This window comes from Nocardia glycosmidis, from assembly GCF_052545115.1.
Genome location: NZ_JBQWRH010000001.1, coordinates 56,327 through 113,997, shown reverse-complemented (window position 1 = coordinate 113,997; position 57,671 = coordinate 56,327). Strand labels below are relative to the sequence as shown.

Annotated in this window: 52 protein-coding genes (2 of these 52 running past the window's edge); 21 read left to right on the top strand and 31 right to left on the bottom strand. The window is 64.8% G+C overall.

Annotated features, from left to right (window positions below):
- On the top strand, positions 1-349 hold the end of the coding sequence (locus ACT86A_RS00545) for a cytochrome P450 (RefSeq protein WP_445089965.1). 1,073 nt of this gene lie to the left of the window's left edge; 349 of the gene's 1,422 nt are visible here — the last part of the coding sequence; the start codon falls outside the window, past its left edge; it ends in the stop codon at positions 347-349.
- Positions 350-448: 99 nt separating this feature from the next.
- Here ACT86A_RS00545 and ACT86A_RS00540 read toward each other — a convergent pair whose 3' ends face one another.
- A complete protein-coding gene (locus ACT86A_RS00540) occupies positions 449-616 on the bottom strand; it encodes a hypothetical protein (RefSeq protein WP_445089964.1) in 168 nt (55 codons plus the stop codon).
- A gap of 108 nt (positions 617-724) precedes the next feature.
- Between ACT86A_RS00540 and ACT86A_RS00535 the strand changes: the two genes are divergently transcribed.
- Positions 725-1,354, top strand: coding sequence for a hypothetical protein (locus tag ACT86A_RS00535; RefSeq protein WP_445089963.1), 630 nt, complete (start codon positions 725-727; stop codon positions 1,352-1,354).
- Between the two features lie 96 nt (positions 1,355-1,450).
- Here the strand turns inward: ACT86A_RS00535 and ACT86A_RS00530 are convergent, their stop codons facing one another.
- The 5 genes from ACT86A_RS00530 to ACT86A_RS00510 all read right to left on the bottom strand — a co-directional run bounded on the left by ACT86A_RS00530 (position 1,451) and on the right by ACT86A_RS00510 (position 8,886).
- Positions 1,451-2,881 (bottom strand): APC family permease, encoded by a 1,431-nt coding sequence (locus ACT86A_RS00530; protein WP_445089962.1) that lies wholly within the window; start codon positions 2,879-2,881, stop codon positions 1,451-1,453.
- 86 nt (positions 2,882-2,967) lie between these two features.
- Positions 2,968-6,267 carry a protein kinase domain-containing protein gene (locus ACT86A_RS00525; RefSeq protein ID WP_445089961.1) on the bottom strand — a complete coding sequence of 1,100 codons (3,300 nt, stop codon included), beginning with the start codon at positions 6,265-6,267 and terminating at the stop codon, positions 2,968-2,970.
- Between the two features lie 116 nt (positions 6,268-6,383).
- Entirely contained in the window at positions 6,384-6,587 is a 204-nt protein-coding gene (locus tag ACT86A_RS00520; RefSeq protein WP_445089960.1) for a PIN domain-containing protein, read from the bottom strand.
- 148 nt (positions 6,588-6,735) lie between these two features.
- On the bottom strand, positions 6,736-7,566 hold the full coding sequence (locus ACT86A_RS00515) for a MoaF C-terminal domain-containing protein (protein ID WP_445089959.1): 831 nt from the start codon (positions 7,564-7,566) through the stop codon (positions 6,736-6,738).
- 54 nt (positions 7,567-7,620) lie between these two features.
- On the bottom strand, positions 7,621-8,886 hold the full coding sequence (locus ACT86A_RS00510) for an aromatic ring-hydroxylating oxygenase subunit alpha (protein ID WP_445089958.1): 1,266 nt from the start codon (positions 8,884-8,886) through the stop codon (positions 7,621-7,623).
- 266 nt (positions 8,887-9,152) lie between these two features.
- Between ACT86A_RS00510 and ACT86A_RS00505 the strand changes: the two genes are divergently transcribed.
- Entirely contained in the window at positions 9,153-9,776 is a 624-nt protein-coding gene (locus ACT86A_RS00505) for a TetR/AcrR family transcriptional regulator (protein ID WP_445089957.1), read from the top strand.
- Position 9,777: 1 nt separating this feature from the next.
- Here ACT86A_RS00505 and ACT86A_RS00500 read toward each other — a convergent pair whose 3' ends face one another.
- Complete coding sequence (locus tag ACT86A_RS00500; protein ID WP_445089956.1) at positions 9,778-10,374, bottom strand: TetR/AcrR family transcriptional regulator; 597 nt, start codon at positions 10,372-10,374, stop codon at positions 9,778-9,780.
- Positions 10,375-10,874: 500 nt separating this feature from the next.
- Between ACT86A_RS00500 and ACT86A_RS00495 the strand changes: the two genes are divergently transcribed.
- Genes ACT86A_RS00495 through ACT86A_RS00485 form a run of 3 tightly spaced genes read left to right on the top strand, consistent with a single transcriptional unit; the run spans position 10,875 to position 14,615 of the window.
- Positions 10,875-12,320: an APC family permease gene (locus ACT86A_RS00495; protein ID WP_445089955.1), complete on the top strand. Its 1,446-nt coding sequence runs from the start codon at positions 10,875-10,877 to the stop codon at positions 12,318-12,320.
- A gap of 4 nt (positions 12,321-12,324) precedes the next feature.
- A complete protein-coding gene (locus ACT86A_RS00490; protein WP_445089954.1) occupies positions 12,325-12,498 on the top strand; it encodes a hypothetical protein in 174 nt (57 codons plus the stop codon).
- Positions 12,495-14,615 carry an SRPBCC family protein gene (locus tag ACT86A_RS00485; protein ID WP_445089953.1) on the top strand — a complete coding sequence of 707 codons (2,121 nt, stop codon included), beginning with the start codon at positions 12,495-12,497 and terminating at the stop codon, positions 14,613-14,615. The genes ACT86A_RS00490 and ACT86A_RS00485 overlap by 4 nt, the downstream gene beginning before the upstream one ends.
- 98 nt (positions 14,616-14,713) lie before the next feature.
- Here the strand turns inward: ACT86A_RS00485 and ACT86A_RS00480 are convergent, their stop codons facing one another.
- Positions 14,714-14,944 (bottom strand): DUF6400 family protein, encoded by a 231-nt coding sequence (locus ACT86A_RS00480; protein ID WP_445089952.1) that lies wholly within the window; start codon positions 14,942-14,944, stop codon positions 14,714-14,716.
- A 356-nt stretch (positions 14,945-15,300) separates the two neighbouring features.
- Between ACT86A_RS00480 and ACT86A_RS00475 the strand changes: the two genes are divergently transcribed.
- Positions 15,301-16,377, top strand: a complete 1,077-nt coding sequence (locus ACT86A_RS00475; RefSeq protein WP_445089951.1) for an alkene reductase — start codon at positions 15,301-15,303, stop codon at positions 16,375-16,377.
- On the opposite strand, the gene ACT86A_RS00470 is transcribed toward ACT86A_RS00475, so the two are convergent.
- The gene (locus tag ACT86A_RS00470; protein ID WP_445089950.1) at positions 16,353-16,976 is read right to left on the bottom strand and encodes a winged helix-turn-helix transcriptional regulator; all 624 of its coding nucleotides are present in this window, start codon (positions 16,974-16,976) and stop codon (positions 16,353-16,355) included. The genes ACT86A_RS00475 and ACT86A_RS00470 overlap by 25 nt on opposite strands.
- A 208-nt stretch (positions 16,977-17,184) precedes the next feature.
- On the opposite strand from ACT86A_RS00470, the gene ACT86A_RS00465 reads away from it, so the two are divergent.
- The 5 genes from ACT86A_RS00465 (at position 17,185) to ACT86A_RS00445 (ending at position 22,601) form a co-directional block, all read left to right on the top strand.
- Complete coding sequence (locus ACT86A_RS00465; protein WP_445089949.1) at positions 17,185-17,604, top strand: cobalamin B12-binding domain-containing protein; 420 nt, start codon at positions 17,185-17,187, stop codon at positions 17,602-17,604.
- Positions 17,604-19,007, top strand: a complete 1,404-nt coding sequence (locus ACT86A_RS00460; RefSeq protein ID WP_445089948.1) for a phenylacetate--CoA ligase family protein — start codon at positions 17,604-17,606, stop codon at positions 19,005-19,007. The genes ACT86A_RS00465 and ACT86A_RS00460 overlap by 1 nt, the downstream gene beginning before the upstream one ends.
- Positions 19,004-19,969: a methylmalonyl Co-A mutase-associated GTPase MeaB gene (gene meaB, locus ACT86A_RS00455; protein WP_445089947.1), complete on the top strand. Its 966-nt coding sequence runs from the start codon at positions 19,004-19,006 to the stop codon at positions 19,967-19,969. The genes ACT86A_RS00460 and meaB overlap by 4 nt, the downstream gene beginning before the upstream one ends.
- Complete coding sequence (locus tag ACT86A_RS00450; RefSeq protein WP_445089946.1) at positions 19,966-21,663, top strand: methylmalonyl-CoA mutase family protein; 1,698 nt, start codon at positions 19,966-19,968, stop codon at positions 21,661-21,663. Before meaB ends, ACT86A_RS00450 begins: the two co-directional genes overlap by 4 nt.
- Positions 21,664-21,872: 209 nt before the next feature.
- The gene (locus ACT86A_RS00445; RefSeq protein ID WP_445089945.1) at positions 21,873-22,601 is read left to right on the top strand and encodes a FadR/GntR family transcriptional regulator; all 729 of its coding nucleotides are present in this window, start codon (positions 21,873-21,875) and stop codon (positions 22,599-22,601) included.
- 85 nt (positions 22,602-22,686) lie between these two features.
- On the opposite strand, the gene ACT86A_RS00440 is transcribed toward ACT86A_RS00445, so the two are convergent.
- The 6 genes from ACT86A_RS00440 to pcaF all read right to left on the bottom strand — a co-directional run bounded on the left by ACT86A_RS00440 (position 22,687) and on the right by pcaF (position 29,835).
- Positions 22,687-23,958 (bottom strand): MFS transporter, encoded by a 1,272-nt coding sequence (locus ACT86A_RS00440; RefSeq protein WP_445089944.1) that lies wholly within the window; start codon positions 23,956-23,958, stop codon positions 22,687-22,689.
- Positions 23,959-24,371: 413 nt separating this feature from the next.
- The gene (locus ACT86A_RS00435; protein ID WP_445089943.1) at positions 24,372-24,998 is read right to left on the bottom strand and encodes a GntR family transcriptional regulator; all 627 of its coding nucleotides are present in this window, start codon (positions 24,996-24,998) and stop codon (positions 24,372-24,374) included.
- 202 nt (positions 24,999-25,200) lie between these two features.
- Positions 25,201-25,845, bottom strand: a complete 645-nt coding sequence (locus ACT86A_RS00430) for a 3,4-dihydroxy-2-butanone-4-phosphate synthase (RefSeq protein ID WP_445089942.1) — start codon at positions 25,843-25,845, stop codon at positions 25,201-25,203.
- 223 nt (positions 25,846-26,068) lie between these two features.
- Positions 26,069-27,442, bottom strand: coding sequence for a hypothetical protein (locus ACT86A_RS00425; RefSeq protein WP_445089941.1), 1,374 nt, complete (start codon positions 27,440-27,442; stop codon positions 26,069-26,071).
- Positions 27,443-28,200: 758 nt separating this feature from the next.
- Positions 28,201-28,482, bottom strand: coding sequence for a GYD domain-containing protein (locus ACT86A_RS00420; protein WP_445089940.1), 282 nt, complete (start codon positions 28,480-28,482; stop codon positions 28,201-28,203).
- 150 nt (positions 28,483-28,632) lie between these two features.
- Positions 28,633-29,835, bottom strand: coding sequence for a 3-oxoadipyl-CoA thiolase (gene pcaF / locus ACT86A_RS00415; RefSeq protein ID WP_445089939.1), 1,203 nt, complete (start codon positions 29,833-29,835; stop codon positions 28,633-28,635).
- A 71-nt stretch (positions 29,836-29,906) separates the two neighbouring features.
- Between pcaF and ACT86A_RS00410 the strand changes: the two genes are divergently transcribed.
- The 4 genes from ACT86A_RS00410 to ACT86A_RS00395 all read left to right on the top strand — a co-directional run bounded on the left by ACT86A_RS00410 (position 29,907) and on the right by ACT86A_RS00395 (position 33,323).
- Positions 29,907-30,668: an SDR family NAD(P)-dependent oxidoreductase gene (locus ACT86A_RS00410; protein WP_445089938.1), complete on the top strand. Its 762-nt coding sequence runs from the start codon at positions 29,907-29,909 to the stop codon at positions 30,666-30,668.
- A gap of 52 nt (positions 30,669-30,720) precedes the next feature.
- Positions 30,721-31,119: a RidA family protein gene (locus ACT86A_RS00405; RefSeq protein WP_445089937.1), complete on the top strand. Its 399-nt coding sequence runs from the start codon at positions 30,721-30,723 to the stop codon at positions 31,117-31,119.
- A 174-nt stretch (positions 31,120-31,293) separates the two neighbouring features.
- Positions 31,294-32,925: an AMP-binding protein gene (locus tag ACT86A_RS00400; RefSeq protein ID WP_445089936.1), complete on the top strand. Its 1,632-nt coding sequence runs from the start codon at positions 31,294-31,296 to the stop codon at positions 32,923-32,925.
- On the top strand, positions 32,922-33,323 hold the full coding sequence (locus ACT86A_RS00395; RefSeq protein WP_445089935.1) for an acyl-CoA thioesterase: 402 nt from the start codon (positions 32,922-32,924) through the stop codon (positions 33,321-33,323). Before ACT86A_RS00400 ends, ACT86A_RS00395 begins: the two co-directional genes overlap by 4 nt.
- A 427-nt stretch (positions 33,324-33,750) precedes the next feature.
- Here the strand turns inward: ACT86A_RS00395 and ACT86A_RS00390 are convergent, their stop codons facing one another.
- The 12 genes from ACT86A_RS00390 to ilvD all read right to left on the bottom strand — a co-directional run bounded on the left by ACT86A_RS00390 (position 33,751) and on the right by ilvD (position 46,999).
- On the bottom strand, positions 33,751-34,500 hold the full coding sequence (locus ACT86A_RS00390) for an SDR family NAD(P)-dependent oxidoreductase (RefSeq protein ID WP_445089934.1): 750 nt from the start codon (positions 34,498-34,500) through the stop codon (positions 33,751-33,753).
- Positions 34,493-35,344, bottom strand: coding sequence for a fumarylacetoacetate hydrolase family protein (locus tag ACT86A_RS00385; RefSeq protein WP_445089933.1), 852 nt, complete (start codon positions 35,342-35,344; stop codon positions 34,493-34,495). Before ACT86A_RS00385 ends, ACT86A_RS00390 begins: the two co-directional genes overlap by 8 nt.
- Before the next feature lie 271 nt (positions 35,345-35,615).
- Positions 35,616-36,281: an MspA family porin gene (locus ACT86A_RS00380; RefSeq protein WP_445089932.1), complete on the bottom strand. Its 666-nt coding sequence runs from the start codon at positions 36,279-36,281 to the stop codon at positions 35,616-35,618.
- A gap of 78 nt (positions 36,282-36,359) precedes the next feature.
- Positions 36,360-37,031 carry an MspA family porin gene (locus ACT86A_RS00375; protein WP_445089931.1) on the bottom strand — a complete coding sequence of 224 codons (672 nt, stop codon included), beginning with the start codon at positions 37,029-37,031 and terminating at the stop codon, positions 36,360-36,362.
- Positions 37,032-37,111: 80 nt separating this feature from the next.
- Entirely contained in the window at positions 37,112-38,173 is a 1,062-nt protein-coding gene (locus tag ACT86A_RS00370; RefSeq protein ID WP_445089930.1) for an ABC transporter permease, read from the bottom strand.
- 293 nt (positions 38,174-38,466) lie between these two features.
- Complete coding sequence (locus tag ACT86A_RS00365; RefSeq protein WP_445089929.1) at positions 38,467-38,781, bottom strand: hypothetical protein; 315 nt, start codon at positions 38,779-38,781, stop codon at positions 38,467-38,469.
- A gap of 119 nt (positions 38,782-38,900) precedes the next feature.
- Positions 38,901-39,401 (bottom strand): flavin reductase family protein, encoded by a 501-nt coding sequence (locus ACT86A_RS00360; protein WP_445090300.1) that lies wholly within the window; start codon positions 39,399-39,401, stop codon positions 38,901-38,903.
- A 245-nt stretch (positions 39,402-39,646) separates the two neighbouring features.
- Positions 39,647-40,801 (bottom strand): LLM class flavin-dependent oxidoreductase, encoded by a 1,155-nt coding sequence (locus ACT86A_RS00355; RefSeq protein WP_445089928.1) that lies wholly within the window; start codon positions 40,799-40,801, stop codon positions 39,647-39,649.
- A 192-nt stretch (positions 40,802-40,993) separates the two neighbouring features.
- Positions 40,994-41,866 carry an alpha/beta hydrolase gene (locus tag ACT86A_RS00350; RefSeq protein ID WP_445089927.1) on the bottom strand — a complete coding sequence of 291 codons (873 nt, stop codon included), beginning with the start codon at positions 41,864-41,866 and terminating at the stop codon, positions 40,994-40,996.
- A gap of 48 nt (positions 41,867-41,914) precedes the next feature.
- The gene (locus tag ACT86A_RS00345) at positions 41,915-43,522 is read right to left on the bottom strand and encodes an FAD-binding oxidoreductase (RefSeq protein WP_445089926.1); all 1,608 of its coding nucleotides are present in this window, start codon (positions 43,520-43,522) and stop codon (positions 41,915-41,917) included.
- A complete protein-coding gene (locus ACT86A_RS00340; RefSeq protein WP_445089925.1) occupies positions 43,503-44,684 on the bottom strand; it encodes an FAD-dependent oxidoreductase in 1,182 nt (393 codons plus the stop codon). The genes ACT86A_RS00345 and ACT86A_RS00340 overlap by 20 nt, the downstream gene beginning before the upstream one ends.
- Before the next feature lie 608 nt (positions 44,685-45,292).
- Entirely contained in the window at positions 45,293-46,999 is a 1,707-nt protein-coding gene (gene ilvD / locus ACT86A_RS00335; RefSeq protein WP_445089924.1) for a dihydroxy-acid dehydratase, read from the bottom strand.
- Positions 47,000-47,377: 378 nt separating this feature from the next.
- Between ilvD and ACT86A_RS00330 the strand changes: the two genes are divergently transcribed.
- Positions 47,378-47,689, top strand: coding sequence for a helix-turn-helix domain-containing protein (locus ACT86A_RS00330; RefSeq protein ID WP_445089923.1), 312 nt, complete (start codon positions 47,378-47,380; stop codon positions 47,687-47,689).
- Here ACT86A_RS00330 and ACT86A_RS00325 read toward each other — a convergent pair whose 3' ends face one another.
- The 3 genes from ACT86A_RS00325 to ACT86A_RS00315 all read right to left on the bottom strand — a co-directional run bounded on the left by ACT86A_RS00325 (position 47,690) and on the right by ACT86A_RS00315 (position 50,868).
- Positions 47,690-48,283 (bottom strand): ClpP family protease, encoded by a 594-nt coding sequence (locus tag ACT86A_RS00325; protein ID WP_445089922.1) that lies wholly within the window; start codon positions 48,281-48,283, stop codon positions 47,690-47,692.
- 145 nt (positions 48,284-48,428) lie between these two features.
- Entirely contained in the window at positions 48,429-49,034 is a 606-nt protein-coding gene (locus tag ACT86A_RS00320) for a ClpP family protease (protein ID WP_445089921.1), read from the bottom strand.
- Positions 49,035-49,272: 238 nt separating this feature from the next.
- Positions 49,273-50,868, bottom strand: a complete 1,596-nt coding sequence (locus tag ACT86A_RS00315) for a hypothetical protein (RefSeq protein ID WP_445089920.1) — start codon at positions 50,866-50,868, stop codon at positions 49,273-49,275.
- Between the two features lie 289 nt (positions 50,869-51,157).
- Here ACT86A_RS00315 and ACT86A_RS00310 point away from each other — a divergent pair, with 289 nt between their 5' ends.
- Positions 51,158-52,366, top strand: a complete 1,209-nt coding sequence (locus tag ACT86A_RS00310) for an acyl-CoA dehydrogenase family protein (protein WP_445089919.1) — start codon at positions 51,158-51,160, stop codon at positions 52,364-52,366.
- 77 nt (positions 52,367-52,443) lie between these two features.
- Here the strand turns inward: ACT86A_RS00310 and ACT86A_RS00305 are convergent, their stop codons facing one another.
- Positions 52,444-53,118: a DUF8176 domain-containing protein gene (locus ACT86A_RS00305; protein WP_445089918.1), complete on the bottom strand. Its 675-nt coding sequence runs from the start codon at positions 53,116-53,118 to the stop codon at positions 52,444-52,446.
- Positions 53,119-53,445: 327 nt separating this feature from the next.
- On the opposite strand from ACT86A_RS00305, the gene ACT86A_RS00300 reads away from it, so the two are divergent.
- From ACT86A_RS00300 to ACT86A_RS00290, 3 genes are all read left to right on the top strand, one after another.
- Complete coding sequence (locus tag ACT86A_RS00300) at positions 53,446-53,943, top strand: MarR family winged helix-turn-helix transcriptional regulator (RefSeq protein ID WP_445089917.1); 498 nt, start codon at positions 53,446-53,448, stop codon at positions 53,941-53,943.
- A gap of 9 nt (positions 53,944-53,952) precedes the next feature.
- Complete coding sequence (locus ACT86A_RS00295; RefSeq protein ID WP_445089916.1) at positions 53,953-56,526, top strand: MFS transporter; 2,574 nt, start codon at positions 53,953-53,955, stop codon at positions 56,524-56,526.
- Positions 56,527-56,895: 369 nt separating this feature from the next.
- Positions 56,896-57,671, top strand: the 5' portion of a protein-coding gene (locus ACT86A_RS00290) for a cutinase family protein (protein WP_445089915.1). 133 nt of this gene lie beyond the right edge of the window; the window shows 776 of its 909 coding nt (coding positions 1-776); it begins with the start codon at positions 56,896-56,898; the stop codon falls past the right edge of the window.

Below are 57,671 nucleotides of genomic sequence, written 5' to 3'. Positions count from 1 at the left end.
GGTCCCGGCCGGGCGCGCGGTGTTCGTCCTCGCCCTGGCCGCGCAGCGTGACCCGGAGGTGTGGGGTGCGACCGCCGAGGACTTCGACCCGGACCGTTTCGACTCCACCGCGCTGCGCGCGTTTCCCGACAGGTTTTTCCAACCATGGGGCACGGGCCCCCGCTCGTGCATCGGGCGGGCGTTCGCGCTGCATGAGGCGACGCTCATGCTCGGCCGGCTGGTACACGCCTTCGACCTGCGCACGACCTCCGCCACGCCGCTGACCTTGCGGGAGCGCGGAACATTACGCCCCGAACCGTTCGAATTGACCGCCCGCGGCCGATCTGTGGCTGCCACCGCCGGCAGATGAGTGAGCTCACCGATGTCATGGTTTCTCATCGAAGCCCTGGGGCCGCTGGACACCCCTATGACTATCCTCGCCAAGGACGGCGAACGCCGCGATTAGGTGTCATTGCGTTCCTTGCAACGCAATGAAGGTGTCGATGTCGGCGACCTGACCGACTGGGTCCGCCGGTCCGGCTCGGTCTTCGATCAGGTCGTATCCGGCCGCGGTGGTCACCGCCGTGTTCAAGCGCTGCCCGTGCTCGGTCCAGAAGACGAGGTATACGCCCTTCATCTGTGGGTCGGCGCACCGGACGAACCCATTCGCGCACATCGTCCCGCAGCCGGAATCGGTTGGTACGCAGGAGATCTCCAGGTTCAGCAGCGCCTCGATTCTTGGATGATGAGCACCGATGACGCAGACGGATTCAAGCGGGTTCGCTCGCCGGGCGAATTCTTCCGCAAAGTCGTGAAATTCGATGACGCCACCGCCTTGATAGCTCTCGGCACGAATCCCGAACCCGACGCCCGGTTCACCTCGAACATCGTGGTTCTGCACGACAACGGGCATCTGATGAACTGGCAGATCTTTGCCCGTGGCCGAACCGATCTGGACCGGCCCGGCCTTCGCGGACTCACTCATGACGTATCCGACGTGGACCAAGCCGCCCTCGGCCCACACGAAGCACTCGGCCTGACCGATGAACCCGGACCCGACGTACCGGCTGCGGCCTTGATCGCGTTCCCACCCACCGGTGCCCCACTCATCGCGCAATGGATCGGGCAGGTACCCACCTGGATCGACTGGCAACGCGAGGGAGACGCCGAACTGATCCACCGCGACGACTGGAAAGCAGTCGCCAAAACAGCGGTCATGCTTCAACCCGGCCTACCCGGCATGAAAGCCGTCACCGTCGCCCGCATCCGCGCCCACACCCCGAATGGATGGCAACCCGTCACCATCACATCCCGCCGCTACCCCGGCGAAGTCGGCAGCCGCCTGCACATCGTCAGAATTGCCCGGGCCGAATAAGCTCGCCGCGGCTGCTGGGTGGCGACGACGAAGACCAGAAATGGAACGATATGGTCGCCGGCGCAGTCACGGCGCGAGCCACCGCGGGCAGTCGTCCTACCCCTCGTGCCGAGCCGGGTTCGGCCGGCTGTCGCCGTTGTCACGCCACCGCAGGGGAAGGCGATCCTGCACGACTCGGCGGTAGACGAACAGCACGACTCCGACAAGGATCAGCGCGCACCCGGCCAGGACTTCCTTGGGTTCGCCAACGTAGCTCAGGCCGGGGTTGAGCGCGCCCACGACGAGGATGACCGCGTTGAACGCGGCGACGGCTACCGCGATCGGGATCCAGACGCGGGGTAGCCGGATCGGGCGGGGCCAGTCGGGGCGGTCCTTGCGTAGCAGCACGAAGGCGATGACGGCGAGTGTGATCGCCAGGAGGTAGCCGAGGTTGCTGGCGATGAGGATGGCCACCGACTTGCCGACGAACAGCAGGATGCCGAGGTTGACGATCATGGTGGCCCATAGGGCACGGCTCGGCACACCGCGGGAGTTGAGCTGATCGAGCTGCTTGATGGACATCTTGTCCGCCGACAGCCCATACAGGGCACGGCTGGCGTCCGCGGAAGAAGAGATCATGCTCAGGAATAACGCCCCGCACAGGACCGCGGCGATCAGGTCGGACAGACCGCCGGAGATGTGGCCCATGCTGACGATGCCGTAGGTGATCGGATTGGCCGTGAATTCGTCCGCGGTGAGCTGACCGGACGTCGCCAGCGGCACGATCGTGTAGGCGCCGACCATGAACAGCGCGATCGAGTTCAGCGCCCGGGAGGTGTCGCGGGTAGTGTCGCGGTATTCCGGGGCGAACACCGCGCACAACTCCGAGCCGTAGATCGCCCAGGCCGACACATACAGCCAGACCACAAACGCGGTCCAGTTCCCGTCCACGTGTGCGGACAGGTTGGCCGTGCTCCACTGCCCGGCAACGAACGGGCCGATGGCCAGTGCGAGCAGTACCACGGCGAAGGCCACGCCGATGACTTGGTTGAAACGCAGCGCGACCCGGATACCGAGCACGTTCAGCATCGTGCACGCGATCACCGTGAACGCCGAGATGCACTGTGGCAGGCCGAAATCGACGCTTCCGAGACTGAGCAGGGTGAAGGTGACGCCGGGGAACCATTGGGCGTGGACGAGTTCGCCGATGGTCAGCCCGACCAGCGACAGCACCAGCGCCCAGCCGCACCAGTAGCCGAATGCGGCGAGCGGGGCGATGGGAGTGAAGTATCGCTTCCACCCTTCGGCGGCGAACATGGCCACACCGCCGGCCTTGTCGGCGAACATGGCCGCCATCTCGGAGAACAGCTTGTTCTGGCACACCGCGACCAGTGACAGCACCAGGCAGATCGCCACCGCGGGCACAGCGCCGATGCCTCCGACGACGTAGCCCACGGAGATGAACAGGCCGTTGGCGATCGGCAGGGCGAGCATGAAGCCGTCCTGCCAGCGCAGTGTCTTGGGTGGGCGCGGCGGATTCGAGGCCATCCACGAATTCCTCTCCACGAAATGCACCCTCATCCCGAACGAGTGACCACCTGATCAGCGAAGCCTCGAGGCCGGGGCGGGCGTAGTCAACCGTTGGGGGCGTCGGCTCGTGTTTGCGGGTGGTCGAGTTGCGACGCCGCGATCCATGCCGCGATCTGCGCCCGCGAGTTGAAACCCAACTTGGTCAGCACGCGCTCGACGTGCCCCTGGGCGGTGCGTGGCGAGATGACCAGGCGAGTGGCGATCTCCCTGTTGGTCAAGCCTTCGGCGACCAGTTCGGCGACTTCACGCTCGCGTTTGGTGAGCTTCCTGCCAGCGGCGTCCTTCGACGCGGGCGCCCGTTGTTCACCGAGGGCATAGGCGATCGCGGCGTCGAAGCTGAGCGCTGCGCCTTCCCGCTGGGCCGCGGCGTAGGTCCGCGCGCTCATTGCCTGTCGTGTCCGGCTCTCGCAATCTTCCTGATAGACGAGCATTTCCAAAAACTGTATCGACGGGGTGCCCGCCGTCCGGCCGATCCGCTCCGCGGCCGCGGTCAGCACGACCGCGCGCTCGAAGTTCGCTTCTTCGGCGGCGATCCACGCCAGTACTTGCAGACACATGCTGGTGTTCGTGCGGTCCGTTTCGGTCCGGCTCACTCGCAGTGCCTGCGCGAGTAGCCGAGCCGCTCGCACCGGATCGCCCTGCCTCCACACCGCGATCGCCAGGGCCCACTGCACGTAGGACCGGTACATCGTTTCGCCGCGATTTTCGCTGATCCTGAGCGCACGCTCATAGTGCTCGATTGCCCGGGTGGTGTCGCCGCGCAGTGCGTGTGAGAGACCGAGGAATGTCAGGGTGTCGATCTGGAAGACGAGGTTGCTGGCTTCGGCATACACCTGGATGGCCTTCTCGAACAGGGGGCCGGCATCGGCAGGGTTCCGGCTGAACAGGGCGAGAAGCCCGTCGGCGAAGTCGATGTGCGCACGGAACAGCGGGTCGCTCGTCTGCTCGCTGAGCGCGCGCCCTGCGCGCACCAGAGCGGCCACCGCGGAAGTATCGCCCTGGGTCGCGGCCATGGTGCCGGCGGCATAGAACGCCCAGCCCTGGTCGATGGTGACCGGTCCGGTGCGGCGTGCCAGCAGGCGGTCCAGCCAGCGACGTCCCTCGCTGAGCGAGCTCACGGAGTACCAGAAAGGCACAAGAGCGCTGGCGATCCGAAGCCCGGCCTCGGGGCTGTCGGACACGCAGAATTCCAGCGCTTGCCGCAGGTTCGGTTGCTCCCGGCGCAATCTGGACAACCACTCGACCTCGCGGGGACTGACCCAGTCGGCATTCGCGTCGAGCGCCAGCCGTTCGTACCAGTCGCGGTGGCGGCGGGTAAGCTCGACGTAATCGCCGTCCTGCTGCGCCTTTTCATGACCGTACTCCCGCACGGTGTCGAGCATTCGCAAGCGCGCGCCACTTCCCGATTGCTCCGGTGTCAAGATCGACTTGTCGACGAGAGATGTCACCGTGTCCAGAAAGTCGGGATCATCGCCGCAAATGGATTGGGCGGCTTTGAGTTCGAAGGTGCCAGCGAACACCGACAGCTGGGCCCACGCTCGTTGTTCGGCCGGTGTGCACAGGTCGTAACTCCAGTCGATACTCATGCGCAACGTCTGTTGGCGCACCGGTGCGCCCCTGCTGCCGCGCGACAGCAAGGCGAACCGATCGGTCAACCGTTGCAGGATTTGTTCGGGCGACAGCGCCCGCAACCGCGCCGTCGCCAACTCGATCGGCAACGGCAAGCCGTCCAGCCGCTGGCAGATCCGGGCGATCGTGACCATGTTTTCCTGGGTGAGCTCGAATCCCGAGACAGCCGCGGTAGCCCGATCGGCGAACAACCTCATCGCGTCGTTATGGGCCGGGGTCCTCGGTAGGCGATCGGGATCGGGGACGGCGAGTGGGTGGATCGGCAATATGGCTTCTCCGTCGACGCCGATCGGCTCACGACTCGTCGCGAGGATCCGCAAACCGGTGCTCGTGCGAAGCAGAGGTTCGGCGAACTCGGCCACCGCGGCGACTATGTGCTCGCAGTTGTCCAGCACGAGCAGCACTTCTCGATCGGCGAGATACTCGGCGAGCACCTCGCGTAACGGCCGCGGCGCCCGGTCGTGCAGCCCCAGCGCACCCGCCACGATGCCCGCCAGCAGTGACTCGTCATGCAGTTCGCCCAGTTCCACGAAAGCCACGCCGTCGGCGAAACCGGGCTGCGCGTCGGTGGCGATCCGCACCGCCAGCCGCGTCTTGCCCACCCCTCCGATCCCGGTCAAGGTCACCAACCGCGAAGACGTCAACGCGTTCGACGCGTCGACCAGCTCCGTGCGCCGATTGATGAAACTGGTCAGTTCCACCGGAAGCCTGCTGCGGCCCGAACCCGGCGAGGTGTCCGACCGTCGATGCTCCCACGATCGGGCCGAGCGTGACTCGCCTCGGGGCAGTGATTCGGCGTCGTACTCGGCTGAGGCCGCGCCGCGCAAGGGAATCTCATCGACGACGAAACCGTGACGGAGTTGGGCTTCCTGTAATTGTTCACCCAGTTGCGTGGCGGAAGGGCGGCCGCCCGGATCACCGGACATGGCGCGTTCGATGATGTCACTCACATCCTCGGGAATGCCGCGCCCCCGCAGGTCCGGAACCGGCTCGGCGGCGATCCGGAGGAACTGGGCCACCAATCGCTCACCGCTGCGCCGTTCGAAAGCGGCATGACCGGTGATCGCGGCGAACAACGTAGCGCCGAGACCATACACATCCGCGGCCGGACTCGGCGGCTCGCCGCCGACCACTTCCGGGGCGGTGAAAGCCGGTGTACCCGTCACAACACCGGTGGCGGTGACGAACCCGCCCACGATATGAGCGATTCCGAAGTCCACCAGCGTCGGCTCGTCGTAGTCGCTGAAAAGAATGTTCCCAGGCTTGACGTCACGATGCAGAACCCCGAGGCGGTGCGCGGTCTCCAGAGCCCCGGCCATTTTCACCCCGAGCCGCAGCACATTCGCCAGGCTCAGCGGCCCGTCACTGCGGATCCGTGCGTCCAGGGAGCCGCGCGCGTAGTACGGCATGACGATGAAAGGCCGACCATTGCCGGTCACACCAGCCTGCAAGACATGCACGATGTTGGGATTCCCGGTCAGCCTGCCCGCTGCGCGCCGCTCGCGGAAGAACCGCGCCCGATTGTCCTCGTCGAGATCGGCGGTGAGCACCTTGACCGCCACCACACGGTCGAGCGAGACCTGTGTGCAGCGGTAGACAGCGCCGAAACCGCCACGGCCGATCTCCACGGCGTCGCCGAACCCGGCCGCCGTCAGTTCCGCCGCGACCGAACCGGACACATCGCGTTGCGTCGCGTATGCATCGCTGCCGGTCATCATCTACACCGATTCATCCCGTCCATGCCAATGGCAGACGCACAATGCTCACCTCTCGATGACGTATCCCCAGAGTATCGCCAGACGAATGCCGGGAAGCATAGAAAGCCCCGACATCATTGTGGAAGAAGCTCGAATGCCGCAGTATGTCCCGGCCGGATCGCGGCGAAAAGACGGCGACCGACAGTGGCGATCCGAGTGATGTCCAAGCGCTCCGCAGTCGCGACAACCGAGGCATCAGCGGTGCCGACCGGCCAGTGCCAGTAGCGGGCCACCAGTTCGGCCATACGCAGCCAGTCACCCGGATGCACCGGCTCCACCTCGTGGATACACCCTTGTTGCGGCCCTGTGATCGAGTCCCCTCTCGCGCACAGAACAGCAACAGATCTGTTGGATATCCGCGTAGGGCGGGGGTGCGGGATTTGCCGTGTCGGCCAGCACTCGCCGGATAAGGTCGCGCGCGTGGCGTCAGACGGGATGGGCGGGAGCTTCTGCCGCACTTGGTGTGCGTGTCAACTCACGCAGGTAACTGCCCATTGTGAGGTTGACGAGCTCTCCGGAGCGTTGATCCATGCCGAATTGGATGCCCACGCCCCGCCGGGCGTCGAGGTCGATGAGGACCAGCCCTTCTACGCCGACGTTCTTCTCCAACCACGAGAAGAGGTAGGTATTGTCGCGAAGCTTCCAGTACCAGCAGCGATCGGTATCGGCGAATCCATTTTCTGCTCCGCCGGAGCATACCCAGGTGAATAGATGTTCGTTGAGGTAGATGTGATCGTAGACGTCATCGCTGCTGTAGGCGTAGCGGATTCGGCGACCGATGAGTTCGTCGGTGCTCGCGTGGGGGCTGGACGCTGGTGACTCAGTGTCTGCAATCCGGCCTTGAAACCAGCGCTGCTGGGCGAGGTGCGGGTGGGCGCCGAGGCCGAGTTCGCCTATCGCTCCAGTGACTTGGCCGCTGATCAGGTCAATGGCCGCGGTCACCACCGTGGGGTGATTTTCATTGGATCGTCGGTAGTGCAGGAAGAACAGCCCGGGCTGCATCTCGAAAAGCTCGTAGGTGTCTGTGCCGCTGGGCGAGTTGGGTTCCGTTGTCTGCCAGTCAACTGTCGTGTCGGTAAAGGTGTGCGTAAAGATCACTGCGGTGCCGGTGTCAAGGAATTTGGCGTCAATAACGATCCGCCGCCCAGTGAGAGCGCCGCTGTCCTCCGGGCGGTATTCGTCGAAGCCCTCGGCCATCTCGTTCAAGGGTGTCCAGTCGTCCTTATTCCAGCTGAAACCGGTCGTTCGTTGAGTCATGGCCTGCGCTCTTTCTCTGGGTGTGGGATGCGGTAAAGCGGGTGTATATGCGTACTATGCTGTGAAAGAACGTCTTTCAAATTCGTCCAGGCGGTTGAGGTACCACTGCGTGAATGAGGCAACGCGTTCCTCTTGGGCTGAGTAGACGCCGGGTTGGTAGGTGCGTGACATGACGCCGGCTTGGTTGTTCTCGGTGATGGTCTTGTCTTCTCCGAGGGTTACTGCCCACACTGCGGAAATCTTATCTATGTCGTAGTCGTGCCCCTCGGTGGCATCGAGGTCTACCAGCCATGAAGTGACCAGTTCGGTTTTGGTCGGCGCGATCGGGGTGTAGCGGAAGAGGATGGCGAAATCATTGTTGCCATGCAAGGTTCCAGTTGGGTTGAAGCTGAGTCCGGTTTGTCCCCCGTCGAATGCGGTGAAACGACCCATCAGGGTGCTGGCAGGTGTGCCGTCGAGCGTTTCGGTGAGACACCCCTCGCGGATAGGCAGTCGTGACGCGGATCGGAAGAACTCGCTGTCGGCGTCATCGGCGAACATGTGTGTCTCCATGCCGCGCTCTCGCACCTGCTTCTCCCATACAGCGAGCTTCTGCGCGTACTGCGCTGCAAGCTCTCCGCCTGCGGACCCCGCACCAGCGCCGAACGCCAGCATTTTGAGTTCGTCGTGAACGCCGGTGTAGGTGGGATGCGCGGATAGGCAGTGGTAGCACTCGAAGAAGTTCTCTATATTCAACTTCCAATTAGCCTCGACCAACCAACGTTCCTGCTTGATGACTTTTGCGTGGTCGAGCCCGTGCAAGTCCAGGAAGGGCCGCAGGTCGCCGATCATGTCCTCGAAACGTGGCGGCTCTCCGGGAGACAGATTGATGAAGATCAGGTCGGCGTAGGTCTGCACGTGGCAGCGCTGCAACCCGTTCGCGGCGGGGTCGAAATCGTCGGGCATGAAGCGCGGCGGTTTGAGGTTGCCGTCGAAGTCGTAGGTCCAAGCATGGTACTTGCACGTGAGCGTTCGACTTGTGCCGCTCTCGCCGGTGCAGATGAGAGATCCGCGGTGCCGACACACGTTGTAGAAGGCGTTGATCTGGCCCTGGCGGTTGCGCACGATGATTACGCTCTCGTCGCCGAATTTGTAAGTTAACCAGTTGCCAGGATTGGGGATACGCGAAGCGTGGTCGACGTACAGCCATTGGGTGGTGCCGTACATCTGCATGTCCAACGCGAAGATCTCCGGGGACGTGTAGTACTGCTGCGGCAGACTGCGGCCCGGTATCGGAGTCGCGGTGGGAACATCGGAGGTCACGTCGAGACGGGTGGACAAAGTGGCTCCTTTGCGGAGATATGTGAGCGGCGGTAAGCGTTGTGCGCCCAACAGCTGAGGCCGGTATCGCTTGGCGCTACCGTACAAGTGACCGGTAAAGTGACCGTAGCTATGCGCCGGGTGTGAGTCAAGGCACGTTCGTAACCTCATGGAGACGCGTGTGCACCCCAGGACGCACGCTGATCGCGATGAGTAGGGTGTTCTGAGGTTGGGTAGCGACGACGAACAGACACGGCACAGTGCCGTGAGATCGAGGTGGTTCTACGATGGCCTACGGTCGGCCGCGGCAACGGATGAACCCGGCAGATCGTCGCGCGCAGATCGCCGCCGCCGCGCGTGACCTCATGATCGAAGGGGGCTTCGCTGCGCTGACCCTGCGGGCGGTCGCGGTTCGCTGCGGCATCTCTTTGGCTGCGGTGCAGCACCATTTTGCCGACAAGGGCGAGCTGTTCAAACATGTCATCGAGCTGGTGACGGCCGAGTACGACGAGCGGTACGAGCAGGCCGTCGTTCAGTCCCACGGTGACCCGGAACGGCGGTTGAGGTATTTCCTCAATTACCTGGTCTGCGAGGATATTCAGTCGCCCAGATCAGCGGGGTTCTTCTACGAACTGTGGTCTTTGGCGTACCGCGGCGACGTCGCCGACGAAGCGATGACGCAACTTTACGACCTGCAGATTCGGCGCGTCCGTGACCTCGTGTGTGAGCTGAACCCTTCGACGGACAGGCAGGAGGCCCTCGCCCGGGCCGGTGTCATCGTCGCCGCAGCGGACGGGCTGATGTTGACCGTGGGAGCCGGCAAGCGCAGCGAATTGATTCGCCAGGACGTCCCGCGGGATGCGCTCGTCGAGCTGATGGTGGGTCTGGCCACCCAACCGATGGCGCAGTGACCTAGGCACCCGACGGTAAACGACCGGATACGGCGACGAGGAGTTCCCGCAGGTGCGCTAGCGCCCGTTCGGTCAGCCGGGGATCGCCAATTGTGATCTGGTGGAAAACCAGTCCGCTGGCGGCCGAGTAGACAAGGTGGCTCAACGCCGGGTCGTGGCCGAGTCCCGCAAGCTCGAGTTCGGCCCGCAGCGCTTCGACGTAGGCCAGGTAGATAGCCTCGACGTGAGGGCACAATTCCGGGCGACGGCGGGACTCCAGAATCAGCTCGTACTGGAATGCCTGATCGTGCGGGTTCTCGGCGATCATCGCCGACAATCCGGCGAAAAGGGCGTCGATATCACCGCTGCCGGGTCGGGCGCTGATGGAGGTCACGCTGTTGTCCAGCGAGAAGCGCAACGCTTCCTCCAACAGGGCGTCTCGGCTGCCGAAGTGATGGGCGACAAGCCCGTGGGCCACCCCGGCTTCCCGGGCGATCGTGCGATAGGTGAAGTTCCGCAGCCCCTGTTCGGCTCCCACGCGCACCGCCGCTCGCAGCAGCGCATTCCGCCCCTGCCCATACCGTGGGCTCGAGCGTGTCGTGTCCGTCTTCGCGGGCATGATCTCCCCTTACTCGCACTTCGCCGGCGGACCTCCACAAGCCCCCGAGGGTCACTTTCGCGCAGTTGCCATCGCCCGAGCTTTCCGCCGAGCACCAGGTTACTTCACAGCCGGCTGCGGAAATTTTCGCTATCCACTTGACCAGTTTGACTCACATCAGGCATATTGTGTGCCACCGATCACAATTGACCAGATGGATAGCTTTCCTGGGCGCAACGGTTGCAGTGGTGTGCACGACCGTTCTCGCCGTCGACGCCCGCGGCTGGGCCGGGTTCATCGACGGAGCCATCGAATCCGGCCTCCGGAACGCCCAGCAGATCATCACCGAGTTCGAAAGCGAGAAGTGACCGCCAATGCGGACGCCGAGAACCTACCGAGATTCCTGGCGACGGCCGCGTTGATCGACAACGTCGAGATAGAAGCCACCGATATGCCGTCCGGCGCCGCCGGTCCGCACTGAAAGCCTCCCCTTTCTCCTTTTCCTTCCCCCGAGGTCTCCCATGTCCGAACCTGCCGCATCGCCGGCCCCCGTTACCCACCCACCGAAAACCCTGCGCTGGCAGGACGGATTCATGCTCGCCCTGCCCATTGCCAACGGCCTGTTCGTCTCCGTCGGCTATGTCATCGGCGCCATCGGCGCCATCCCGGCGGTCGTCATCTGCGTAGTGCTGTCTGTGGTAGCGCTGCTCCAGAACAAGCTCTTCTCAGAGATGGCGGCCATGTTCGCCGACAAAGCCGGCGGTGTGGCGATGTTCGCGGCCGAAGGCTGGAAACGCTACTTCACTCCGGTCGCACCGATCGCCGCATTCGGCTATTGGTGCGGCTGGGCGCTGGTGCTGTCACTGGTCGGGCTGACCATCGGCGAACTGGTCCACGCCCAGTGGTTCCCCGATACCACCTTCACCCTGTTCAGCCTCGGAAGTGTGGAGTTCGGGCTGCCCCACTGCATCTCCGCCTTCACGGTGATCGCGTGTACGGCGTTGAACGTACTCGGCATCCGCGTCGCACTGCGTTTCAACCAGGTCATCGGTGCCGCATTCGTTATCGTCCTGCTGGCGCTTGCCGTCGGTCCGTTCGCTTCCGGCCAGTGGACCACCAGCAACCTGACCGCACATCTGGACGGGAACTGGACCACGTTCGTGGTCTGGATGTACGTGTCGGCCTGGGCGATTTACGGGTCCGAACTGTGTGCCGTATTCGCCCCTGAGTACCGTGACACCACACGTGATACCTCCCGGGCGCTGAATTCGATTGCGCTGTTCATGGTCGCCGCCTACACGATCGTGCCGCTGGCCACCTCAGGTCAGCTCACCGAGCAGGAGTTCGCGGCAAACCCGATCACCTACGGAATCGTCAGCATCGGCCATATCTCCGGTGGCCTGTCCGATCTGATCACCGTGATCCTCTGCGGCGCCCTGTTCCTGAGTATGATCTCCTCCTCCGCGGACGCCGGACGCGCCCTCTACGGGCTCTCGGCGGAGAAGATGTCGATCACTCAACTCGATCAGCTCAACGCTCGCGGCGTACCCAGCCGCGCACTGTGGGCGACCATGGTCGTCAATCTCGTCATCCTGCTGTTCGTCGGAAACTCGGTGGCGATCCTCATCGCCAGCAATCTCGGTTACATCCTGTCGATCTCATTGGCTGTCATCGCCTTCCTCCTACTGCGTAAGGATCGGCCCGACTGGCCGCGCCCGATCCGCTTGCCGCGCATCTGGATACCGATCGCGGTGGCGGTTGCCGCGTTCAACGTGGTCATCCTCATCGTCGGAGCGCTCAACCCAGGCCTCAGCTACGCCGGCGGAATCAAGGAGGTCTTGCTCGGGTGCGCACTGCTGCTGCTCGGTGTCGCACTGTTCTTCTACCGCAGAATCGTCCAGGATCGTGCTCCGCTGACATGGCGCGAAGATGAAAGCCGCCCGACACCGGTACAGCCGCGGGGGTAGCACGATGACCGTCGATCCCACCACTCGGCTGCGTGTCATCCACGAACGCAGCCTGCCGGCCTTCGCCACCCACGCCCTCGCGGGCGCACCCGCCGACCGGCCGCCGCGCGAACATCTGCGCACTCCAGGAAACCCCATCGCTCTCGCCCGCACCATTGCCGGGAAGGACCCCCGATGACCGAAACCACCGCCACATACGGCGACGCCGACCGGATCTCTGCCTCACTGGACGCCGGATGGCAGCTCCCGGCCGCGCTGTACAGCGACCCAGCAGTGCACGAGCAGGAAAAACGACAAATCTTCGCAAAATCGTGGTACTACGTCGGCCGGGAGCGAGATCTCAGCGAACCCGGCTCCTACCTGACCGCTCAGCTCGGCGACCTACCTATCGTGGTCGTGCGCGACCGCGCCGGCGCTTTGCACGGTCACGTCAACATCTGCCGCCATCGCCTGCATCCGGTAGCTGAGGGGTCCGGATGCAGCCATCTGTTCCAGTGCCGTTATCACGGCTGGACCTATACCCACGACGGTTCGCTCCGGTCGGCCCCTGGGCTACGCGACGAGGACGCCTTCGACCGGCAGACGCTCGGCTTGCGGCCGGTATCGGTGGACACCTTCCGCGGATTCGTCTTCGCCAATCCCGATATCGCCGCCGAGCCGCTGCACGACTACCTCGCCGGCGCCCATGAACTCATCGATGAACTGGACCTGGATTTCGCGGATTGGGAGCACGCCGGGACCTACACCTACGACGTCGCAGCGAACTGGAAACTGTTCACCGAGAACGCACTCGAGTGCTACCACTGCCCCCTGGTGCACGAAAACACGTACGCCACGGTATTCCACACCACCAAAGCCGACTACCAGTGCACCGAATTCGACAACGTCGCGGTACAGATCGCACCCGTCACCGAACTGACCGAACGCATCGCCCAACGGCCGGGCGGACTCGATGGTTTCCGACTGCTCTACCTATGGCCGATGACATTCCTCTCCGTCGACGACTTCGTCGGAATCGTCGCCCGCACCATTCCGGTCGGGGCGCACGGCAGTCGATTCGTCGTCGACGCCTTCGTCAAACCCGGCACCGACCCGGCGGTATTGGAGCAGTGGCTCGATGTCTACGACCGCACCTTTGAGGAAGATAAAACCGTCGTGGTAGCGCAGCAAGCCGGCTACGACAGCGGGGTGATTCCACAAGGACGCTTGATGACCAACTGCGAATCGACCATCGCAATGTTCCAACGTCGCACCTGGGCAGCCCTGCATGAGCCGAACGGGCCCGGCTTGCCTCCGAAATCGCCCACCGCGACCGGGCCGGCGCCGACCGGACCGGCCGCGCCCACCGCGCAGGCATTCTGGGAGGCGGACTTGCGCGTCGACGCCGTCACGACGGAGGCCGATGCCATCGTCTCCCTCACTTTGCGTGCTCCCGACGGCACAACCCTTCCGCCGTGGCAGCCCGGTGCCCACATAGACCTGTGCCTGACTGCCGAGTTGACCCGGCAGTACTCGTTGTGCGGCGATCCGCGGACCCCGGACCGGTGGAAGGTCGCCGTGCTCGACGAACCGCAGTCCCGCGGCGGATCGGCCCATGTGCACCGCCAGGTCAACGCCGGTGACCTGATACGGGTACGCGGACCCCGCAACCACTTCGCCATGCCCGACGCCCCAGCCTACCTATTCATCGCCGGCGGAATCGGCATCACCCCGATCCTGCCGATGCTCAGCGAGGCCGAACAACGTGGCGTGCCATGGCAACTGCTCTACGGCGGACGCACCCTCTCGTCCATGGCGTTTCTCGAGGATCTGGAACGCCACCGCGACAAAGTACTTCTCCGCCCGCAGGACAGTCATGGGCTGCTCGACCTCGACGGCTTCCTGTCCGGCGCGACGCCCGGCACAGCGGTGATGGCCTGCGGACCCAGCGGGCTGCTCGATGCGCTCGATCTCGTCTGCACCGCGAACTCCGACGTAACTCTCCATACCGAGAGATTCACCGCCAGCACGCCACAGGCCGCGACGGACAGTGCCTTCGACGTCATGCTCGCCCGCAGCGGCACCGTTGTCCGTGTCGAGAAAGAACGCTCCGTCCTGCAAACCCTTCGCGATCACAACGTACCTGTGCTGTCGTCGTGCCGGGAAGGACTGTGCGGCAGCTGCGAGACCCCGGTACTCGAAGGCGATATCGACCATCGCGACAGCATCCTCACCGAAGAAGAACGCCGAAGCGGCGACACGATGATGATCTGCGTCTCCCGCTGCACCTCACCTCGCCTGGTCCTCGATCTCTGACCCCACGGGACTGTAATTTCTTCGGCGTGCGTCGTGCGGCGCTGCGATTTCGAGTGGAGGTGACCTTCGCACAAGACAGTAAAACCGGATGGGGGAGATCAGTCGGTAATGAGGCGCGTCGTCCGATCCGGCAGGATCCCGGCCCAGACGAGTTCCTCATAGATCCGCTGCTGCTCATCGTCGAGATTCGAGTACAGCATGTCGTATGCCAGATCTTCCTCGGCGAGCACCGCGACCGGATCCCAGTCGTCACCGAGCGCCGCGACGACGGCGCTGCGCCGTCGTGCCTCGTCCAGCGTGAGGTCGTAAGCAAAATTGTGGCCGGCCATGTGGGCGTCTCCAACCAGGTTCTTTCCAAAGCGAGTTGATGACGATGCCCAACCACGCATTCTCGGGCAATGACCTGCATCACGTTCCATGGTTGGACTTCGTCACATTTGACGCCCGTGCGCAAGCCGGACCACGGAGTAATGCGTCCACAACACCACGACACGTCCACCACTGAAAATCGGGCACGGCGAGGGCCCGGCAAAAGATCCCAAGCGAACCCGAGCAGTCCGCACAGCTCGGCTTCCGGACAAGGCTCGAGCACCATGCTCATCACACACCGACAGCGTCGATGACGCAGCTCACACGTATCCGGCAAGCCGGAATCCCGTCGCCGCCCGAACAGTTGTGAGAGGTCATGGACCTGTTTACCCCCGTCACCCTCGGAGACATCGAACTCGCGAACCGTCTCGTCATGGCACCACTCACCCGTGGTCGCTCCGGGCCCGACGGTATTCCCGGCGACCTGGTGGTCGAGCACTACGGTCAGCGGGCGAGCACTGGGCTGATCATCACCGAGGGCACGTACTCCAGTCACGCCGCGCAAGCGTTCGTCGGGCAGCCCGGCATCGTCACGGACGCGCAGGTCGACGGGTGGCGGCGGGTCGCGCAGGCGGTGCACGCTCGGGGTGGGCGGATCGTCATGCAGGTCATGCACGCCGGACGGGTCAGCCATCCGGAGATCAACCGAGGGGCGCCGATCGTGGCGCCGAGCGCGATCGCGATCGACGGCCAAGCGCGTACCCCGTCCGGCAAGCACCGGTACCCGGTGCCGGAGGAGCTGACAATCGCGCAGGCCCAAGCCATCAAGGACGATTTCGTGGCGGCCGCGCGCCGGATCGCCGAGGCCGGGCTGGACGGGATCGAGGTGCACAGCGCCAACGGGTACCTGCTGCACGAGTTCCTCTCCCCTGCCTCGAACCAGCGCACCGACGAGTACGGCGGGTCACCGTACAACCGGGCGCGTTTCGTCGCCGAACTGGTCGCCGCGGTGGCCGAGGAGATCGGACCGGGCCGGGTGGGCCTGCGCATCTCCCCGGAGCACAACATCCAGGACGCGCTCGAGACCGACCGGGACGACGTCCGCGCCACCTACGGCGCGCTGCTGGACCGAGTGCGCCCGCTCGGTCTGGCCTACCTCTCGGTACTGCACGCGGAACCGGGCGGTGATCTTCTGCGCGAACTGCGCGAACGGTTCGGTGGCCCGATCGTCGCCAACAGTGGCTTCAGCTCGCCGACCACCCGCGAAGAAGCCCTGCGCTTGATCGAGGACGCACATGCCGACGCCGTCGCGGTGGGCCGTGCCGTCATCGCGAACCCCGACCTGGCCGAGCGCTGGCGCGGCGCGCATCCGGAGAACCCGCTGCGGCCCGCGCTGTTCTACACCGACGGCGCCGAGGGATACACCGATTACCCGTTCCTGACGACCGTCTGACGCCCGCCCTTTACCGCTCTATCGCCGGAGTCGGGAACCGTTCCCGCTCCGGCGATTTCACGTAAGGGTGCGGCATTTCGGGCGTCGTCGGCCTGCTCACACAGTGATGTGCCCGAGCTGGCAAGCACTCCATCGGTCGGCATAGGCGCTCCGAATAGATGGGTGGCGCGCAGCTCGCCCATGAATCGCTCGCACAACGAGGGACCACCGGCGGTCAACAGTTCGGCTCGTGCGGTCAGTTCCGGCGCGGTATCCAGCCAGCGAGTGCCCCACGCGCTCAGTTGGGCGAGCACCGGGACCAGTTCGATCGCCGCCTCGGTGAGGCGATACTCGACCTTCTGGCGATGACCCGGGTCGTCGTGGCGGGTGAGTAGGCCCGCGTTGACGAGTTTCACGAGCCGGACGGCCAGGATGTTCGACGCGATGCCCTCGATGGACGCGGCGAGCAGTCCACGAAAGTGGGTGTCACCACCGAAGATGATGTCGCGCAGGATGATCAAGCTCCATCGGTCGCCGAGCACTTCGATCGTCATATTGATCGGACAGCCCGATCTACCCATCGCCACCGGCAGCTTCTCACGAGCAACTGGTTGCACCACAGGATCAGTCTAGATAATTTTCTCGGGCCGATTGCGCATTGCAATCAGAAGTGTTGCCGATGGCACAACGGCCCGCGTTCAGCACATCAATGGGCGACGCCAGCACCGCTACTGGTCGATGAAGAAACCACTCGAAAGCCTTGCACATTCCATCCGCCCAGACCTATGGTCATACCACACCGCTGTCGTACCTGATCTGGAGGGGACAATGGACATACGCAAGCAACCGGTCCGGGTGATGTTGGCGAAGATCGGCCTGGACGGACACGACCGAGGCGTGAAGGTGGTGGCCCGAACACTCCGGGACGCCGGTATGGAGGTCATTTACACCGGCTTGCACCGCAGCCCGGAGCAGGTTCTCGAAGCCGCGATCCAGGAGGACGTGGACGTGCTGGGGGTCAGTCTCTTATCGGGTGCTCACATGCCGATCTTCACGCGGATCTTCCAGCTGATCGACCAATTGCCGGACCGGCCGCGGTTCGCGATCGTCGCGGGCGGCGTGATGCCGGATGAGGACGTGAGCGAACTCGAGCAGATGGGGGTCGCCGCGGTGCTCGGCCAGGACACTACGCCGGAGACGATCGTTTCCCGAATCCTGGAACTGACCGCCTTGGTGAGGGAGGCCTGATGGAGCAGTGGAGCTGGCCACCACGGTACGACGAGTCCTACCGGCCGGACTCCGGACAGCGGCACTGGTTCCCACGCCGGGAGACGATGCCGGCGGCGCAGCGCGATGAGGCGATCCTGGCCCGGATTCAGGAGGTCATGGCCTACGCGTGGGAGCACGCGCCGTTTTATCGGCGGAAATGGGACGAGGCCGGGATCCATCCGTCGTCGATCAGGAGCCTGTCGGACTTCGAGAAGGTTCCAGTGGTGCGCAAGGAAGAGCTGCGCGCGGATCAGGCCGCGAACGAGCCGTTCGGCAGCTACCTCGCGGTGCCCCTCGCCGAGGTCAAACACATCAATGGCACGTCTGGCACCACAGGTCGGCCCACGGCGTTCGGGATCAACGAACGCGACTGGCGCAGCGTCGCGAACGCTCACGCTCGAGTCATGTGGGGTATGGGGATCCGGCCGGACGACACCGTGCTGGTCGCGTCGCCGCTGAGCCTGTACTGGGGTTCGTGGGGCGCGTATATCGGCGCGGAGCGGCTCGGTGCCCGCGTGTTCCCGTTCGGGGCCGGGACGCCCGGACAGACCGCGCGGACTGTCGGCTGGATGAAGCAGATGGGTGCGACCGTCTTCTACGGAACTCCCTCCTATGCCCTGCATCTGGCCGAGGTAGCCACGGATGAGGGCGTGGATCCAGCGGCTTTGGGTCTGCGCAAGCTGGTTTTTTCCGGCGAACCGGGGGCAAGTGTGCCGGCGATACGTTCGCGGATCGTGGCGGCGTTCGGCGCGGAGGTCTACGACTCGGGCAGCATGGCCGAAGTCAGTCCGTGGATGCATCTGGGAGCGGCGGGCAACGAGCCCGGCGTCCTTTGCTGGCAGGACCTGGTTTACACAGAGGTGTGCGACCCCACCGGTCATCATCGAGTCGACTACGGACAAGAAGGCACACCGGTCTACACCACACTGGAGCGAACTAGTCAGCCCATGATCAGGCTCCTCTCGGGCGACCTGACCCGCTGGGAGGCGCCGTCGACCGATAGCGGCCGAACCTATCCGTCGCTGCCGCGCGGAATCTATGGGCGGATCGACGACATGTTCACGGTGCGCGGGGAGAACGTCTACCCGGGCGCGATCGATGACATCGTGATGGCCGCCCCCGGCTACGGCGGTGAACACCGCATCGTGATCAGCCGGCAGACCACGATGGACGCCCTCGCGGTGCAGGTCGAGTACAAGGATGTGCCGGACACAGCACTGGAGGCCTGGGCGAACGAGATCGGCCACCGCCTGCGCAAGGCGCTCGGAGTTGGCGCGACGGTCGTGCCCGTGCCCCCGCTGACGTTCGATCGCACGGAGTTCAAGGCCCGCCGGGTCATCGACGACAGGGACCTGTTCCGCCGGCTCGGGACGTTGCCGTGAAGGGTCCGACAGATATCGTCGACGCCGTACTGGCCGGTGATCCGGCAGCCGTCGCACGAATGCTCACCTTCGTCGAACGCCGCGCCGACGGCGTCGACGAAGCACTCGCAAAAATGCATCAACACACCGGCCGCGCCCACGTGCTCGGTCTGACGGGCCCACCGGGCAGCGGCAAGAGCACACTCGTCTCCGCGCTCGCCCGCCACTACCGCGATACCGGACGCAGCGTCGGCGTGCTCGCCGTTGATCCGTCGAGCGTGTTCACCGGCGGAGCGATACTCGGGGACCGGATCCGGATGAGCGAGCTCGCCGGCGACTCCGGCGTATTCATCCGCTCGATCGCCACCCGGGGCGCGCTGGGCGGACTGTCCCGTGCGTGCCTGGACGCGGTTGCCGTGCTCGACGCCGCCGGCAAGGACATCGTCATCGTCGAGACGGTCGGGGTCGGGCAAGCCGAAGTGGACGTCATCAGTGCGGCACAGACCGTGGCGGTCGTGAGCGTGCCAGGGCTCGGCGACGACGTGCAGGCCATCAAAGCGGGCCTGCTGGAGATCGCCGACGTCCACGTCGTCAACAAGGCGGACCGCGAGGGCGCAGACCGCACGGTCGCGGAACTGCGCGACATGCTGCGACTGTCGCACCCCCGTCCGGGGCAGTGGGATGTGCCGATCCGCCGAACCATCGGCACAACAGGGCAGGGCGTCGCGGAATTGGCGGCGCAATTCACCGACCACCTGGCCTGGATCACGGATAACGGCGAACGGGAGCGTCGCGCACGCGACAACGCCGCCACCCGTATCCGCTGGGTGGTCGAGCAACTGGTAGCGGACCGGCTGCGGCCGGGTGTCACCGAATTCGATCATGCCGTCGACGAGGTCACCGCTCGCCACGATGATCCGCTGTCGGCCGCCAAGGCACTCATCGCCGGGCTCTCCAGCGATACCCAGGAGGACTTTTCATGAACGACGGCAATTTCCGGCTCAGCACCGAAGCCTTGGTCGGGTCGGTGAACGATGACCTCGAGACCTGGGAGAACGAGGAGCTGGCAGCATTTCTGGCACGTCAGCCGGAATCGCGGGAGCACTATCGCTCCGGCAGCGGTCTGCCGGTCCAGCGGGTCTACACGCCGACCGATCTGCCGCCGGACTGGCGCGATATCGGGCTCCCGGGCCGGTACCCGTTCACTCGTGGTCCGTATCCCACCATGTACCGCGGGCGGACCTGGACGATGCGCCAGATCGCCGGTTTCGGCCAGGCCGAGGAGACCAATCAGCGCTTCCGATACCTGATCGCTCAGGGCCAGACCGGCCTCTCGATCGACTTCGACATGCCGACGTTGATGGGCTTGGACAGTGACGACCCGATGAGCCTCGGCGAAGTAGGCCGCGAGGGCGTCGCCATCGACACCCTGCCCGATATGGAAGCCCTGTTCGATGGCATCGACCTCGAGCAGATCAGCGTATCGATGACGATCAACCCGTCGGCCTGGATTCTGCTGGCAATGTATGTCGCGGTAGCCGAACAGCGCGGGTACGACCTCGACAAGCTCTCCGGCACCATCCAAAACGATATTCTCAAGGAATACATCGCCCAGAAGGAATGGATCTTCCCGGTCCAGCCGAGCATGCGAATCGTGCGGGACACGATCAGATATTGCGCCGAACATATGGCGCGGTACAACCCGATCAACATCAGCGGATATCACATCAGTGAGGCCGGGGCGAACGCACAGCAGGAGATCGCCTTCACCATGGCGATCACCGAGGCATATGTCGAGGACGTGGTGGCCACCGGGCTGGACGTCGACGCTTTCGCACCCCGCTTGTCGTTCTTCTTCGTCAGCCAAGCCGACCTGTTCGAGGAGGTCGCCAAGTTCCGCGCAGTGCGGCGGTTCTACGCACGCATGATGAAGGAGCGCTTCGGCGCGAAGAAACCCGAGTCGATGCGGCTGCGGTTCCATGCGCAGACCGCCGCGGCCACCCTCACCAAGCCGCAACCGATGAACAACATCATCCGCACGACACTGCAGGCGCTGGCGGCTGTGTTGGGTGGAGCCCAATCTCTGCACACCAACGGCCTCGATGAGGCTTACACCATTCCCAGTGAGCAGGCGATGAAGATCGCGCTGCGTACACAGCAGATCATCGCGGACGAAAGCGGTGTCACGAACGTGATCGACCCACTGGGCGGCTCCTATTACGTTGAGAACCTCACCAACCAGCTGGAGCAAGGAATCTCCGACTACCTCGTCAAGATCAAGGATCTGGGCGGAGTCGTCGCCGCGATAGAACAGGGCTACTTCCAGCGCGAAATCTCCGACAGCGCTTACGAGTACGCGCGCCGCAAGGCCAGTGGCGACCGGCCGGTGATCGGTGTCAACAAGCAGGTCGAGGACGAGACCGAGAAGATCGAAACCCACAAGCTCGACCCGGCGTCGGAGTCCCGCCAGATCGAGCGGCTGCGACAGATCCGCCGGGACCGTGATCCGCAGCAGGCCGCGGAAGCCATGCGCCAGCTCCTCATCACGGCTGCCGATCCAACTGCCAACCTGATGCCGGCGACCATCGCCGCCGTCCGAGCCCATCTATCGATGGGCGAGATCACCGGCGCGCTCCGCGACGTCTTCGGCACCTACACCGAGACTCCCGTTTTCTGATGAGAGGTCGCCTTGACATCCCACTTTGGATCTTGATTACCTGGACCAACCATGCGTGAGTTGACGAGTTGCGGTGCGATGCAATCTCCGCCGCGCCGCTGTGTCCGGGGCGAGGCGTGTCTTTCCGACCGCACCTTATCCGCATGCCTATCCCTGATCGGACCCGAACCTCACAGGAGCGAGAAAATGTCGATCACCAAAGCTATCTCGTGAGCGCCCGAGTGGGCTGGGAGCCGGTACGGCGAGTTCGCACTCATGAACAGGTGCTCGCCCAGATCGAGCAGAAAATCTTCGACGGCACGCTGCGCGCCGGCGAGAAGCTGCCCAGCGAGCGGGAACTCGTGATGATGCTGGGTGTGAGCAGGACCAGCGTGCGCGAAGCGCTGCGCGCCCTGGAGGCCATGGGCATCATCGAATCCAGGACCGGATCCGGTCAGAGTTCCGGCTCGGTGGTGACCGACAAGTCCACCCCCGCGCTGACGAACCTGCTGCGACTGCATATCGCGCTCGCCAACATCAAGCTGGCAGACCTCGTCGAAACGCGGGTGCAACTGGAGCGCAGCGCAGCGAGCGCCGCCGCGGCCGCGCGAACCGAGGACGACCTACGCAGGCTGAGCAGCCTTGTGGAGTCGATGCGCGCCGCGGACTCCGATTACCCGGAGTTCAATGAACTGGACACCGAATTCCACCTGACGATCGCGCGTGTCTCCGGTAATGCGCTGGCCGCCGATCTCATGCAAGTGCTGCGTGGCGCCGTCGAACGCGAGATGGCCGAGGCATTCGCCGGTTTCGATGACTGGCGCGCCGTCGCGAACTCGCTGGTCGATGAACACGAAGCAATCCTGCACGCGATCGGAAAGGGCGACGGGCAGGCAGCCGCCGAATTGGCGGCCGCCCACATTGTTCGCTTCTACCAAGACCGAATCGCCAACTCCTAGCGAATCCCGGACAAACACACTCGGGTGAGAGTCGACCGTAGCGGTGCCGACTGTCGAGCCACCGACCCGCCCGCGCGCCGCCCTGCTACAGTGGCGTGCGAATTTCCTCCGAGATTTCGGATTCGATGACAACAACTCGACTGAACCGCCTCAAATTCCGGGTTACTGCCCCCAGGGACAGAAAACTCGCTACCGCGACCAGGGTTAGTGATCCGGGGTAGGAAATCAAGGGAAGCAGAGCCGCCAGTACGGTCGGCAGCAGAAATCCGGTGTAGGTCAGGGCGTAGTAGATTCCGGTCAGCCCGGCCAGGTTCTGCGCCGTGGCGATCGACTGGACGTGCATCAACCCGGCGACGACACATACCCCATACGCGGCACCCAGGACAACCGCGACGAGCAGTCCGAATGCCGGGTGGTGGAGCCAGGTGGCAACCGCCGCGAGTGCCAAACCCGCGGTCATGGCGCTGAGCCCGACAGCCAGCGACCGCCCGCGCGTCCACTGTTCCAGCCGAGGCACGAGCTTCTGTACGAGCGCTCCGGTTCCGAGGGTCACCACCGTGAGAAGCGTCGCGTATGCGGTCGTCCAGCCACCGAGCTGCTGTTCCAGAGTGGCCGGCACGATCGCATAGGCCACACCGGCGGCGGCGAAAACCCACGGCGCCGCGGGCACCACAATATCGAGGAATCGGCGCCTACTGTCGGGACTCATTCGCAGACTGTGCGATGGTCGATCCAATGCCCGCATCGCGGGCATGCGGGTCTCGGGCGCCTGAACGGCCAGCGAAACCGCACCGACGGACAATACTCCATGGATGACATACGGCAGTACCGCAGGCGCCGGCCCCCATTGCGCGAGCACGCCCGCGACCGCGGCGCCGAGCCCGAATCCGAGGGTGAGCGTCAGCGTCGGCCGACGCGCCCCCGCGGCCGGCTCGGCAGCAGGATCATAGGGCGCCATTGAAAGCTCCTTGATCCATGTCGTGCCGACCGACATGGCAACACCCACACCAACTCCGGCCAGCACCCTTCCGATACACAACAGAATGAACATGTGCAGACCGGCCGCAAGTAGAACGCTCCCGAGCACCGCCATCAGAGTGCCGACAAGCAGAATCGGCCTACGTCCGAAGCGATCCGACAGCCCACCGGCGACGAGCAATCCCGGAACAAGTCCGAATACGTACAGCCCGAGAAGCAAGTTCGCCTGCCAGCTTGCGTAGTCTCCGAGGGTCTCGTACATATTCAATAGCGGCGTGAAGTGATTGCCACCCCACGCGAGCAGGAACACCGCCGGTGCGGCGCGCAGCCAAACTCGCCCCTCTGGCGAAGTCGCGGAGGTTCTTCTCGAAAAGCCCATCTCAGAATGTGAGCGTATGGCTGTCGTAGCGAACGACCTGATACCGCGCGTGCCACAGGAATTCCTTGCCGGTCATTTCCAGGGAAATGCCGACAGACGAGTAACTGATCATCATTGATTCCATTTCTGGGTTATGGCGGACTCAACCGGTCGAACGTCGAGACCAAAGGATCGTCGTGGCCTGGAGTCCCCGTAGCGAGGCAGATTCCAGTATCCCGTATCCAGACTCCTATCAGGTCTATCATCTCGCTCACGAGGGTTCCGCAGCGGCCCGCCCACGACGCCCGGTGAGGCTCCGTGTTCGACATGCGGAGATAGTGCGGCGAGACGCTATCGCAACAGTTCAGCCCGTCCGCGTACTTCTAGGTCGGCCGTTGCAGGCGCACGGCGGCAATCAACGAACATCGTCCGGATCAGGCGGCCGCCAGTGCGCCGATCAAGGTGTTGGCCGCCTGGCTGAGATGTTCGCGGGTAAGCGACTCGGCCAGATCCACATCCCCGTCCCTGATCGCCTGCGCGATCGCCTCGTGTTCTCGCCACGCGACTTCGCTGTAGTCCGGAATCGAGTGCACGGCGAACATGATCCGACTGATCTGCGACCACACCGGTGCCAGGGCAGCGAGCAGGAACCGATTCCTGGTGGCGGCATAGATGGCCCAGTGGAAATCGCGATCGAGATCCCAGAGTTCCTCGGTACTCAGTCCTGGCACCCCGGCCTGGGACACTTCCAGCTTGCGTTCGAGGACGGCATCCATAGCACTCAGGTCCAGCCCCGGCGTGGCGGCCGCCCACCGCACCGCCTCCACCTCCAGCGGAGAACGAACCGCGTACACCGCCCGCATGTCCGCCACAGACAGCGTCGACACCGTGGCCCCGCCCCCGGGCAGCGACTCCACGAGCCCTTCACTGATCAGGTCATTGATGGCGTCCCGGACCGGCATCCGACTCACCGCGAGCTGCGTTGCCAGCGATGTCTGAATCAACCGAGTCCCGGGCGGGATCTCGTTGAGAATGATCGCCGACCGGAGTCGCTTCAACACTTCGGTCCGAATAGTGGACGCATCGTGCATGGGAAGCGGACTCAGCGGCGATGATGCCCGCCCTTCGGTCGATATTTCCCCCAGTCGCGTCCCCTGCATGTTTTGCTTATCCCTCTCCGTGTATCCAACAACTCTGATCAAGAGTCTCCAACGATGAAATCTCGACCACCGCGGGGCGATGGCGCATCGCTCATGTCGTCGCTCATGTCATAGACAACTGCGCAGGCGGCGAGGCGTCACGGATCAAGCAGTACTCGACGACATCGTCGACCGACACAAATGATAGTCCGTGCGTTGCCGCGAACTCCGCACCTTCCCGGGCTCCTGCAGTGGACGTCGGCACCAGTTCGGAGACCAACTCCGCCATCGCTCCGATCGGTCGCACTCCCGCACGGGTCAACAGTTCGACCACCGCCTCCACCGGCCCCGGGTTCTGCGCGATGCCGCCACGGCGCGCACGGATGGGAGCCACGTGACCCGGACGGGTGAAATCGCATGCCCGCGACCGGGGATCAGCGAGCGCCCGAATGGTGCGCGCACGATCCGCGGCAGAGATTCCGGTACTGATACCCGAGGCTGCGTCCACCGTCACCGTGAACCCGCCGACGGTGCCGGAATCCGTCAGTGGCCACATCGGTGGGAGCTGTAACCGAACACAGTCTGCCTCGCGCACTGCGACGCTGACGAACCCCGATGTGTGCCGGATGATGAACGCGAGCGACGCCGTCGTGGCGAATTCTGCCGCGAGGGTCAGTACAGCCTCCCCAGGCGACGAGCCGCATAAAACCACCATCCGCCCCTGGGCGAGATCACGCAGCACTTCCTCCACCCGAGGCTGTCCGGTCATCTCGACTCCTCCACTGTTGTTGCGGCTGATCCAATTCTTCGTTCCGACCCATCGAACGCGGCGTGGTCGCTACGTGCTCTCGCCGACCGCAAAGGTGACCTGTCACCGGACATTCGGGCACGACGCCGGCCGCCACCTCGAACGACGTGCTGCCGAACATCGCGGTGGCGGGGCCTCGAACGGAATGATCGAGGCCCTTTCGGCCGATCGATCGGAATGCTGCTCACTGCTTGCCGGCTTTGATCACCTTTTCGAAGTAAGGCGAGGGGGTAACCGTCACCCTGATCTCGCGAACCTCGTGAGCATCGACCGGCAGGCGCATGGAATCGGGCTCTCCCCACAGGAGGGTGAGCTCCGTTCCCGGTTCCGCGTACTCGTTCGCCACCAAAGCGGTGGAAATTACGTGCCGAGCGTTAGCGGTGTACGACGCCCACTGAGATACTCCGATATGTTCGCCGTTCATCAGCACGGAATCGGCGGTATAAAAGGAATTCAAGGGAGTGGGGAGTCCGATGAACCGCGCTCCCGGTCCCGGCCCGAACAACGTCGATGCGAGGGCGCTCGCAACATCGGCGTCATTCCATTCCAGAGTCACCTTCTGGCGGTGTTGGTTGTCCGCTTTTGCCTGCAGCGCGTCTCGCCCGACGAAATCGCGGTCCCAGTCGATGAGCCAGCTGTAACCGGCCTCGACCGGATCCACGTAGTAGTCCTCGACACGGTCCGAGACGTAGCTTCCGCCAAGGGAGCCGATTGCCGCATAGGACGTCGCATCCAGCGTTTCCCGGAATGCCTTGAACGCATCGCCGGAGTAGATTGCGGGCAACGGCTCCGCCAGCCATCCGGACTCCTGGGCAGTGGAGCGGTAGGCGGCGTCACCGGCCTTTCGCAGGCCGTATTTTTCTCCCGCCTCCTCCAGCGCCTCCCGCACCGCATCGTGATGTTGCCACGGGCCGTAGATCTCGAACCCTGCTGTGCCGGCCATGCCATGCCGGAGAGCGCGTACATTCTTTCCCGCGATCTGGAATTCGCCGATCCCGAAGAACGAAACGTCCGGCAGACTTCCGCCGGCCACCTCCGTCACCAGCGACAGCGCATACGGGCCCTGGACCTGCATGCGGAACACATCGCGAGGCAGCGACAAGTCTTTATGCTCGATCGTGAAATCGAAAGAACTGTCGGCCGCATTGTAGAGCACCCATTCGTCAACAGCGGGAGACAATCCCACAATGCGATAGAAATCTTCCTCTTCGTGGAAGATGATGCCATCCGAGAGCATGTTCCCGTCATGCCCGGCCAAGACGATCTGCTTGGCCCGGCGCACCTTGAACGGATCGAACTTGTTGACCGCCAGTGTTTTGAGGAAGGCAATGACCTCGGGCCCACGCAAATGCAGCTCGGTCATGAAATATGACAACTCCAGCAGTGCGACGCTGTCCTTCCACGCGCGCTGCTCATCCCGCCAGTTGGTGAACTCCAACGGCGTGAGCGCGTAACCCTGCGTGGGCAATCCCATCTTGTTCCCACGCAACAGCTTCGCCGCACCACCGGCACCCTCGATAAGCTGTTGCAGGTTCTGTCTACCAGCCTTCTCCGTCATGTTCTCCCTTTCCGGCCACGACTGGGAAGTACACCAGGCCACGCCCACTGTATCCAGTATCCGAGACTAGGTCGCCCGCGTTCGGGAGTCAATGCCGATGCGGAAAGCCCTTGCCGCTCGGAGCCCCGGCCGCACCGCCGCAAGCGGCGGGTGCGCATCACCCGGTCGGGCCCGTTGGCCTGCGCGAATCTCGGACATCACCGAGTGAACGACGCGGCCTTCCCCCTGCCCAAATGTGTCCGCGCAAGATACAACCGTCGACCGGCGCAACGCGCCGATCGCGAACTCGGATCCCCCACCGCCCGGCGCGACCGACCGAGACGAACCTACGGATTGCGATGTGCCGAACGGGTTGGCAACGACCGCCTCGACGTGGACCCCGGGCCACAGCCGATCTGCGTGTCGAAAGCGCTGTCGGTGAACCGGATTCGGCCAAGAGGCGGTGCAATGACCACCCCTGACGAACTGACCGGGACACCAGCACTCGGTGGCGCCCGTGCGGCCGGTACACCGCCGCACGACATCATGCACCGTGTCGGCGTTGCCCCAACGGCCGCAGCTGCATGCCGGGACGCGTCCGTCCCAGTTGCACGGACAGCGCACGAGAATGGGAACAACTTCGGTGCCGCAGCGCAGTTTTTCCACCGCAGCGCATCCGAAGAGGTAGTCACTCGGTACGGAAGGTTGTCGCGGTGACCGGCGTACCGATCCAGGCCGGTGAGCAGACCCGATTTATCGAGGTATTCGACCGGAAAAGCTCAGGAGACGTCAGCTGTCGAGAGCTCGGCGGTCTTCTTGACCTCATCGTCGTCCAGAATGAACAGCAGCTCGGAATCACCGAAATCCTTACGGCGAAACCAGTGGCTGAATGCTGTGGCTGTGGCCACATCCGGCACCTCCAGCAGCGAGCAGAAGTCGTATCGGCCCACGGTCATACAGCGCTCGATGACAACGATTCCGAGCTCGGCGGCCTTGGCCATCGTGAGTTCGCCCCGGCGCTCGGGCTGCGCAAGGCCGGTACGCAGGTGCTTTCCCATCATGAAACAGCGCATCGCATGTCCTTTCGAACTGAGGATCGGTGTCAGGTGGTCCGGGGCCGGTGGTGCAGCGCGGCCGGGGATTGTGCTCGACAGATTCCGCGATCGCACGTCCAGCACGTCGTAGCCGTAGGTGGCGTCACATCGCCCGTCTCACACAGCCTCGAGCAGCACCGCGACGCCTTGGCCGACGCCGATGCACATGGTCGCCACCGCACGACGTACTTTCTGGTCGGCGAGCTCCATCGCGGCGGTCAGCGCGAGCCGTGCGCCACTCGCGCCGAGCGGGTGCCCGAGCGCGATGGCGCCACCGTTGGGGTTGACGTGCGCGGCGTCGTCGGGCAGCCCGAGACCCCGCAATACGGCCAGCGCCTGGGCGGCGAAAGCCTCGTTGAGTTCGATGAGATCGATATCGCCGATGCTCAGTTTCGCGCGGCCGAGCAGTTTGCGCGTCGCCGGCACCGGACCGATACCCATCACACGCGGAGGAACTCCGGCATGCGCGGCGGACGTGACCCGGGCCAGTGGCGTCAAACCGTACGCGGCGACAGCCCGCTCGGAGGCGATGAGCACCGCGGCAGCACCGTCGTTCACGCCTGACGAGTTGCCCGCGGTAATGCTCCCGTCCGGCGTTATCGGGCGGAGTTTCGCGAGAGCCTCCAACGAGGTCTCCCGAGGATGCTCGTCGACGGCGACGGTCTGCCGCTCGGCACCGCGACGCCGCGCGACTTCGATCGGAGCGATCTCGCGTGCGAGGCGTCCCGAGGCGATCGCTTCAGCTGCCCGCTGCTGCGATCGCAACGCGAAGGCATCTTGATCTTCCCGCGCGATACCGTTCTCCTGGGCGACGATCTGAGCGGTCTCCGGCATCGATTCGATGCCGTAGCGCTGCTCCATACGCGGGTTGACGAACCTCCAGCCGATAGTCGTGTCGTACATCGAGGACGTACGACCCCAAGCGGTTTCCGCTTTCGGTAAGACGAACGGTGCTCGGGTCATGCTCTCCACACCGCCGGCGATCACGAGATCGGCGTCGCCCGAACGGATGCTGCGGGCAGCGAAAGCCACAGCGTCGAGCCCCGAGCCGCACAGCCGGTTCAACGTCACACCGGGAACGTCGACCGGCATACCCGCGAGCAGGACGGCCATCCGGGCGACATTGCGGTTGTCCTCGCCGGCCTGATTGGCACACCCGAAGACGACGTCGTCGATTGCGCTCCAGTCCACCGTGGGATTGCGCCCCATCAGACCGGTGAGGACATGAGCGGCCATATCGTCAGGCCGGACGTCTGCCAGTGCGCCGCCGTACCGACCGAACGGAGTCCGCACACCGCTGACGAGAAACGCTTCACTCATGATCTTCCTGACATCGACTATAGTATATCGTAATCTTGACGGTCGTAATCATTACATGGCAAGGTCTAGAAATGTCCAACTCGAATTCCGTGGCCGTCGTTACCGGCGCCAGCCGAGGTATCGGCCGTGCTGTGGCGACGCGACTCAGCCGCGAGGGCTACCGTGTGGCGCTCGTTTCGCGTAGTGCGGACGAACTGCGCGAAACCGCCCGCCTCTGCGCCGGGGAGACCCTCGTGGTGCCCGCGGACATCACGTCGACCGAGGCCATCGACCGGCTGTTCACCACGGTCGAAGACACTTGGGGCGACGCGAGTGTCCTGATCGCCAATGCCGGCGCGGGCACCTCGGCACCGCTGGCGAAGACCAGTGACGAGCAGTGGGCGCACATGCTCGACTTGAACCTGACCGCACCCTTCCGGTGCATCCGCCGCGCCGTCCCGGCCATGATCGAGAAAAGGCACGGACGAATCGTCGTCGTCGCGTCGGTCGCGGCCAAGCACGGCGAGCCGTACATCAGCGCCTACACCGCCAGCAAACACGGGATCCTGGGCGTGGTCCGCTCGGCAGCAGCCGAGCTGGCGAGCAAAGGCATCACCGTCAACGCGGTGTGCCCGGGATACGTCGATACCCCGATGACCCAGCAGACCGTCGACTCGATCACCGAGAAGACCGGCCTCACCCCTGCGGAGGCACGCGCAGCCCTGGAAGCCAAGCAACCCAACAAGCGCCTCGTGCACCCGGATGAAGTGGCCGATGTCGTCGCACTGTGTATCACCAATTCAGCCATCAACGGGCAAGGCCTGACCATCGATGGCGGAGGAGTCCAATCATGAACAGCCCACGAAATCACCCACCACAGTCGATCCGATGCAACGGAGGCGCGGCATGAGCCTCGAGTTCGTGAACCCACCCGAACTGGGCGTACCGAAAGGCTTCTCACACGCCGCGGTGGGTTCCGGAAGGATCGTTTTCCTCGCCGGCCAGACCGCGCTCAACCCGTCGGGCCAGATTGTCGGCGAGACAATAGCCGAGCAGTTCGAACAGGCCCTCGGCAACCTGCTGGCCGCACTCGAGGCCGCGGGTGGCGCCCCGTCGAACCTGGCCAGCCTCACCATCTACATCGTTGACATGGATGCCTACCAGGCGGAGTCTCGCGCCATCGGTGCAGTGTGGAAGCGACTTGTCGGCGCCTGGTACCCCCCCATGGCCGGCATCGGAGTTTCCCGCCTGTGGGACGCCGAGGCGATGGTCGAGCTGCAGGGCTACGCCGTTCTGCCCGACTGACCAGGAGTTCCTCTCCAGTCCACCGGCGTGACGACAAGTCCGAGCGCCGCGATCCTGCGGTCGGGGCCGCCGCGAACACCGCACCACCTCTCTATATGTTGAATTATTTGCGATCGTTGCGAACAATGCACTGCATACTGAACACCGACGCGCGCACACCCCAGGAGCGACGCCATGCCGCCTGTCCCCTCCGCTCACATCGACACCTTCTGCGGAGATAATCTTCCACCCGAGCAGGAGTGGCCCGAGCTGCTCTTCGATCTTCCCGGCCTGAATTATCCCGAGCGGCTCAACTGCGCGGTCGAGCTGCTCGACAAGGTCGCGGATCGCTTGGGAGCCGACCGGCCGTGCCTGCTCGCACCCGGCTCGGACCCGTGGTCCTACGGCGACCTGCGTCGCGTCTCGAACCAAATCGCGACGGTCCTCACCGAAGACCACGGCATCGTGCCGGGCAACCGTGTTCTGCTGCGCGGTCCCAACAACCCGTGGCTGGTCGCCTGCTGGTTCGGCATTATCAAGGCTGGCGCGGTCGCAGTCACCACCATGCCCTTGCTGCGCGGGAGCGAAATCGCCGCCATCGCGGAAATCGCCGCCGTCGACTTCGCACTGTGTGACGCGCGTTTCGTCGACGAACTCGTCGCCTCCGGCATTCCCGGTCTCCGCGTCGTCGAGTACGGCGGCGAGGGAGGTCTGAGCTCCGCCATCGAGGGTAGGTCCGAGGAGTTCGCGGCGGTCGACACCGCGGCCGAGGACGTGGTCCTCATCGCGTGCACGTCGGGAACGACCGGCCGCCCCAAAGCCACAGCGCACTTCCACCGCGACATCCTGGCGATCGCCGACACGTTCTCGGCGCAAGTGCTGAAGCCCGAACCCGACGATGTCTTCACCGGCACGCCGCCGCTGGCGTTCACTTTCGGACTGGGCGGCCTGGTGATCTTCCCGCTGCGCGTCGGCGCCTCGACGTTGCTGCTGGAGAAGGCGACACCCGACCAGCTCGCAGAGCTGATCGCGCAACACCATGTCTCGGTCTGCTTCACCGCGCCGACCGCGTACCGCGCCATGCTCGCGTCCGGCAAAGCGGACTCGCTGTCGAAGCTGCGGCGCGCGATCTCCGCGGGTGAGCATCTTCCCGCCGCCACCTGGCAGTCCGTCTTCGAACAGACCGGTATCAAGCTCATCAACGGCATCGGGGCGACCGAGATGTTGCACATTTTCATCAGCGCCGCCGACGATGAGATTCGCCCCGGCTCCACCGGTCGTGCGGTACCGGGCTTCGTCGCGGCGGTGCTCGATGAGCACGGCAACCCGCAAGAGCCCGGGAAACCGGGACGACTCGCGGTCAAAGGGCCCACGGGTTGCCGCTACCTTGCCGACCCTCGGCAACGCACCTACGTGCAGGGCGGGTGGAACATCACCGGCGATACCTTCATCCAGGACGCCGACGGCTACTTCTGGTACCAAGCCCGCAACGACGACATGATCGTCTCCTCCGGCTACAACATCGCCGGCCCCGAAGTCGAGGAAGCGCTGCTCGAACATCCCGATGTGCGGGAATGCGGCGTTGTCGGACTGCCGGACCCGGCGCGGGGTCAAATCGTCAGCGCGTTCGTCGTTCTGCGCGAGGGGGTCCAGGGTGACGACGAGCTGGCTGCGAAACTGCAGGAGTACGTCAAGCAGCGCATCGCTCCCTACAAATACCCTCGAAGGGTCGAGTTCATCGACGCGCTCCCGAAGACGAGCACCGGCAAGCTGCAGCGATTCCAACTTCGCGAACTGGGTTCGCGCGAGACCACGGAAGCGCAATGACCGCAGAATCCGGCCCGGCGGTGACGATCACGCGAATCGTGGAATGGCCCGACACCGACGCCGCCGGCCACTATCACCATTCCACCGTAGTCCGCTGGGTCGAAGCGGCCGAAGCCGAGCTGCACGAACAGCTCGGGCTGCCGGACCTGTTCGGTGTCATCCCCCGGGTCCGCTACGAGGTCGATTATCACGCCCGGCTGTGGTTCCGGGACCGAATCACCATCAGGCTCGAGCTCGCGGCCCTGGGACGAAGCTCGATCCGCTACGTCTTCACCGTCCAGCGTGGCGATGAAGTCGCCGTCAGCGGCGCCATGTCCGCCGTGCACATCGACCCTGCCGAGGGACGCGCAGTTCCCTGGCCCGAGCACGTCCGCGCTCTGGTGAAAACCGCCGATTGACCGGGCCCGGCCCGGACTCGGTTGCAGTCCGGGCCAGGTCTCGACCTTCGAACCGACAGGCTATATGCCGCATGTTTGATGCTAGTCGAATTTTCGGCATATAATTTCCGACTTGGGCTCAGCCCGTTATCGGGTGATGGTGGCGTCCCCGGCCGGGTGCGAAGGGGCTCACAACACCTCGCTTTTTGCCCGAGCGTGTCATCGGAGCGTATGGGCGCCCTGCCGGTCATCGAGACAGCCCTCGAGCCATGACTCGCGGTCAAACCAGCTCGCCCGCATTGATCACCTGACAGTCGCCCATCCCCGCAACGCACCCACAGCTGTCTCGGCCGTCACCCGCACACAGCATCACCATGCCCGATCAACCGCGGCCTGCCGCGCTGTGGAGTCGGCAGGTGAAAGCGCGGTCGCAGCCGCCCGGCGACTGTCAGATGCGAAGTCGACTCAAACCACCGTCCACCGTGAGCGTCTCGCCCGTTGTCGATCCGGACCGCGGTCCGACCAAGTAGGTCACTGCGGCCGCCACCTCCTCCGCGGTGATCAGACGCCCATGCGGTTGCCGCGCACGCAGGGCAGTGAGTGCACCTTCGGGGTCGTCCGAGGATTCGAGCAGACGCTGCACCCATGGGGTGTCGACCGTGCCCGGTGCCACCGCGTTGACACGTATCCCGTCCACGAGCAGATCTGCGGCCATCGCACGTGTGAGCGCGTCCACGGCTCCCTTGCTCGCACTGTAGAGGGCCCGCTGCCGGAGACCGGTCGTCGCAGCCACGGACGTGATGTTGACGATGGCCGGCGCATCGGATCGACGCAGGTGCGGGATGCAGGCGCGGCTTGCGCGCGCCACCCCCAACAGGTTCACGTCGAAGACTCGGCGCCATTCGTCCAGCGAGTTGTCGAGCACGGTGCCCTGTGCACCGATGCCCGCGCAGTTGACCAGAATGTCGACCCGGCCGGCGACTTCGACGAACTGCTCGACCGCGCGGGAAACCTCACTATCCGACGTGACATCCGCGGAGATACCGACGATGCCGGTATCCGGCGACGCTTCGGTCCGGTCCAGAACGGCTACCTGCGCGCCGCGCTGGTGCAGCATTACCGCGACCGCGCGACCGATCCCCGATGCCCCGCCCGTGACGAGCGCAGCCCGTCCGGCCAACTCCGGCGACTCATCCATGATTCACGAACCGCTGCCGCTGACGACCGAGACCATCTATTTCCATCTCGACGATGTCGCCATCCCGGAGGTAGGGGAAACGACCGGAAAGCGCGACCCCTTCGGGCGTGCCGGTCAGGACAAGATCGCCCGGATCGAGGCGCATGTACTGACTCAGGTGCCACACAATGTATTCGGCGCTGAAGATCATGTCCGCGGTAGACGAATCCTGTCGCGCAGAGCCATTCACCCACGTTCGCAGACGTAACCCCGACGCGTCGACCGCATCGGGCGGCACCAGCCACGGGCCGGTCGGCGTGAACCCGGGTGCGGCCTTCCCCTTACTCCACTGACCGCCCGAATCGTCGAATTGGAATCGGCGCTCCGAGACATCGTTGACAACCACGAAACCGGCGATGTGGCCCCGGCTGTCGGAGACCGAGTCGAGGTATTCCGCTGCCGCGCCGATCACGATGCCCAACTCGACTTCCCAATCCGTCTTGCTACTGCCCTTCGGGATGGTGACATCGTCGTGCGGGCCGACGACCGTGTTCGCAGGCTTCAGGAAGATCACCGGCGTTTCGGGCGGCGTCGAGTCCGACTCGGCGGCATGAGCCGCGTAGTTCATCCCTACACAGATGACCGAACCCGGTCGAGCGATAGGCGAGCCGATTCTGATTCCCGCCGGCAAATCGCTCTCGGGCAGTACACCCGAGGCCAAGGCCTGCCGAACCTCCTCGACACCCCCGTTTCCGAGAAAGGCCGAATCGATATCCGAGGTGAGCGGACCGAGCGAATACGTCCGATCAGCGACGCTGACAAACGGTTTCTCACCGCCGGCCGGGCCTGCCCTGAAGATTTTCATAGTACTGTAGGGGTCCTTTCCTCGAGGTGTGTCTAGCTGCAGCGACCGGCCGCGCCACCCAGGTCGAGCACCGCGACCGTCAGATCTCGACCGGAGACGATGCCTCGCTCGAACCAGCGGCACCCCACCGCAGCGTGAGCATGACAGCCGCGATGGGGTGAACTGTATCCAGTATCCTAAAAGCAGGCGCTGGTGTCAAAGCGAATTCGTTACACTCCCGGTCACTCGACGATGGGAAATCTATGCCGGACCGCCGAATTGCGGACCCACTTCAGCCGATGCTGAAAGGCTGACCCCACAGCGTGACGTAGCTGATCACATTGCTGGTCTCGATTTCCAGGCTGACGTAATTACGGGCTTGGGCGTAGCCGGCGCAACCGGTCACACCGAGCGTGGAATCAGACCAGGAGACACTGGCGTCTTTGCTGTAGAACGCATTGCCGTTGTCGTGCCGCTCGTTTCCGTAGTTGTCCGGGTACTCCAGATCCAGGATGTTGTAGTTGACGACCTGGCCGGGCCCCAGGGAGAGGTTGGCGTTCGCGCCTGCCGTGCCTGTCACACTCTGGCCCGCACCAGCGACACCGGCGTCGCCACCCACGCCACCGCCGGAGATATTCACTTGGCAGCCAACGATATAGCCGGGTTGGATCCAGCCGATGCTACCGTCGCCGCCATCCAAATGTACGGTGGCGGTGCCGCTGACCCAAACATTTCGGTGCACCGGTGTGGCCCCCATCGATGGCGAAATATTCGCCGACTGCCCGATGGCGCTGAGGGTGATGACGGTGCCATCGGACAGAGTCTTCACGATCTGGCCGTCCGGCAACGGAACGAAGGTGTCGGCGTTGGCCGCGCCTGCCGAGAAAAGGCCAATGGCGAGAGCGCCCGCGGAACCGGCAACGGCCAGCCGCGCGCCGGTGGCAAGAGTACGTGTCATATCGAATCCTGAAATGCTCGAGGTGAATGGTTACGTCGTTGTGGGGAATTCGGTCGGATGATCAACGTCGGCAGCGTGTCACCCGAGGCTGAACGGCTGCCCGTACAGGGTCGTCTTCGAGTAGTGCTCGCCGATGATCTCCACGACGCTGTAAGCCCTGGCCTGCGCGTAACCAGCGCATCCCTGCACATCTATCTGCACATCGCGGTACTCGATGCTGTACGTCCCGGCCGTAGTGATGTCCTTCTTCTCGACCCGCACAAACGTCACCTGGCCAGGGCCCAGATTCACCGCCAGCGAGCCCGATCCACCGAATGATCCGTCCGTACCCAGAGAGAAACCGGCACCCGCACCCACCGCGTCGCTGGCGATAGCGACCTGGCAGCCGATGATGTAACCCGTATTCACCTGCGACGCACCATGTGTCGAGGAATTGTTGGTACCGGGGCCATTGGTCGGCCCGTTCCATGGGCCGACGGTGCCCTCCGGCGTGTCGGTTACCTCGGCACGGATCTGACCCGATACCCACGCCACCCTGCCGGCGCCATTAGCCGCAAGAGACGGGGATATCACCGCATACTCGCCGACGCGCGACAGCGTGACACTCGGAGCGGACTTCTCGCCGTCCGGCAACGGAACAAACACATCGGCGGCGGCCGTGCCGGTCGAGGTTGTCGCGACGATAAGAGCGGCGGCCGCGGCGGTACCGACGGGCACGAGATTGGAAATGACAAGTCCTGGGAGCTTCATTTGGATTCCTTGGAAGGGTTGAGCGAACCGACTGGAAATGATCTCGTCGGCGTCAGGAAAATGGTTCGGTGGGTATCGGTTCACATATCCAATGCCACACTCGTCGGCGTGTCCCCGCGATGGGAGAAGACGTAGCTCCACAAGGCCACGAGCAACGCCATCCCATACACGAGCGGTTCGACGAACGGCGAAAGCCCCCAGCTACGCAGCCCATTCACCACGACCGCGAGAAACAGCGCAGCGAGCACGGTGCCGACGACGTTGAATTCCCCCGGGCGGATCGCTGTCGCGCCGACGAATACAGCGATGAGAGCGGCCCAGAGAAGATCTACCGGCGATTGGGGATTTTCGCCTCCCGCGCCCGCCAGCATCAGAGTGCCGGCAATTCCGGACAGGACGCCGGCCAGGCCGAACGTGGCGAGAGTAAGGGGTTTCACGTTGATGCCGATCGACCGGTCTGCCGTCGAATTCCCGCCCGACATTGCGAGGTTTCGACCGAACGGGGTGTGTTGCACCAGCCACCAACCCCCGAGGCATACCGCAGCGGTCATGAAGACGAAAAGCGGGACACCGATCCAGGATGGCGTGACGAATTCGGTCGGCGGCGTGGACATGTCCGGACTGATGATCAGCATGATCGAATAGATGATCATCGCACTCCCGTACGTCACTAGAACGGAGGAGCTCAAATTCAGGTAAGCGATGAGCAAGCCGTTGACGAGGCCGACAACTGCGCCGACCACGAGCGCTACGATCACCGCCAGGATGAGATCGCCGCCGTGATTGCCCACCACGACGCCGCTGACCATCGAGCACAATGCGGCGTTGTAGGTCACCGAAAAGTCGAAACGTCCCGCGAGGAGCGGGAACATCGAGGCCATCGCGAGGACGATGACGATACTCTGCGCGCCCAAGAGGTCTTTGATATTCGGCATGCTGATGAACAGCGCACGGGTCGACGGCTCGACAGCGAAGAAGACAACCACCGCTATGAGCAGAAAGAGCAGACCGTACTTCTGATGGATAGTTCGCGCAGTCGGAGGCCGCTCTCGGGCTAGCTCGAGTCGCGCGAGCGGTCCGCGAAATATGTTCGCCGCCCGCGCTGCTGTACCGCGGTTATCCGTAATGGTGCCGTCGTTCATGCTGTTTCCTAGTTTTTCGTACACCAGACTGAAAAGCTCATCCGGATCGGATATCCCCGCGCCGCCGATCTCACCTACCGGACCCCGCTCCTATTGACGAGCACCCGATCACACTCCCCGCCTGCAGTTGGTCTCTTCCGATGCCACCGGAAAAGCAGCCGAAACCTTCTTCGGCGGACAACGGGAGCCGACGCGGGATGCCACCCGAACCGGTGGGGGCCCGGCAATTCGCCAGAACTACAAGATTTCCGAGCGACACGGCGCCGATCGCGGCGCGCCAGGGCGTGTGACGATCAATGCGAGATGTTGACGACGTGCGCCGCAACGTGTGTTTCCAGATCGTTGAGCCACCCTTTCGAGGCAGCGTAGGAAAGCATCCTCGCAAGGCCTTCACGGCGCGCATGATCTCGTGAAGTCCCGAGTTGCTCGTGCAGGAAAGCGATACGAACCCAGGCGTGGTCGGGCCTGTCATGAGCAGAGACTTCGTGGCACTGCGCCAGCAGAGCGGCGAACCGAGACTGCGAGACACCGCCGGCATCGATATGGAACCCGTTGAAATCTTCTGCGTCGGTGACGCTGAAACCATCCATTTCGGCGACGACTATCAAGGATCGAACCTCCGATGTTCGCGATAAGTATCTGGTCCGCAACGGGCTTCCCGCAACGACCTGGCGGGCGGGATTGCGGCGAATCACGTTCTTGCGCAACGCCGCACTGGTGGCGAAAGTCAGGGCGCCAGAGCGCGAAATTTCGAGCGGTGGAAAACGAGTGAGGAGGCCGTAGCGGATGTGGTCAGAGCCTCGATACGCAGGAGAACTATCCCATGGTCACCCGCGTCGAACGTCGACTCAACCGAGCAGAGCATCCACACCGCCGCGCCTTCCACGAAGACTGCGGTATCACGCACATGCAGATCCAGGCCTTTGAACCTATCTCCGTGCTTCGAGGCCATCTGCTGGGCCAGTGCACCCTGAGCCTCCGCGAGTATCGACACGCCGAGGCGGGGCGCCCCTGCGAGTCGTGGCCACGTGGTGCTCGACCATTGCACACAGAAAGCGACGAGCGGCGGCTCGAACGAGACGGTGACGAAACTCGACGCCACCATCCCCACGGCCTCTGGACCGTCCGCACCATCCATCATCGCGCAGATGCTCACCACCCCCGATGGATAGCAGCCGAACGCCTCGCGGAGAACGCCAGCGGAAAGCTGCTCGCCGGAATGCTGCATAGGCGACGCGACATTGAAAGTCGCAGGGCCGGAACCCGTCACCTCGGGACTCCTTCTATCTCTACTAACAGGTCCGCGGGGCAGGTGTCCCGCAGGGGTAAGACAGCTCGCGGACATGAGTGGGAACGGCTTGTCGATATCGATTGCCCACCCGCGACGGCTGACGCCGTGATCCGCTGTCTCCGTCCCCGCGGGCAATCCCGGCACAAACTGCAACTGGCCCCGCCGTTCCCGATCAAGCCTGATCAGAGGCCTTTGACATCGTTTTCGTGCTGCGCTCGAGCACTGGCGACAGCATTGGCGTATTGCGCTGCATACTCGCCCATTTGATCCCGCACGTTGTCCCAGCGCTCGATGCGGCGCGAAAGCTGCCCCTGGAAATGCGGTATCACGTAGTGGGCGAACAACTCGTACGACCGCTTCGTAGCCAGGCTGTTCGCCATCTCGCTGGCGAGGATCAGGAACGTGCCGAACCCGCCGGAACTCTCCTGCAGCCGCTCGATGAGCTCGATTGCGTCATCAGGGGTTCCGATCACGCCGACCCCCGAGTCTCGAACAATGTCGACCAGTGTGGTGTCCTCGTTGATGGCGAGGTTCTTCGTCATCGAATCGAAGGCCGCCTTGTCGCGGAAGAAGTACTCGCCCCACTTATCGATACCGAATTGGACATCCCGCTCGGCCTGCTCGCGAGTCTCGGCGATATGCATGGGGGCTACCATTCGCCACGCGGAGCGCGGGGCCGGAGCTACACCGAACTCACGTCCCCGGTCCTGCAGGATATCCCAGTGCTCGGACAGCACTGCCAAAGCGCCCGGAGTACTGGCCGCGATGGACAACAAAGGAAGGCCATGTTTGCCGGCGAGGCGCGGACCGGACGGCGAGACCATCGCGGCAACCACGATTTCGGGGCAGGGTCGCTGGAATGGGCGCAGGTTCAACCGCGCGTCGACCATTTTGAACCACCCCGTGTCCATGGTGAGCGGCTCATCGGATGTCAGCAGATGCACGATTGCTTCGGTCGCCTCCTCGAGACGTGCCCTGATGCAGCCGTAGTCGATGCCGAACAGCGCCGTATCGGACGGCAGTGAACCAGGGCCGAGCCCGAGGATCACACGCCCCTGAGTGAGGTGGTCGAGCAGGACGATGCGCTCCGCGGTGTTGAACGGATGGTGATACACCGCTGATACGACACCGGTGCCGAGCCTGATTCGCCTGGTGCGTGCGGCCGCCGCGGCGATCATGATTTCGGGCGACCCAATGGTCTCGTAACCACCGGAGTGGTGCTCGCCGAAGTACGCCTCATCGAAGCCGAGTTCATCGAGATGGACGACCAGGTCGAGGTCCCTTTGCAGATCGAGGGTTGGATTTCCGTGCACGGGGTGGAACGGAGCGAGAAACATCCCGAACTTCATACTCGACGACAAAGTTTCGACTGTCTCGGATTGATTGAGAGGTGATCGATTGAAAGGTGACATTTGCTAATCTCCAACCTATTTGATGGCGGTCGATCGAGCTGCTGATTCGGCAATGCCGACCGGTGCTGCCGCCTGCAGTCGAAACCGCTTTTCAGCACCGACGCTCCGGAAATCAGGTCACGGAAAAAGCATCCGGCTCATCGCGGCATACAAGGGCGATGATTTGTCACCGAGAGCTTGCGCCATGGCGAGATGGTCGGTATCGGGAAGTACTACAATGTCTGGGCGGCAACCGATCTCATGAAGGTCGTGGACGAGAGCTTCGGCCTGATTTCTGAAGAAATCCCCACTCTGGCCCAACCTCTGGGCCTCCGGGAATCCGTGTGCGACAACGACCCGCTCGGGAGTGGTTTGGATATCGTGCACGACACTCGCCTCGGCCGGGCGTTCGTCCTGGTCCGGATAGAGCGGATCGGTGATCGTGAAATCGTATCCGCCACTGATGAGTCCGCACCCTTTGATCACGTCGGAGGGTAGGTCTGCGGCCTTTATCCAGTCACCGCGGAAACTGAGCAACGCAGAAATATTCGCTCCGGCCGAGTGGCCTGCGACATAAAGTTTGTCGGCGCTTCCGCCGCAGTCCGCTACGTTATCGAATACCCACTTCAGGGCTAGTGCGCCGTCTGCTACGTAGTCCGGGTATCCATGGTCCGGCTCGAATCGATATCCGACACTCACGAACACAGCTCCACGCTCCAAAAACGCTTCGCCGAGGTATCCGTAATGGGAAGGATGTCCTTCACGGAACCCGCCGCCGTGAAAGAAGAGGAGCACCGGTGCATCCGATACTCCGGGCGGCGCGAATATGTCGAGAGTCTGAAATGGGTCCGCTCCGTACAGGATGCCCATCTTGGAATTCGTCCGGACACTCAGATCGAGCGTTTGCTCATAGGACGAGATATAAAATGAACGCCAATCGGGCTCGTACCGATCCGGAAATAGAAACGTCCGGTAGCCAGTGGGATCACACTTCCTGGGTTGCGCTTTCATCGCCCCATCCTTCTCGGATCGATGTATTTTCGACGGACCGAAGCCGGTTCACGCTCCGACGATTCCGTATTTGCCGGGGGCGATCACCCCGTTGGGATCGATAGCCTGCTTGATCGCCGAGGTCAACCGACCGAACTCCGGCAAACGCTCACCCGCCCGCTCCTGCCAATCCGTCGGCGTACGCCCGATCGGCACCCCGATCGCGTCATAAGCCGCCACCAACGCGGCATAACACTCCGCCATCCGCCGACACTCATCCGCATCACCCCGATCGAACATGATGATGTGCAAACCCCGCGCCGCACGCGGACCACACACGAACTCCACCATGTAATCGAACCCGTACTCCGCCAACACCCGCCGCGACACCTCCTGCTGCACCGCGGCAGCCTCCCCCACCATCGGAGTCGCCGGCAAGAACCACGTCGCCCCACCCGCACGCCAATCCAGCAAACCCAACTCCGACTCCGTCGGCTCACCACTGAACGTATCCAGATGAATCCGCAGAACAGGCGACTTCTCGATCTCCTCATGCGCGATATAACGAGCCCGCCCCGACGCCTCGAAATGCGCCCGGATCCGCTCGATCCCCGCATCCAGCGCCTCGAAACTCGGACCATACAACGCACCCGACACCGTCCACGCCCCCACCCCATGCTTATCCCGCAACTCCCGGCGCACCTCATCCGGCAACGGCGTCAACCCACCCGTCCGCTCATACGGATACGACTCCAGCGTCCCCACCCCGTACAGATCACTGGTGACCTTCATCAACGTCGGCACCGCATTCGACAACTTCAACGGCCGCACCAACTCGATGATCTCCGCCAGATCCCCATCCTCCGGGAACGTGAACGCGAACGACCGAATCGCCGCCGGCCGCGGCATCAACCAAATCGCCGCCTGCGTCACGACCCCGAAATTCGACTGCGAGAACAACCCATCCAGCAACGGCCCGAACCCCGACTTGTTCAGAAACCGCATCCCCGACCCACCCAACGACCCATCACCCGGACAGAACACCTCCCCATCCGGCAACACCACCTCCATCCCACACAACATCCCGAAATGATCGAAATACGGCGTATACCCCGCACCCCGATCCAACGCATTCCCCAACACCCCACCATCCGGCGGACCCGACGTCCCACTCAACATCAACACATCCCCCCGCCCAGCCAACTCCTCCCGCAACTGCCGAAACGTCACCCCCGGCTCGATCACCGCATACCCCAACCTCTCATCCACCGCCAACACCCGATTCATCCGCTTCCCCAAATGCAGCACCACCTGCCCCCCACGCACCGGCGACAACTCCCCCATCCCCAAATTCTGTCCCGTACTCGTCGGCCACAACGACACACCATGCTCATTCGCCAACCGCACCACCACCTGAACATCCCCCGTCGACCCCGGAAAAACCACACCCCCAGGCACACGATCCCCACCCGGCAACCGATTCGACCCATACACCCCCAACACCTCCGGCGACGTATCCACCGCCTCCTCACCAAGAGCCGCACGAACAGCTGCAAAAAACGATTCGGACATAGGTCGGATGTTCCTTTCTGCTCCTTTGGCCCCTGCCTCGCGATGGGTATGCGAGATCAAAGGAGCGAATACAATTGTCTGGTGATCAGATTCGTACTTCGGCAATGGACGGTGGCTGCCAGTCGGCCGCGTCCGTCGATACCTGGTAGACGCGAGCAGGCGAACTGAAAGGCATCGAAAGATTCCGCATGAATGCGGCGAGGCGGCCCGCCTCATGGCTCGCCTGCCGGATCCCTTCCGCGATTCGCGCCAGCTCACTCACCCGGGGCTGACGTTGCAGGTCATAGCGAGCGAGTGCCGCCGGTATGTCGTCTGGGGTCCGACCGAGTTCGGCAGCAAGCACCGCCGCGTCCTCGAGTGCCGTACAGCCGCCTTGTCCCAGGTGCGGCGTCATCCCGTGTCCCGCGTCGCCCACCAGGACTACGCGCTCGTGGACCAGGCTCGATGGCACAGTCGGCAGCGCGAAGATGTCGTGATGCATGACCACGTCACTGGACTCGATCAACCTCGGGATCGGCGCGTGCCAGTCCGCGTATCGTGCGAGCACGGCGGCCCGCTCGTCAGCATGCCGCACGCCGGGCGGCGTCGCCGCCGAAGCGTACCAGTAGACATCGCCATTGGTGAGCGGTAGAAGACCGAATTCCGCTCCTGGACCGAAAGTCTGAACGCCATAGAGTTCCTGCTTCGGCTGCATGGGCGCGATACCGCGCCAAGCCGTCGAACCGGTGTAGGCGGCGCGAGGCAGATCCGGCCAATACTGTGCGCGGAGTCGGCTCTCGATGCCATCTCCGGCGACGACTACGTCCGCGTCATCGACCTCCACCGCATCCGGACCGCGAACGACCCAGCGCCCGTCCGGACCTTTCTGCGCCGATGTGACCGGTACGCCGAGTCGAATCGAATCCGCGGGCAGCGCAGAGCGCAACAGCGCATGCAAGTCGGCGCGATGGAGCCCGACAATTTCTCCGCCCCAAAGCTTTTCGACAGTGGGACCGTCTACCCGGGTCAGCCACCGCCCTTTCGGCGTGCGAATCCCATGACCCAAGTTCAACTTCGGCAGGGCATCGAGCTGAGAATCGAGACCGAGCGCTCGGAGAGCGCGAATAGCGTTCGGGTACATGCTGATGCCGGCGCCGACCGGGGCGATTTCCGTCGTGCGCTCGAGCACCGTCACCCGCCAACCCGCGCGGCGCAATCCCACCGCAGTTCCCAGGCCTGCGATGCCAGCGCCAACTACGACCGCATGCTGCTGAACGCTCAAGACCATCTCCGTGACTTCACGATCCACCCAAAAGGGATCTGTATCCAGTATCCCGAAGATATGTGACCTAACTCCAGTCGTCAAGAGTTGACTAGTCGACTGCGTATGTGACCATCGCCCGCGTCAGTCGCGGCCGCATGCGCGGTGGACACCGGACCGAAGCCGATTCGCGCGTGGGCCATGAACGCAAGAGTCTCCGGACCCGCCGGGCACGCCGCGAATACGCCCCGCCGAGGAAATCCCCTCTGCCGCAACAAGGGGTTGTCTCGACCAGCGCCGGCACCGACATCCACCGAAACTCCCGTCAACCACCTTTGACGTCCGTCTAATGGTGTCATTGCGATCGTCTGGATCGCACCATATCGGACCCGGTTACGGGAGGAGCTTCCTTTGCACAATCCTTTCGCCACCGAGATAGCGATCGAACTCGGCTTGCTCACTCCCGAAGCAATCGAGGAGTTCTCGGGACCCGCCGCCTTGCCGGCCGCACAGGTTACCCGGCCGAAGCCACCGGGACTTCCCGCTGACGCCAAGTGCGCGCGCTGTTCTCGGGTTTCGCGCAGGTACGCGACAACTGCCGGGAACGGCTCGCCGATTTCGCGGCAAAGATTCCCTCAGTCGCAGACCGCCCCGCTCGACGCCGAGCCCACCAGTTTGGTGTATTTCGCCAGCACACCCCGGGTGTAGCGGGGCGGCAAGGGTTTCCAACCCTCCTGTCGGCCGGCGAGTTCGTCGGCGTCGATCAGCAGATCCAAGGTTCCCGCGGCGACGTCGAGGCGGATGGGGTCGCCGTCGCGCACGAAGGCGATCGGGCCGGCGTCGACGGCTTCGGGGGCGACATGCCCGACGCACAGGCCGGTGGTACCGCCGGAGAAACGTCCGTCGGTGAGCAGCAGGACGTCCTTGCCCAGGCCGGCACCCTTGATGGCCGCGGTGATAGCCAGCATCTCGCGCATACCGGGACCGCCCTTCGGGCCCTCGTACCGGATGACCACCACATCTCCCGCCGAGATCGTGCCATCCTCGAGCGCGTCCATCGCGGGCCGCTCACCGTCGAAAACCCGTGCGGTGCCGGCGAAGACGTCGGATTCGAAACCAGCCGACTTGACCACGGCCCCATCGGGCGCGAGCGAACCAGACAGAATGGTGATGCCGCCGGTCGGATGCATCGGCGACGCCATCGCCCGGATCACCTTGCCGTCCGGGTCCGGCGGAGTGATCTCGGCCAGATTCTCCGCGACCGTCCGCCCCGTCACGGTCAGGCAGTCGCCGTGCAGCAACCCGGCGCCGAGCAACGTCTTCATCAGCACCGGCACGCCGCCGATGCGATCGACGTCGGTCATCACATGCCTGCCGAAGGGTTTGACGTCGGCCAGGTGCGGCACCCGGCGACCGATCCGAGCGAAATCATCCAGCGTCAAGTCGACGTTCGCCTCGTGCGCGATCGCCAGGAGATGCAGCACGGCATTGGTGGAACCGCCGAATGCCATCACGACCGCGATCGCATTCTCGAAGGCGGGTTTGCTGAGGATGTCGGACGGGGTGATCCCCTTCCTGATCAATTCCACCACCGCCGCGCCGCTGCGCCGGGCGTAGCCGTCGCGGCGGCGGTCGGTCGCGGGCGGCGCCGCACTGCCCGGCAGCGACATGCCGAGCGCCTCGGCCGCACTGGCCATGGTGTTAGCGGTATACATCCCGCCGCAGGCCCCCTCCCCCGGACAGATGGCTCGCTCGATGGCATCGACATCGTCTCGGCTCATCAGCCCGCGCGCGCAGGCGCCGACCGCCTCGAACGCGTCGATGATCGTCACTTCGCGCTCGCTGCCGTCGGACAGTTTCGCGATTCCGGGCAGGATCGAGCCCGCGTACAGGAATACGCTCGCCAGGTTCAGCCTGGCCGCCGCCATGAGCATCCCGGGCAGCGATTTGTCACAGCCGGCCAGCAGCACCGCGCCGTCCAGCCGCTCGGCCTGCATCACCGTCTCGACGCTGTCGGCGATCACCTCGCGCGAGACCAGGGAGAAGTGCATCCCCTCATGTCCCATGGAGATCCCGTCCGACACCGAGATGGTGCCGAACTGCATGGGAAATCCACCACCGGCGAACACACCGTCCTTGCACCCGCGGGCGAGCCGATCCAGCGAGAGATTGCACGGGGTGATCTCGTTCCATGACGACGCCACCCCGATCTGCGGCTTCTCCCAATCCTCGTCCCCCATACCAACCGCGCGCAGCATCCCGCGCGCGGCGGTCTTCTCCAGGCCATCGGTGACGTCGCGGCTGCGCGGCTTGAGGTCGGACACCTTCAGCTTCTCGGGCACGGTTGCCCATCATCCTCGGTCGGGCGGGCGAACGGCAGCGACCACGCCGAATCACATCAGCACGATCAGGACAGTCCGTGCGGGCTGCAGGCCGGCCCTCGCGCCGAAGTAGCTACTGCACCTCGGGCCGTAAGTAGCGGCCGTACATCCTGTCGGAGTACTCGACGGGATGTACGGCCGCTACCCGGTTGACCCCGTGTTCGCCGCTGAAGACCTTGGCCCGACGTGGTTTTCAACGGGCCGCTATCTCGTACGCCCTGAGCATAATGGCGGCAGACGAGGAGGCCTGGACCGTACGCTCACAACATGATCGAGCATCCGAGACTTCACTCGATTCCGGGCGGACGCGAAGCCCCGCGGCGGGACCCGGAACCGCGGATGGCTCCGGAACCCCTCTGGCGCGAGGCGCTCGGCGAACAGTTGCGCACGCTTCGCCGGGATCGGCGCGAGACGCTGGTGGAAACCGCCGAGCGGGCGGGCATCTCCCCGCAGTACCTGTCCGAGGTGGAGCGGGGTCGCAAAGAGCCGTCCAGCGAGATGATCGCGGCTCTGGCGGGATCGCTCGGCATTACGCTGGGCGCACTCATCGAACAGGTAGCGGATGATCTTCGCGCCCAGCGCCGCAGCGCCATCCTCCGGCCGGGGCCGCGTTCCACCACCGGGCCGACGCTCCTGGCGCCGGCCGCTTGATCAGTCGCCGGCACCCAGCACCTGGTCGACGAGACCGTAGTCGACCGCCGACTGCGCGGTGAAGACCCGGTCGCGGTCGGTGTCGTGGCGCAGCCGCTGCACGGATTGCCCGGTGTGCCGCGCCAGGATCGCCTCGATCTCCGCGCGCATCCGCACCAGCTCGTCGGCCTGCAGGATCAGGTCGGGTATCGCACCCTGGCCGCGCGCGGCGGGTTGGTGCAATACCACCCTCGCATGCGGCAGGATGGCGCGGCGGCCGGGCTCGCCGCCCGCCAGCAAGACGGCGCCGACCGCGATGGCCTGTCCCACACACGTGGTCTGCACCGGTGACTTGATGTGCTGCATGGTGTCGTACACGGCGAGCATCGAGGAGAGGTCGCCGCCCTCGCAGTTGATGTACAGGTTGACCTCCAGCTCCGGGCTCTCCGATTCCAGGTGCAGCAGTTGTGCGATGAGCGCGTTGGCCACGCCCGAGTCGATCGGCGTGCCGAGGTAGACGATCCGCTCGGCGAGCAGGTGGGAATAGATGTCGGTGATCCGCTCACCGCCACGCGGATGCTGCGCGATCACATTGGGGATGGTGTAGGTGCTCATGCTGTGTCCCTTCCGGTATGAGCGGGGCCCTGCGTGGTCACACTGCGCTGCCGCCTCCGGGCCTGACCGCTCATGCTGTGTCGTCCATCGGCATGAGCGGGGCCCTGCGTGGTCACACTGCGCTGCCGCCTCCGGGCCTGACCGCTCATGCCGAGATACCGATCCGTTGGCGGTGGGGAACGATCTGTCCGAAGGAGTCGACGATGTGGTCGATGAAGCCGTACTCCTTGGCTTGCTGCGCGGTAAACCAGCGGTCGTGTAGCGAGTCCTCGTAGATCCGGTCGAACGGCTGCCCGGTGTCCGCCGCGATGACGCCGAGCACGGTGTCCACGGTGTAGCGCAGATCGTCGGCCTGGACTTCGATGTCGACGGCGGTGCCACCGATTCCCGCCGAACCCTGATGCATCAGCACCCGGGCATGGGGCAACGCGAAGCGCCGGCCTCGGCTTCCCGACGACAGGAGGAATTGCCCTGCGCTGCAAGCCAACCCGAGGGCAAGAGTCGAGACTTCGCACGGTACCAGGCGCATCACATCGCGGATGGCGAGCATTGCCGGAACCGACCCGCCCGGGGAATGAATCCACAGTGAGATGCCCGCCTGCTGATCCTCCGCGGCGAGGGTCAGCAGTTGCGTCATCAGCAACGTCCCGTTGTCATCATCGAGTGGGCCATCCAGCACCAGTATGCGGCGGCTGAGCAGTTGCTCCCGGGCCCGCCAGCTGAACATCGGCGTCTTGTCATCGTGAGCCATGCCTCCACCGTGCCCGAGGATTCCGGGGAAACCAGCGCCCCGCTGCCCTCGGCAGATCTGCTCTCAGCAGCGAGCCGCGAACGCCCGCCCTGAGGGGCGGCTACCTTTGGTCATCGACCCCGGAAAGCGCACCACCGCGAGCCGGACGCGGCAAGGGCTCGGTGGGTCGGCCCGGCGGCAAAGCAATGCCCGTCGGCCGGGTGCGCCGACGGGCATTGCTGCCACGGAAAGCGAATCGTCAGGATTCTCGTCCCACGGTCGAGGCGGACCGCTGCCGGTTGGTGCGAGCGCGGCGGCGTTCGGCCTGCAGTTCGGCGAGTTCCTGCTCGAGGATGTCGGCGACGCGGAACGAACCGGTGTCGTAGATGTCGGGTGGGCGGACCGTCGGCGGCTGCGCGGAGTCGGACGCGGCACTGTCCTTGCTGTTCTCGGCCGTCGGCGCAGCGGTCTCGCTCGTGGTATCGGCAAGCGGGCGTCGGGTCGCCGCGATCTCGGGAAGTGCGGCGGTCGGGGCTTCGGTGTCGGACACCGGGGGCGGCGTCGGAACCTGGCGGACGACCACCTTCGCTGCGGCGGGTTCGTCGGCGAGCACCCCCGGCGGCGGCTGGTGGTCGGACTTAGCCGGCGCAACCGCGATCGGCTCGATAGCCTCGGCGGCCGCGGCAGATTTCGCGCTGTCGGCCGAGAGGGCACCGCTTGGGGCGGCCACCGCGACGCCGAAGTCCTTGACCTGCATCAACGCGATGGGACGCGGCTCGACGGCCGCCATCTTGTCGAGTGCGTCGAATGCGTCGGTGGACTCGGGCGACAGCGGCTTCCGGGACGTTTCGGCCGGTGCGAGCTTCGACTCGGCCGTCGCCGCAGCGGGACGCTCTGCGGGAGGTTCGGCTGCGCCATCGATTTCCGCGACCGGCTCCAGTATCCGCTGCTCGACCACCTCGACCGGTGCGGGCGCCGGCGGATGCTCGTCGAGAGCCGGCTGATTGCGCGGCACGCCGGACGTAATCGCCTCCGGCGGAACCGGCATCCGGTATCTGGGCAGTGTGAGCCGAATCTGCTCGGCTGGGTCCGGGAGGTCGCGAACCTGCTCGGTCGCTCTGGCGATAGCCAGACCGTAGCGCGCGCTGGCGGCATCATGGATCAGCAGCGCGACGCCGATCATCACGGGCGCGATGGCGTGTACCGCGGCGTCGTACCACGCGCCGGCGCGCAAGTACGGATAGGTGTTGAGACTGACCGTCAGTGCCAGCAGCGCGATTTCGGCGAACGCGACCTCGCGACGGTTGTCGACGACACCCCATTCGGCCACCTTGTTGGTGCCGATCATGATGATGATCAGGCAGACGCTGATCATGCCCTCGAGCAGGTAGCTGAACCAGTACAGCGGATCGGTCGCCCCGCCGGGCGCGATGTTGTGCTGGACGTTGACCGCCGACCACAGCATGCCCGCCGCCACGACACCGGCCAGCGCGCGCAGCGACCAGGATCTGTGCCGATAGAGCGAGGCCAGCTTCGCGTGCGGGCTGGATTCGCGCCGTTGCGCGGCAATCGCCTTGCGGGCGAGCAGGAGATCTCGCATGTCGGCCTTCTCGATCGCTTCGGTGGTCTGCCTCGCCCGGTCGGAGGCGGCGGCAGCAGCCTGCGCTTCTTTCCAGCGTTGTCCGCGTTCCTGAGTGCGAATCCGTTCGGCGAGTTCACGTTCGGCATGCAGTTCGTCCTCCGACAGCGCCTCGGTCAGCGCGGGATCGAACTGATAGGCGAGCCGTCCACGGGCCTTCTCGACCCGCCTCGCCAGCTGTGTAACCTCGTCCTCGATGGGATGTTCGATGACCATCAGCGCTCCCCGCGCGGGAGACTCGATGGCAGACAAGTGATCACGTATGGCAACGGCACACCCCATTCATAGTCGATGCAGCGCTGCCAGCGAAACCGGTACATTTGCCATCTCGTAAAACTCTTTCGACGTGCCGCCGACAACACACTCCCCGCATCTGATCGAGCGCCGGACCATGGACAGCTCTACCGTGTGGCGCTCATCCGGCCCCCGCTATTGAGCAATGCTCAACACTCTGCTAGCAATGACCTGACCGGAAGCTGCGCATGCTCAGCACAAGAGGATGGGTATGGACTTCACACATTCCGACCGAGCCGCCCGCCTTACCGACCGAGTGCGACAATTCGTCCGCGAGGAGATCGAGCCGCGCGACCGCGAGCACGCCGCCTTCCTGCGGGAATCGCCGTGGGCGGTCGCACCGGTGGTCGAAGAACTCAAGCAGAAGGCGCGTGCCGCGGGACTGTGGAACCTCTTTCTGCCCGATCCGGAACTCGGCGCGGGCCTGACCAACGTCGACTACGCGCCGATGGCCGAGGCGATGGGCGGCTGCAGCTGGGCTCCGGAGGTCTTCAACTGCAACGCACCCGACACCGGCAACGCCGAGGTACTGCTGCATTACGGCAGCGCGCAGCAGCGCCAGGAGTGGCTGCGGCCACTGCTGGCGGGCACGATTCGCTCGGCGTTCTGCATGACCGAACCCGAGGTCGCATCCTCCGACGCGACCAACATGGCCGCGACCGCCGTGCTGGACGGCGACGAGGTCGTGCTCAATGGCCGCAAATGGTGGAGCACCGGTATCGGTCATCCGAACTGCAAGTTCGTCATCTTCATGGGGCTCACCGACCCGGCGGCGCACCCCTATCAACGGCACTCGATGGTGCTGGTCCCGCTCGGTTCGCCCGGCGTGCGGGTCGAGCGCATGCTCAGCACCTTCGGTTACCTGGACGAACCCTACGGGCACGGCGAGGTCACCTTCACCGAGGTGCGGCTCCCCATGGAGGCCGTGATCGCGGGGCCGGGCCGGGGTTTCGAGATCGCGCAGAGCCGCCTCGGCCCCGGTCGCGTCCATCACTGCATGCGCGCCCTCGGCCTCGCCGAGCGCGCGCTCGAACTGGCTTGTCGGCGCAGCCTCTCGCGCACCGCGTTCGGCAAGCCGCTGGCCGATCTCGGCGGAAATCGGGAGCGCATCGCCAACGCACGGGTCGCGATCGACCAGGCCAGGCTGCTCGTCTTGCACACTGCCTGGCTGCTGGATACGAAGGGACCGGCCGGCGCGCGGAGCGAGGTCTCCCAGATCAAGGCGGTCGTGCCGAGGATGACCCAGGACGTGCTCGACATGGCTATTCAATTGCACGGCGGCGCCGGGCTTTCCGATGACTTTCCGTTGGCACGCGCGTTCGCGGGCATTCGGTCGCTGCGCTTCGCCGACGGTCCCGACGAGGTGCACCTCGCGGTAATCGCCCGTCAGGAGCTGCGCAAATACGCCACCGACCGGTAAAGCGCCATCGGCCACCACCCGCTGCGCCGAGGCCTTCGATGTGGCGGCAACGCACGCCGCCCCGAGTTCGGCGTGACTCAGTTCGGTGCCGCGATCTTGACGATGCTGGATCTGCCTGCGCTGGTGGCCACGGTGACGAATTGGCGGTAGGTGCGGTTGGCCGAGTCGGGTCGCAGTTCGGTGATGACCACGTCGTAGCGGCCGTCGAGCATAGCGGTGATCATGACGCAATGCGTGGTTCCCACGGGGACCGAAGCGATCCCGGCGTCGATCACGGCCACAGGTGGCACGGCGGCGTCCGGGGCGGTCGACGATCGGGCGACGGCTCCCGAGCGGGCCACGTAATACGCGTGCTGAAAGGCCAGGATCACGTCCGGTCCCGAGTCGGCGGAACCGGTGCCGTTGCCGCGCACCAACTGATCACCACGGATCGGCTCACAGCCCGGGCCGCCGCCGAGCACCGGGTCGGCGACGGTAGCCGATTGCCGGGGCGCGGACGCCGCGTCCGTGTACGCCAGTACCAGCGCCGCGGCGGCGAGTGCGGCCACCATCGCAGCGCCGCCGACCAGCCAGGCGCGGCGTGGTCCGCGCCGCGCTCGGCGCCGGTTGCGGGGTGCCCGGCGCCCCTCAGGTCCAGCGCGGTGCGACGAACGCTGCGGCGCGATCATCCCGGGCCACGTGGGCACCCGCTCGGGTCGGGTCCGGCCGGGGCGGACCGGCCGACCGCCGGGCTCGGACGTGTTCGACGACATGATCTCGCCGCACCCCCTTTTACCGGTGCCTTCTCAGCCACCGTGGGATTCCCTCTCAATGACGTTGCGCAGTAACAACATTGCATATTTCAGTGGATTCTGTCGGTCGAATGATCAACAGACAAAGCCGAACTCGAGGCCGGGCACCCGAATGCGCCGCCGATCGCCAGACAAGCGGCTGGTGCGGTGCGAGCCGGACTTGCGACAGCAGCGCCACCACCGCGAAATGGCCCGCGTCGCAACCCGCGCGAGCCGGGATGTATCGTTGCCAGAAGCAACTAATTGTTCTCGCTAAATAATCTGTTGATGGAAGCATCGAGGTGAGTTATGTCCGCAACCGCTCGTGAGCGGATCGCCACGGCGACCGACCTCGCGGCTGCCGACGAGCTCGGCAAGCAGCTGGTCCGGTTCATCCGAGCGGTCAACCGGGCGAAGCCGCATGTGACGAAGCCCGGCCCGGAGGGACTGGAACGCCTGGCCTACTCCGTGCTGTTCTGCCTGGTCCACGACGGACCACAGCGCACAGGCAGGCTCGCCGAGCTGCTCCATGCCGAGGCGTCCACCATCAGCAGACAGAGCAGATCGCTCGTGGCGCACGGCCTGGTGGAGCGCCGGGCCGACCCCGTCGACGGCCGCGCGTGTGTGCTGGCGGCCACAGCGGAGGGCGTGCGTGTCTTCGAGCAGAACCGCGCACTGCGCAATCGGTGGTTGGCCGACATCCTGGCCGACTGGCCTGCGCAGGACCTGGCCACCTTGACCGACCTGCTCGACCGGCTCATCACAGGAATAGAGACAACTCCCCGACCGCCAGCCGATTCGAAATAGGGCTCATCCATGACGAACTCCACCACCCAGGCTCCCGCAAGCCTGGCCACGGACGCGGACACGTCACTGTCCCACCGGCAGATCCTCACCATCCTGTCCGGCCTGTTGCTCGGCATGTTTCTGGCCGCGCTAGACCAGAACATCGTCAGCGTCGCGATCGTGAAAATCGCCAATAGCCTGCACGGATTCGACGAACAGGCCTGGGCGACAACGGCATACCTGATCACCGCGACGATCGCGACACCGCTGTACGGCAAACTGGCCGACATCTACGGCCGCAAACCGTTCTATCTCCTGGCAATCGGATTGTTCGTCATCGGCTCGGTGGCCTGCACCTTCGCCACGTCGATGTACCAGCTCGCCGGGTTCCGCGCCTTCCAGGGCCTCGGCGCGGGCGGCCTGATGTCGCTGGCGTTCACCATCATCGGCGACATCGTCCCGGCGCGGGAACGGGTGCGCTACCAGGGCTATTTCATGATGGTCTTCGGTACCGCGACCGTGCTCGGGCCGGTGCTGGGCGGCTTCTTCTCCGATTACCAGGAACTCGGGGGCATCGAAGGATGGCGCTGGGTGTTCCTGGTGAACGTCCCGGTGGGCGTGGTCGCCCTGCTCGTGGTGGCCAAGGTGCTGAACACGCCGCACCAGCGCCAACACCACCGCATCGACTGGTTCGGCGCGCTGACGCTGGCGATCTTCGTCGTGCCGCTGCTGATCGTGGCCGAGCAGGGCCGCGATTGGGGATGGTCGTCGGAGCGGGCGCTGATCTGCTACGGCATCGGCGCGGTCGGGCTCCTGCTGTTCGTTCTGGTCGAATTCCGGATGCGGGACGCGGCGCTGATCCCGTTGCGGCTGTTCAAGAATTCGACCTTCAGCGTCACCATCGCAGGCGGGTTCATCGTCGGTGTGGCGATGTTCGGCGCGATCACCATGGTCCCGCAGTACCTCCAGGTGGTGCGCGGCTACTCGCCGACGACGGCGGGATTGCTGATGCTGCCGCTGGTGCTCGGCATCACCGTCGGTTCGCAGTCGGCCGGGCGGATCACCAAGCGGACGGGTCGCTACAAGTTCCTGCCGGTGACCGGCACGTTCATCATCGCGGTCGGCGCGATTCTGTACGCGCAGGTGCACTACGACAGCCCGCTGTGGCAGCCCCTGGTGTACGGCGGCGTGATCGGCCTCGGGCTCGGATTCTGCATGCAGACGTTGATCATCGCCGCGCAGAACGCCGGACCCCGCTCGGACATGGGCGTTTCGACCGCGGCGGCCACCTTCTTCCGGCAGATGGGCGGCACTCTCGGCGTCGCGGTGTTCCTGACGATCCTGTTCAACCTTCTGCCGCACCGGATCACCGACGCGTTCGGCGGCGAGTTGCCGCCCGGGTTCGGCCCCGAGCAGCTCAGCGGTATGCAGTCCAACACCAGCGGTATCGCGGCCCTGCCCGACGCGCTGAAGATACCGATCCTCACCGGGTTCACCGACTCGATGCACGGGGTGTTCTATGCGGCGGCCGCGGTCGCCCTGCTGGCCTGCGTGGTGCTGATGTTCATGAAAGAGATTCCCCTGCAGGACAGTCCGGTCCCGGCGGCGGCGCCGCTGAGCGAGCCGGCGCAAGCCGAATCGCAGTGGGACGCCGACCAGGTCTGGGAGGGTGCCGCGCGCGTGCTGTCGGAGCCGGAACCGGTGCTCGCCGGGGTCGCGGGCACGCATGCGTCGGGTGATCCGGCGGGCAACGGCGCGCGCCGGTTCGAGCTGCACGCGAGTTTCGACGCGGCCGACGACGGGATGACCGGAAGCCGCTCCCTCAGCGGCTACGTCCACCGCGAAGACGGCCGCCCGGTGCCCTCCGCCGCACTCACTCTGATCGACCAACGTGGACGTCAGGCCGGGCGGGCGACCGGAGGCGGCGATGGCGGTTACGTCATCGCAGCGCCCGACGCGGGCAGTTATGTACTGATCGTGTCGGCCGGTGGGCATCAACCAACGGCGGTCAATGTCACCGTCGGGGACCGAGTCCACCAGGTCGACATCACGCTGCTCGGTTCCGGGCAGGTTTCGGGCACGGTCCGGTCGCGCACCCGCGGCGAGCCGCTGCCTGGCGCGACCATCACGCTGACCGACCCGGACGGCGAGGTAGTCGGGTCCACCACCGCGGCGTCCGATGGCGCGTACCTGTGTCTCGGCGTGGTTCCCGGCATCTACACCCTGGTGGCGATCGCCGAGCATATGCATCCGAGCGCGACCACGCTGACGGTGCCGGACAACGGGCCGCTGCACCACGACATCGAGCTCGCCCCGATGGCCGTCCTCACCGGGACGGCGCGATCGGACGGGGGACGGTCGGTCGCCGACGTCCAGATCAGCGTGCTCGACGCCGGAGGTGTCCGCACCGCGACGACCCGGACCGACGCGGACGGCCGCTACGTCGTCACCGACCTCCCCGAGGGCGATTACACGATCGTCGCGCGCGGCTATCCGCCGGTGACCAGCCACGTCACGGTGTTCGGCGGAGAGGTGGGGCACGACGTGCGGCTCGGCTATGTCGACCAGGACGAGGCGAGCGGGACAGTTTCGCCAGAGTCCTGACTCCCGCACAGCTGGCGGGGGCGGTCGTTGCCGAGCGGCCGCCCCTTCCGCGTTCGGGATGTCCGGCTGCGCTGGACCGAGTGCGCCGCCACGGCAATCATCGCTCGATGAGGTAGACGCCATCGCAGTCCTGCCCGCCCCGGCGGGAGCAATTTCCGGGTGCCGAGCTTCGTCGAATTATTGTGATGTGGGTCACTTAGCGGGTCGATTGTACCGGCTCCCACAGTCTCGCTATCCTGGCTGCACTTTGAGACCACCGAGTCTCAATGCTGCCTTCGACGGGGCCGGTTCGACCACCGCACGGCACCGGCGGAGGCCGATTCCTGCCGGGTAGCGCCTGCGGCGCGTGGACTACCAGGAGCGAAACGGATGCGATCGACGTTGATCTCGGCTGCCATCGGTATCGCGGCGATGGCGCTGTCCTATGCCGGTCCCGGCAGCGGTCCGGCCCTCGCCGCACCGGAGTGCCCGAGCCTGTACGTGGTGGCGATCCCGGGAACCTGGGAGACCACCGACCGGCCGAAAGACGGCCCGCCCGGACCCGGAATGCTCGCGGGGGTCACCGACGGGCTGCCCTCGTCGGCGCGCGTCGACTACGTCGGCTACGCCGCGACGGCGTTCCCGTGGGAGAGCGAGGTCTACGGCGCCTCCAAGCGCGAGGCCGTGGACAACGCGCGGGGGATGATCGCGTCGATGGCCAGGGAATGTGGCGCGACGAAGATCGCGCTGCTCGGCTATAGCCAAGGAGCCGACGCCGCAGGGGATCTCGCCGCCGAGATCGGCACCGGCCTCGGCGTCGTGCCGCCGTACCGGATCGCGGCCGTCGGACTCATCTCCGATCCGCGCCGCTCCCCCACCGACGCGTTGGTCGGACCGCCGGTGGGCGGTGCGGGGGCCGGCGGTCCCAGGATCGGCGGGTTCGGTTTCGTCAGCCCGCAGACCCGCACCATCTGCGCGGTCGGCGACCTCTACTGCGCCACGGCCTCGGACGATTTCGTGACCCGCTTCGCGGGCTTCCTGGCCCAGACCTCGCATCCCGACCCCGCCAACCTCTGGCGCTACCAGCTGGAAATGGGCGCCATCGTCGGCGATCTGATGTCCAACGGCGGAATCCCCTTGTTGCAGAGCCAGTTGTCGGAGCCGGC

Bases quoted from the DNA above. Each gene is read 5' to 3' on its own strand.
- ACT86A_RS00420 (WP_445089940.1), bottom strand. From the start codon at position 28,482: ATGATGGGAAAGCACCTGCGTACCGGCCTTGCGCAGCCCGAGCGCCGG.
- ACT86A_RS00540 (WP_445089964.1), bottom strand. From the start codon at position 616: ATGAAGGGCGTATACCTCGTCTTCTGGACCGAGCACGGGCAGCGCTTG.
- ACT86A_RS00425 (WP_445089941.1), bottom strand. From the start codon at position 27,442: ATGACGGAGAAGGCTGGTAGACAGAACCTGCAACAGCTTATCGAGGGT.
- ACT86A_RS00460 (WP_445089948.1), top strand. From the start codon at position 17,604: ATGGAGCAGTGGAGCTGGCCACCACGGTACGACGAGTCCTACCGGCCG.
- ACT86A_RS00450 (WP_445089946.1), top strand. From the start codon at position 19,966: ATGAACGACGGCAATTTCCGGCTCAGCACCGAAGCCTTGGTCGGGTCG.
- ACT86A_RS00475 (WP_445089951.1), top strand. From the start codon at position 15,301: ATGGACCTGTTTACCCCCGTCACCCTCGGAGACATCGAACTCGCGAAC.
- ACT86A_RS00405 (WP_445089937.1), top strand. From the start codon at position 30,721: ATGAGCCTCGAGTTCGTGAACCCACCCGAACTGGGCGTACCGAAAGGC.
- ACT86A_RS00495 (WP_445089955.1), top strand. From the start codon at position 10,875: ATGTCCGAACCTGCCGCATCGCCGGCCCCCGTTACCCACCCACCGAAA.
- ACT86A_RS00330 (WP_445089923.1), top strand. From the start codon at position 47,378: ATGGCTCCGGAACCCCTCTGGCGCGAGGCGCTCGGCGAACAGTTGCGC.
- ACT86A_RS00385 (WP_445089933.1), bottom strand. From the start codon at position 35,344: ATGAAAATCTTCAGGGCAGGCCCGGCCGGCGGTGAGAAACCGTTTGTC.
- ACT86A_RS00340 (WP_445089925.1), bottom strand. From the start codon at position 44,684: ATGGTCTTGAGCGTTCAGCAGCATGCGGTCGTAGTTGGCGCTGGCATC.
- ACT86A_RS00505 (WP_445089957.1), top strand. From the start codon at position 9,153: ATGGCCTACGGTCGGCCGCGGCAACGGATGAACCCGGCAGATCGTCGC.
- ACT86A_RS00360 (WP_445090300.1), bottom strand. From the start codon at position 39,401: ATGCAGCATTCCGGCGAGCAGCTTTCCGCTGGCGTTCTCCGCGAGGCG.
- ACT86A_RS00300 (WP_445089917.1), top strand. From the start codon at position 53,446: ATGTCCGCAACCGCTCGTGAGCGGATCGCCACGGCGACCGACCTCGCG.
- ACT86A_RS00380 (WP_445089932.1), bottom strand. From the start codon at position 36,281: ATGACACGTACTCTTGCCACCGGCGCGCGGCTGGCCGTTGCCGGTTCC.
- ACT86A_RS00350 (WP_445089927.1), bottom strand. From the start codon at position 41,866: ATGAAAGCGCAACCCAGGAAGTGTGATCCCACTGGCTACCGGACGTTT.
- ACT86A_RS00440 (WP_445089944.1), bottom strand. From the start codon at position 23,958: ATGGGCTTTTCGAGAAGAACCTCCGCGACTTCGCCAGAGGGGCGAGTT.
- ACT86A_RS00400 (WP_445089936.1), top strand. From the start codon at position 31,294: ATGCCGCCTGTCCCCTCCGCTCACATCGACACCTTCTGCGGAGATAAT.
- ACT86A_RS00295 (WP_445089916.1), top strand. From the start codon at position 53,953: ATGACGAACTCCACCACCCAGGCTCCCGCAAGCCTGGCCACGGACGCG.
- ACT86A_RS00465 (WP_445089949.1), top strand. From the start codon at position 17,185: ATGGACATACGCAAGCAACCGGTCCGGGTGATGTTGGCGAAGATCGGC.
- ACT86A_RS00480 (WP_445089952.1), bottom strand. From the start codon at position 14,944: ATGGCCGGCCACAATTTTGCTTACGACCTCACGCTGGACGAGGCACGA.
- ACT86A_RS00410 (WP_445089938.1), top strand. From the start codon at position 29,907: ATGTCCAACTCGAATTCCGTGGCCGTCGTTACCGGCGCCAGCCGAGGT.
- ACT86A_RS00390 (WP_445089934.1), bottom strand. From the start codon at position 34,500: ATGGATGAGTCGCCGGAGTTGGCCGGACGGGCTGCGCTCGTCACGGGC.
- ACT86A_RS00375 (WP_445089931.1), bottom strand. From the start codon at position 37,031: ATGAAGCTCCCAGGACTTGTCATTTCCAATCTCGTGCCCGTCGGTACC.
- ACT86A_RS00525 (WP_445089961.1), bottom strand. From the start codon at position 6,267: ATGACCGGCAGCGATGCATACGCGACGCAACGCGATGTGTCCGGTTCG.
- ACT86A_RS00320 (WP_445089921.1), bottom strand. From the start codon at position 49,034: ATGGCTCACGATGACAAGACGCCGATGTTCAGCTGGCGGGCCCGGGAG.
- ACT86A_RS00315 (WP_445089920.1), bottom strand. From the start codon at position 50,868: ATGGTCATCGAACATCCCATCGAGGACGAGGTTACACAGCTGGCGAGG.
- ACT86A_RS00305 (WP_445089918.1), bottom strand. From the start codon at position 53,118: ATGTCGTCGAACACGTCCGAGCCCGGCGGTCGGCCGGTCCGCCCCGGC.
- ACT86A_RS00355 (WP_445089928.1), bottom strand. From the start codon at position 40,801: ATGTTTCTCGCTCCGTTCCACCCCGTGCACGGAAATCCAACCCTCGAT.
- ACT86A_RS00485 (WP_445089953.1), top strand. From the start codon at position 12,495: ATGACCGAAACCACCGCCACATACGGCGACGCCGACCGGATCTCTGCC.
- pcaF (WP_445089939.1), bottom strand. From the start codon at position 29,835: ATGAGTGAAGCGTTTCTCGTCAGCGGTGTGCGGACTCCGTTCGGTCGG.
- ACT86A_RS00325 (WP_445089922.1), bottom strand. From the start codon at position 48,283: ATGAGCACCTACACCATCCCCAATGTGATCGCGCAGCATCCGCGTGGC.
- ACT86A_RS00530 (WP_445089962.1), bottom strand. From the start codon at position 2,881: ATGGCCTCGAATCCGCCGCGCCCACCCAAGACACTGCGCTGGCAGGAC.
- ACT86A_RS00515 (WP_445089959.1), bottom strand. From the start codon at position 7,566: ATGACTCAACGAACGACCGGTTTCAGCTGGAATAAGGACGACTGGACA.
- ACT86A_RS00500 (WP_445089956.1), bottom strand. From the start codon at position 10,374: ATGCCCGCGAAGACGGACACGACACGCTCGAGCCCACGGTATGGGCAG.
- ACT86A_RS00370 (WP_445089930.1), bottom strand. From the start codon at position 38,173: ATGAACGACGGCACCATTACGGATAACCGCGGTACAGCAGCGCGGGCG.
- ACT86A_RS00395 (WP_445089935.1), top strand. From the start codon at position 32,922: ATGACCGCAGAATCCGGCCCGGCGGTGACGATCACGCGAATCGTGGAA.
- ACT86A_RS00490 (WP_445089954.1), top strand. From the start codon at position 12,325: ATGACCGTCGATCCCACCACTCGGCTGCGTGTCATCCACGAACGCAGC.
- ACT86A_RS00430 (WP_445089942.1), bottom strand. From the start codon at position 25,845: ATGACCGGACAGCCTCGGGTGGAGGAAGTGCTGCGTGATCTCGCCCAG.
- ACT86A_RS00535 (WP_445089963.1), top strand. From the start codon at position 725: ATGAGCACCGATGACGCAGACGGATTCAAGCGGGTTCGCTCGCCGGGC.
- ACT86A_RS00310 (WP_445089919.1), top strand. From the start codon at position 51,158: ATGGACTTCACACATTCCGACCGAGCCGCCCGCCTTACCGACCGAGTG.